The 55,657-nt window shown below is 72.3% G+C and carries 52 protein-coding genes (1 of these 52 cut by a window edge); 30 read left to right on the top strand and 22 right to left on the bottom strand.

What is annotated here, in order from left to right; genetic code table 11:
- Positions 1-377: the 3' portion of a TldD/PmbA family protein gene (locus tag Z164_RS0111950; RefSeq protein ID WP_024890919.1), read on the top strand. 1,258 nt of this gene lie to the left of the window's left edge; 377 of the gene's 1,635 nt are visible here — the last part of the coding sequence; the start codon falls outside the window, past its left edge; the stop codon is at positions 375-377.
- Positions 378-395: 18 nt separating this feature from the next.
- Positions 396-1,730, top strand: coding sequence for a TldD/PmbA family protein (locus tag Z164_RS0111945; protein WP_024890918.1), 1,335 nt, complete (start codon positions 396-398; stop codon positions 1,728-1,730).
- Between the two features lie 131 nt (positions 1,731-1,861).
- Here Z164_RS0111945 and Z164_RS0111940 read toward each other — a convergent pair whose 3' ends face one another.
- On the bottom strand, positions 1,862-2,548 hold the full coding sequence (locus tag Z164_RS0111940) for a hypothetical protein (protein ID WP_152540938.1): 687 nt from the start codon (positions 2,546-2,548) through the stop codon (positions 1,862-1,864).
- A gap of 146 nt (positions 2,549-2,694) precedes the next feature.
- Between Z164_RS0111940 and Z164_RS0111935 the strand changes: the two genes are divergently transcribed.
- The 8 genes from Z164_RS0111935 to Z164_RS0111900 are packed head-to-tail and all read left to right on the top strand — an operon-like array spanning position 2,695 to position 11,813.
- Positions 2,695-3,396, top strand: coding sequence for a DUF4159 domain-containing protein (locus tag Z164_RS0111935; protein WP_024890916.1), 702 nt, complete (start codon positions 2,695-2,697; stop codon positions 3,394-3,396).
- 55 nt (positions 3,397-3,451) lie between these two features.
- The gene (locus Z164_RS0111930; RefSeq protein ID WP_024890915.1) at positions 3,452-4,453 is read left to right on the top strand and encodes an AAA family ATPase; all 1,002 of its coding nucleotides are present in this window, start codon (positions 3,452-3,454) and stop codon (positions 4,451-4,453) included.
- Positions 4,454-4,461: 8 nt separating this feature from the next.
- The gene (locus tag Z164_RS0111925) at positions 4,462-5,358 is read left to right on the top strand and encodes a DUF58 domain-containing protein (RefSeq protein ID WP_024890914.1); all 897 of its coding nucleotides are present in this window, start codon (positions 4,462-4,464) and stop codon (positions 5,356-5,358) included.
- Positions 5,358-6,533 (top strand): BatA domain-containing protein, encoded by a 1,176-nt coding sequence (locus Z164_RS0111920; protein WP_052338428.1) that lies wholly within the window; start codon positions 5,358-5,360, stop codon positions 6,531-6,533. Before Z164_RS0111925 ends, Z164_RS0111920 begins: the two co-directional genes overlap by 1 nt.
- Entirely contained in the window at positions 6,530-8,776 is a 2,247-nt protein-coding gene (locus Z164_RS0111915; protein WP_024890912.1) for a hypothetical protein, read from the top strand. The genes Z164_RS0111920 and Z164_RS0111915 overlap by 4 nt, the downstream gene beginning before the upstream one ends.
- Positions 8,773-10,623, top strand: a complete 1,851-nt coding sequence (locus tag Z164_RS0111910) for a hypothetical protein (RefSeq protein WP_024890911.1) — start codon at positions 8,773-8,775, stop codon at positions 10,621-10,623. The genes Z164_RS0111915 and Z164_RS0111910 overlap by 4 nt, the downstream gene beginning before the upstream one ends.
- A gap of 31 nt (positions 10,624-10,654) precedes the next feature.
- Entirely contained in the window at positions 10,655-11,011 is a 357-nt protein-coding gene (locus Z164_RS0111905; RefSeq protein WP_043689971.1) for a GFA family protein, read from the top strand.
- 1 nt (position 11,012) lies between these two features.
- Positions 11,013-11,813, top strand: coding sequence for a DUF4349 domain-containing protein (locus tag Z164_RS0111900; protein ID WP_024890909.1), 801 nt, complete (start codon positions 11,013-11,015; stop codon positions 11,811-11,813).
- A gap of 36 nt (positions 11,814-11,849) precedes the next feature.
- Here Z164_RS0111900 and Z164_RS0111895 read toward each other — a convergent pair whose 3' ends face one another.
- Together Z164_RS0111895 and Z164_RS0111890 are read right to left on the bottom strand one after the other, a co-directional pair.
- Positions 11,850-12,146, bottom strand: a complete 297-nt coding sequence (locus Z164_RS0111895; RefSeq protein WP_024890908.1) for a hypothetical protein — start codon at positions 12,144-12,146, stop codon at positions 11,850-11,852.
- A 102-nt stretch (positions 12,147-12,248) separates the two neighbouring features.
- Positions 12,249-13,166 (bottom strand): peptidylprolyl isomerase, encoded by a 918-nt coding sequence (locus Z164_RS0111890; RefSeq protein ID WP_024890907.1) that lies wholly within the window; start codon positions 13,164-13,166, stop codon positions 12,249-12,251.
- A 153-nt stretch (positions 13,167-13,319) separates the two neighbouring features.
- Between Z164_RS0111890 and Z164_RS0111885 the strand changes: the two genes are divergently transcribed.
- Complete coding sequence (locus tag Z164_RS0111885) at positions 13,320-13,697, top strand: PadR family transcriptional regulator (RefSeq protein WP_024890906.1); 378 nt, start codon at positions 13,320-13,322, stop codon at positions 13,695-13,697.
- A complete protein-coding gene (locus Z164_RS0111880; protein WP_024890905.1) occupies positions 13,694-14,599 on the top strand; it encodes a sensor domain-containing protein in 906 nt (301 codons plus the stop codon). The genes Z164_RS0111885 and Z164_RS0111880 overlap by 4 nt, the downstream gene beginning before the upstream one ends.
- 6 nt (positions 14,600-14,605) lie before the next feature.
- Here the strand turns inward: Z164_RS0111880 and Z164_RS0111875 are convergent, their stop codons facing one another.
- Together Z164_RS0111875 and Z164_RS0111870 are read right to left on the bottom strand one after the other, a co-directional pair.
- Positions 14,606-15,940 (bottom strand): polyhydroxyalkanoate depolymerase, encoded by a 1,335-nt coding sequence (locus Z164_RS0111875; RefSeq protein WP_425477225.1) that lies wholly within the window; start codon positions 15,938-15,940, stop codon positions 14,606-14,608.
- An 80-nt stretch (positions 15,941-16,020) separates the two neighbouring features.
- On the bottom strand, positions 16,021-16,611 hold the full coding sequence (locus tag Z164_RS0111870; protein WP_024890903.1) for a class I SAM-dependent DNA methyltransferase: 591 nt from the start codon (positions 16,609-16,611) through the stop codon (positions 16,021-16,023).
- A gap of 63 nt (positions 16,612-16,674) precedes the next feature.
- Here Z164_RS0111870 and Z164_RS0111865 point away from each other — a divergent pair, with 63 nt between their 5' ends.
- From Z164_RS0111865 to Z164_RS22480, 5 genes are all read left to right on the top strand, one after another.
- Entirely contained in the window at positions 16,675-17,127 is a 453-nt protein-coding gene (locus Z164_RS0111865; protein WP_024890902.1) for a CopD family protein, read from the top strand.
- A 404-nt stretch (positions 17,128-17,531) separates the two neighbouring features.
- The gene (locus Z164_RS20505) at positions 17,532-21,455 is read left to right on the top strand and encodes an RHS repeat domain-containing protein (RefSeq protein ID WP_043689969.1); all 3,924 of its coding nucleotides are present in this window, start codon (positions 17,532-17,534) and stop codon (positions 21,453-21,455) included.
- 12 nt (positions 21,456-21,467) lie between these two features.
- Positions 21,468-22,472 (top strand): RHS repeat-associated core domain-containing protein, encoded by a 1,005-nt coding sequence (locus Z164_RS21975; RefSeq protein WP_081770171.1) that lies wholly within the window; start codon positions 21,468-21,470, stop codon positions 22,470-22,472.
- A complete protein-coding gene (locus Z164_RS22485) occupies positions 22,472-23,020 on the top strand; it encodes a hypothetical protein (protein WP_152540937.1) in 549 nt (182 codons plus the stop codon). Before Z164_RS21975 ends, Z164_RS22485 begins: the two co-directional genes overlap by 1 nt.
- A gap of 357 nt (positions 23,021-23,377) precedes the next feature.
- A complete protein-coding gene (locus tag Z164_RS22480) occupies positions 23,378-25,168 on the top strand; it encodes a hypothetical protein (RefSeq protein ID WP_152540936.1) in 1,791 nt (596 codons plus the stop codon).
- A gap of 12 nt (positions 25,169-25,180) precedes the next feature.
- Here the strand turns inward: Z164_RS22480 and Z164_RS0111855 are convergent, their stop codons facing one another.
- The 3 genes from Z164_RS0111855 to Z164_RS20500 all read right to left on the bottom strand — a co-directional run bounded on the left by Z164_RS0111855 (position 25,181) and on the right by Z164_RS20500 (position 28,962).
- A complete protein-coding gene (locus Z164_RS0111855) occupies positions 25,181-26,413 on the bottom strand; it encodes a patatin-like phospholipase family protein (RefSeq protein ID WP_024890901.1) in 1,233 nt (410 codons plus the stop codon).
- The gene (locus Z164_RS0111850) at positions 26,410-27,195 is read right to left on the bottom strand and encodes a 3-hydroxybutyrate dehydrogenase (protein ID WP_024890987.1); all 786 of its coding nucleotides are present in this window, start codon (positions 27,193-27,195) and stop codon (positions 26,410-26,412) included. The genes Z164_RS0111855 and Z164_RS0111850 overlap by 4 nt, the downstream gene beginning before the upstream one ends.
- 96 nt (positions 27,196-27,291) lie before the next feature.
- Positions 27,292-28,962 carry an alkaline phosphatase gene (locus Z164_RS20500; RefSeq protein ID WP_043689965.1) on the bottom strand — a complete coding sequence of 557 codons (1,671 nt, stop codon included), beginning with the start codon at positions 28,960-28,962 and terminating at the stop codon, positions 27,292-27,294.
- Positions 28,963-29,129: 167 nt separating this feature from the next.
- Here Z164_RS20500 and Z164_RS0111840 point away from each other — a divergent pair, with 167 nt between their 5' ends.
- Entirely contained in the window at positions 29,130-30,416 is a 1,287-nt protein-coding gene (locus Z164_RS0111840; protein ID WP_024890900.1) for a dicarboxylate/amino acid:cation symporter, read from the top strand.
- Positions 30,417-30,429: 13 nt separating this feature from the next.
- Here Z164_RS0111840 and Z164_RS0111835 read toward each other — a convergent pair whose 3' ends face one another.
- Positions 30,430-31,980, bottom strand: coding sequence for an OpgD/OpgG family glucan biosynthesis protein (locus Z164_RS0111835; protein WP_425477224.1), 1,551 nt, complete (start codon positions 31,978-31,980; stop codon positions 30,430-30,432).
- Between the two features lie 184 nt (positions 31,981-32,164).
- Between Z164_RS0111835 and Z164_RS0111830 the strand changes: the two genes are divergently transcribed.
- Entirely contained in the window at positions 32,165-33,580 is a 1,416-nt protein-coding gene (locus Z164_RS0111830) for a M16 family metallopeptidase (protein ID WP_024890898.1), read from the top strand.
- Between the two features lie 11 nt (positions 33,581-33,591).
- On the top strand, positions 33,592-35,058 hold the full coding sequence (locus Z164_RS0111825; protein ID WP_024890897.1) for a M16 family metallopeptidase: 1,467 nt from the start codon (positions 33,592-33,594) through the stop codon (positions 35,056-35,058).
- Positions 35,059-35,197: 139 nt separating this feature from the next.
- Here the strand turns inward: Z164_RS0111825 and Z164_RS0111820 are convergent, their stop codons facing one another.
- Positions 35,198-36,073, bottom strand: coding sequence for a bile acid:sodium symporter family protein (locus Z164_RS0111820; protein WP_024890896.1), 876 nt, complete (start codon positions 36,071-36,073; stop codon positions 35,198-35,200).
- Positions 36,074-36,292: 219 nt separating this feature from the next.
- Between Z164_RS0111820 and Z164_RS0111815 the strand changes: the two genes are divergently transcribed.
- On the top strand, positions 36,293-36,967 hold the full coding sequence (locus tag Z164_RS0111815; RefSeq protein WP_024890895.1) for a class I SAM-dependent methyltransferase: 675 nt from the start codon (positions 36,293-36,295) through the stop codon (positions 36,965-36,967).
- A 133-nt stretch (positions 36,968-37,100) separates the two neighbouring features.
- Here the strand turns inward: Z164_RS0111815 and Z164_RS21970 are convergent, their stop codons facing one another.
- Both Z164_RS21970 and Z164_RS0111805 read right to left on the bottom strand, forming a co-directional pair.
- Positions 37,101-37,784, bottom strand: a complete 684-nt coding sequence (locus tag Z164_RS21970) for a C40 family peptidase (RefSeq protein ID WP_024890894.1) — start codon at positions 37,782-37,784, stop codon at positions 37,101-37,103.
- A 124-nt stretch (positions 37,785-37,908) separates the two neighbouring features.
- On the bottom strand, positions 37,909-38,472 hold the full coding sequence (locus Z164_RS0111805; protein WP_081770170.1) for a C40 family peptidase: 564 nt from the start codon (positions 38,470-38,472) through the stop codon (positions 37,909-37,911).
- Between the two features lie 105 nt (positions 38,473-38,577).
- On the opposite strand from Z164_RS0111805, the gene Z164_RS0111800 reads away from it, so the two are divergent.
- The 4 genes from Z164_RS0111800 to gorA are packed head-to-tail and all read left to right on the top strand — an operon-like array spanning position 38,578 to position 42,945.
- Positions 38,578-39,057 carry an FKBP-type peptidyl-prolyl cis-trans isomerase gene (locus Z164_RS0111800; protein ID WP_024890892.1) on the top strand — a complete coding sequence of 160 codons (480 nt, stop codon included), beginning with the start codon at positions 38,578-38,580 and terminating at the stop codon, positions 39,055-39,057.
- A gap of 42 nt (positions 39,058-39,099) precedes the next feature.
- Positions 39,100-40,320 carry a DUF418 domain-containing protein gene (locus tag Z164_RS0111795; RefSeq protein ID WP_024890891.1) on the top strand — a complete coding sequence of 407 codons (1,221 nt, stop codon included), beginning with the start codon at positions 39,100-39,102 and terminating at the stop codon, positions 40,318-40,320.
- 4 nt (positions 40,321-40,324) lie between these two features.
- Complete coding sequence (locus tag Z164_RS23355) at positions 40,325-41,572, top strand: NAD(P)/FAD-dependent oxidoreductase (RefSeq protein ID WP_024890890.1); 1,248 nt, start codon at positions 40,325-40,327, stop codon at positions 41,570-41,572.
- A complete protein-coding gene (gene gorA, locus Z164_RS0111785; RefSeq protein WP_024890889.1) occupies positions 41,569-42,945 on the top strand; it encodes a glutathione-disulfide reductase in 1,377 nt (458 codons plus the stop codon). Before Z164_RS23355 ends, gorA begins: the two co-directional genes overlap by 4 nt.
- Positions 42,946-43,166: 221 nt before the next feature.
- Here the strand turns inward: gorA and Z164_RS0111780 are convergent, their stop codons facing one another.
- A complete protein-coding gene (locus Z164_RS0111780; protein ID WP_081770168.1) occupies positions 43,167-44,393 on the bottom strand; it encodes a serine hydrolase domain-containing protein in 1,227 nt (408 codons plus the stop codon).
- 80 nt (positions 44,394-44,473) lie between these two features.
- Between Z164_RS0111780 and Z164_RS20495 the strand changes: the two genes are divergently transcribed.
- Together Z164_RS20495 and hutG are read left to right on the top strand one after the other, a co-directional pair.
- A complete protein-coding gene (locus Z164_RS20495) occupies positions 44,474-45,385 on the top strand; it encodes a LysR family transcriptional regulator (protein WP_236621794.1) in 912 nt (303 codons plus the stop codon).
- A 44-nt stretch (positions 45,386-45,429) separates the two neighbouring features.
- Complete coding sequence (gene hutG / locus Z164_RS20490) at positions 45,430-46,224, top strand: N-formylglutamate deformylase (RefSeq protein WP_043689961.1); 795 nt, start codon at positions 45,430-45,432, stop codon at positions 46,222-46,224.
- 37 nt (positions 46,225-46,261) lie between these two features.
- Here the strand turns inward: hutG and Z164_RS0111765 are convergent, their stop codons facing one another.
- From Z164_RS0111765 to Z164_RS20480, 3 genes are read right to left on the bottom strand one after another with little or no spacing between them, the layout of a single operon-like run.
- Positions 46,262-47,512: an endonuclease/exonuclease/phosphatase family protein gene (locus Z164_RS0111765; protein ID WP_024890887.1), complete on the bottom strand. Its 1,251-nt coding sequence runs from the start codon at positions 47,510-47,512 to the stop codon at positions 46,262-46,264.
- Complete coding sequence (locus tag Z164_RS20485; RefSeq protein WP_043689960.1) at positions 47,509-48,228, bottom strand: arginyltransferase; 720 nt, start codon at positions 48,226-48,228, stop codon at positions 47,509-47,511. The genes Z164_RS0111765 and Z164_RS20485 overlap by 4 nt, the downstream gene beginning before the upstream one ends.
- Positions 48,229-48,238: 10 nt before the next feature.
- The gene (locus Z164_RS20480) at positions 48,239-48,814 is read right to left on the bottom strand and encodes a hypothetical protein (RefSeq protein ID WP_043689959.1); all 576 of its coding nucleotides are present in this window, start codon (positions 48,812-48,814) and stop codon (positions 48,239-48,241) included.
- Positions 48,815-48,943: 129 nt separating this feature from the next.
- On the opposite strand from Z164_RS20480, the gene Z164_RS0111755 reads away from it, so the two are divergent.
- Complete coding sequence (locus Z164_RS0111755; protein WP_024890886.1) at positions 48,944-49,672, top strand: EF-hand domain-containing protein; 729 nt, start codon at positions 48,944-48,946, stop codon at positions 49,670-49,672.
- A gap of 536 nt (positions 49,673-50,208) precedes the next feature.
- Here the strand turns inward: Z164_RS0111755 and Z164_RS0111750 are convergent.
- The 5 genes from Z164_RS0111750 to Z164_RS0111730 form a co-directional block, all read right to left on the bottom strand.
- On the bottom strand, positions 50,209-51,123 hold the full coding sequence (locus tag Z164_RS0111750) for a LysR family transcriptional regulator (RefSeq protein ID WP_024890885.1): 915 nt from the start codon (positions 51,121-51,123) through the stop codon (positions 50,209-50,211).
- Between the two features lie 101 nt (positions 51,124-51,224).
- Positions 51,225-52,355, bottom strand: a complete 1,131-nt coding sequence (locus Z164_RS0111745) for an RNA polymerase sigma factor (protein WP_024890884.1) — start codon at positions 52,353-52,355, stop codon at positions 51,225-51,227.
- Positions 52,356-52,465: 110 nt separating this feature from the next.
- Positions 52,466-52,858 carry a putative signal transducing protein gene (locus Z164_RS20475; RefSeq protein WP_043689977.1) on the bottom strand — a complete coding sequence of 131 codons (393 nt, stop codon included), beginning with the start codon at positions 52,856-52,858 and terminating at the stop codon, positions 52,466-52,468.
- Positions 52,859-52,871: 13 nt separating this feature from the next.
- A complete protein-coding gene (gene tesB / locus Z164_RS0111735) occupies positions 52,872-53,768 on the bottom strand; it encodes an acyl-CoA thioesterase II (RefSeq protein ID WP_024890883.1) in 897 nt (298 codons plus the stop codon).
- 70 nt (positions 53,769-53,838) lie between these two features.
- Positions 53,839-54,420 carry an N-acetylmuramoyl-L-alanine amidase gene (locus Z164_RS0111730; protein WP_024890882.1) on the bottom strand — a complete coding sequence of 194 codons (582 nt, stop codon included), beginning with the start codon at positions 54,418-54,420 and terminating at the stop codon, positions 53,839-53,841.
- Positions 54,421-54,444: 24 nt separating this feature from the next.
- Here Z164_RS0111730 and Z164_RS0111725 point away from each other — a divergent pair, with 24 nt between their 5' ends.
- Both Z164_RS0111725 and Z164_RS0111720 read left to right on the top strand, forming a co-directional pair.
- Positions 54,445-54,948, top strand: coding sequence for an MOSC domain-containing protein (locus tag Z164_RS0111725; RefSeq protein WP_043689957.1), 504 nt, complete (start codon positions 54,445-54,447; stop codon positions 54,946-54,948).
- Positions 54,945-55,481, top strand: a complete 537-nt coding sequence (locus tag Z164_RS0111720) for an alpha/beta hydrolase (RefSeq protein WP_024890880.1) — start codon at positions 54,945-54,947, stop codon at positions 55,479-55,481. Before Z164_RS0111725 ends, Z164_RS0111720 begins: the two co-directional genes overlap by 4 nt.
- Here Z164_RS0111720 and Z164_RS22810 read toward each other — a convergent pair.
- On the bottom strand, positions 55,478-55,657 hold a 180-nt coding region (locus Z164_RS22810), incomplete at its 5' end, for a hypothetical protein (protein ID WP_043689956.1). The genes Z164_RS0111720 and Z164_RS22810 overlap by 4 nt on opposite strands.

The raw sequence follows: 55,657 nt of genomic DNA, 5'->3' as shown, positions 1-55,657 counted from the left end.
TCTCGCTGGCGGCCGGCCGCACGCCGTTGTCGGTGGCGCAGATGATCCGCGACGTCGAGAACGGCATCTACATCGTCGGCGACGGCTCGTTCTCGATCGACCAGCAGCGCTACAACGCGCAGTTCGGCGGGCAGCTGTTCTACGAGATCAAGAACGGCGAGATCACCCGCATGATCGAGGACGTCGCCTACCAGATCCGCACGCCGGAATTCTGGAACGCGTGCAGCGCGATCTGCGACGAAAGCGACTACCGCCTGGGCGGTTCGTTCTTCGACGGCAAGGGCCAGCCCAGCCAGGTCTCGGCGGTCTCGCACGGCTCGGCCACCGCCCGCTTCGACGGCATCAACGTCATCAACACCGCCCGCTCGCTCGGCTGACCAGGAGATCCGCAGGACATGACCATTTTGACCGAAGAGCAGGCGCGCACCCTCCTGGAGAAGGTCGTCGCGCTGTCCACCGCCGACGAGTGCACCGCCACCCTGAACGGCTCGGTGGACGGCAACATCCGCTTCGCGCTCAACAACGTCTCCACCAGCGGCGTGGTCGACGACGTCTCGCTCGACGTGCAGGTCGCCTTCGGCCGCCGCGTGGGCACCGCCTCGATCAACGAATTCGACGACGCCTCGCTGGAGCGGGTAGTGCGCCGGGCCGAGGACCTCGCCCGGCTGGCGCCGGAGAATCCGGAGTTCATGCCGGCCATCGGCAAGCAGACCTACCGGCCGAGCGCCACCTTCAGCGAATCCACCGCCGCCATCGATCCCGAGTTCCGCGCCAAGGTGGCCGCCGACTCGATCCTGCCGTGCCGCCGCGAGAACCTGGTGGCCGCCGGCTTCCTGCTCGACGGCCAGAGCTTCACCGCGTTCGCCAACTCCAACGGCAACTTCGGCTACCAGCGCGGCACCAACTTCAACTACACCTGCACCGTGCGCACCGCCGACGGCCGCGGCTCCGGCTGGGTCGGGCGCAGCCTCAAGGACGCCAGCGATTTCGACGCCGGCCGCGACATCCAGGTCGCCATGCGCAAGGCCAGCGAGTCGGTCGAGGCCAAGGCGCTGGAGCCGGGCAAGTACACCGTGATCCTGGAGCCGGCGGCGGTGGCGGGGCTGGTGTCGTTCATGATGCGCTACTTCGACGCGCGCAGTGCCGACGAAGGCCGCAGCTTCCTGTCCAAGCGCGGCGGCGGCAACAAGCTCGGCGAGCAGGTCTACGACCCGCGGGTCAACATCCACGCCGACCCCTGGCACCCGGAGGCGCCGGTGCTGCCCTGGGACCAGGACGGCCTGCCGCGCGAGCGCATGGCGCTGATCGAGGACGGCAAGATCGCCGCGCTGAACTATTCGCGCTACTGGGCCGAGCAGCAGGGCCAGCGCGCGGTCGGCCGGCCCGGCAACCTGATCATGGCCGGCGGCGACAAGTCCACCGCCGAACTGGTCGCCGGCACCGAGCGCGGCATCCTGGTCACCCGCACCTGGTACATCCGCATGGTCGATCCGCAGACCGTGCTGCTGACCGGCCTGACCCGCGACGGCACCTTCTACATCGAGAACGGCCGCATCGCGCACCCGGTCAAGAACTTCCGCTTCAACGAATCGCCCGTGATCATGCTCAACAACATCGACGAGCTGGGGCGGCCGGTGCGCGTGGCCGGCGACGAATCGAGCTTCGTGATGATGCTGCCGCCGATGCGCCTGCGCGACTTCACCTTCACCTCGCTGTCGGACGCGGTGTGAGGACGGGCGGCCCGCGTCGCCGCGAGCGGGCCGCGGGCCTCGCGCGGGCGTCTCGGGCAGCAACGCCGCCTGGGCCGGAGGGTCCGGGTGGCGCCGGGGGCCGGCGTCGGAATCGCGGCGGATTCGGCCCTTCAGTTCATGTCGTCCCGCCACGAACCGTCCCGGTCCCTCCAGATCGATCCGTACTTTCGAACCGGCTTGTCGCCATCGTCCCGGATCGAGAGGACCGCCAGGCGCCCTTCGTCGGTCCAGCGTATCGCCACCGGTCCCACCGCCCTCGGAAATCCGTCGACCCGATGCACGATCCGCTTCGATGCGCTCTCCAGCACGACCACCCGGTTCGGGAGGAGCCCCGCATCGATGTCGAACGACACCGTCGCGAAGGTGCTGCCGTCGGGCGAGTAGACCGGCCGGTTGTCGATCCGCGACGTCGTGCCGGTGGTCTCGTCGACCAGCAGCGCCTGGAAGCCTTCGTCGGCGATCTCCAGGACCTCCAGGTGCCCATGAGCGCGGCCCAGGAACACGTAGCGCAAGCCGGCGACGCGAGGGAAGCAGAAGTCGCGGGAGCCGACGGAGAAGCAGGTGCGGTCGTCCGATCCGCTCAGGCGCACGCCGTGCGCTTCCGCCTCGCGGGCTTCGTGCGCCATGACGCATTCGTATGCGTTGCGGGTGGAGGGGCAGGCGAGCCCCCGGGCCAGCTCGTGGGAGACCATGCCGGCGATGGCCGCACCATCGGGATCCGCGTGCGCAGGGCAGGCGGCGACGAGGACGACGAGCGCCAGGAGGCCTCGAAGCGGGGTCTTGGCTCGAACGTCCATGCCTGCCTCCAGTCGGGTCCATCGTCGGGCCGGGGCGAAGCCGGAAGGCTGGCGCGACTCGTGAATCCGTTTCTACCCAATCGGCGGATGGACCGCAACGCGAACGGCCGGACAGTCCGGGATTTCGGCGGCGGGATCGCCCGGCCATGAGGCGCTCGCAGTTCCTGCGCTTGCTGGCCGGCGGCGCCGCGGCGCTGGCCTTGCCGCCGGCGCTGCGCGCGCAGCCGGCCGGCTACGACTTCCGCTTCACCCGCCTCAAGTACGACTCCGGCGACTGGGACGTGGACGCGCGCATGCCGTCCAACGTCATCACCGCGCTGATCGACTACACCGATCTGCGCGTGGACCCGCAGGAACACGTGGTGGCGCTGGCCGATCCGAAGATGCTGGAGGCGCCGTTCTGCTACCTGGCCGGGCACAAGCTGGTGGAGTTCAATCCCGCCGAGCGGCGCAACTTCGAGCGCTACGTGCGCAACGGCGGCTTCGTCTTCGCCGACGACTGCAACCACGACATCGACGGCCTGTTCGCGCGTTCGTTCGAGCGGCAGATGGCCGACATCTTCGGCCCGCGCGCGCTGAAGCGCCTGCCTAACGACCATGCCCTGTACGGCAGCTTCTTCCGTTTTCCCGACGGCCCGCCGGCCACCAGCTTCGAGCTCAACGGCTGGGGCGACGACCTGGTCCACGACTACCTCAAGGGCATCGAGATCGACGGCCGCCTCGGCGTGCTCTACAGCAACAAGGACTACGGTTGCGAATGGGACTACGACTGGCGCAACAAGCGCTTCCTGGCCGAGGACAACACCAAGTTCGCGGTCAACATCGTCGTCTACGCGCTGACCGCATGATCCCGATCCGCCGGCGCGCGAACGTGCCGCCGCGTTTTCCGAAGGACCCCCGCCGATGACCGCCACCGTCCCCACCGAAGCCGATCTCGACACCCAGCGCGCCCGCCTCGATGCGCTGCGCGAAGCGATCGGGCAGGCCATCGTCGGCCAGGCCGAGGTCGTCGAGCAGCTGCTGGTCGGCCTGCTGGCCGGCGGCCACGTCCTGCTCGAGGGCGTGCCGGGCCTGGGCAAGACCCTGCTGGTGCGCACGCTGGGCCAGGCGCTGTCGCTGGACTTCCGCCGCGTGCAGTTCACCCCCGACCTGATGCCCGGCGACCTGCTGGGCACCGAGCTGCTGGAGGAGGACCACGGCACCGGCCGCCGCGCGTTCCGCTTCCAGCCCGGGCCGGTGTTCACCCACCTGCTGCTGGCCGACGAACTCAACCGCACGCCCCCCAAGACCCAGTCCGCGCTGCTGGAGGCGATGCAGGAACGCACCGTCAGCTATGCCGGCGTCACCCACGCGCTGCCGGCGCCGTTCTTCGTGCTGGCCACGCAGAACCCGATCGAGCAGGCCGGCACCTATCCGCTGCCCGAGGCGCAGCTCGACCGCTTCCTGCTGCACATCGCGCTCGACTATCCGGACGAGGCCGAGGAGCGCGCGATCCTCGCCCGCACCACCGGCAGCGCGCAGCCGCGCGTGCCGCAGACCATGGGCGGCGAGGACGTGATCGCGTTGCAGGCGCTGGTGCGCGAAGTGCACGTGGGCGAGGACCTGCTGACCTGGATCGCGCGGCTGGTGCGCGCCAGCCGGCCCGGCGAGGGCGCGCCCGAGGCGGTGCGCGAGTACGTGCGCTGGGGCGCCGGCCCGCGCGCCGGGCAGTCGCTGGTGCTGGCGGCGAAGGCGCGCGCGCTGCTGCGCGGGCGGCTGGCGGCCACCCGCGAGGACGTGGCCGCGCTCGCCGCGCCGGTGATGCGCCATCGGTTGCTGCTGTCGTTCGCCGCCGAGGCCGAGCGGCGTTCGGCCGACGACGTCGTCGCCGCGCTGCTGGACGCGGTGCCGTACCCGGCCCGCTGAGCGCCGAGGTGGCGGGCCGATCGCTCGAACTGCAGGCCGGGCTGCGCGCCGCGCTGCGTGGGCTGCGGATCGCGCCGCGGCGGGGTGGCGCGCGCAGCGGCATCGGCCAGCACCGCGGGCGCGAGCGCGGCGCCGGCCTGGAGTTCGCCCAGTACCGTGCCTACGAGCCGGGCGACGAGCCGCGCGCCATCGACTGGAAGCTCTACGCGCGCAGCGATCGGTTGTTCGTGCGCGAGGCTGAGCGCGAGAGCCCGTTGACGGTCTGGCTGCTGCTCGACGCCAGCGCCTCGATGGGCCAGGCCGACGAGGACCGCCCGGACTGGACGCGGCTGGACGCGGCGCGCCAGTTGGCGCTGGCGATCGCGGAACTGGCGATCGCGCAGGGCGACCGCATCGGCCTGCTGGCCCTGGGGGGCGGCCGCGTGGACGGCGTGCCCGCCGCGGCCGGCGCGCGCCAGCGCGACCGCCTGCGGCTGGCGCTGGCCGGGCTGCGCGCGCGGGGCGGCTGGCCCGCGCCGGAGCGGCTGGCGCCGGTGTGGGAGCGGATCGCGCCCGGCGACCTGGCGGTGCTGGTCGGCGACCTGTTCGACCCGGGCGCCGCCGCGCTCGCCGCGCGGCTGTCGGCCGCCCGCCGCGAGGTGCTGGCGATCCAGGTGCTGACCGTCGGCGAGCGCGACTTCCCGTATCGCGACGGCCGCCGCTTCGAGGATCCCGAGACCGGGCAGTGGCTGCCCGGCGACGCCGCCGCGCTGCGCGCCGGCTTCCTGGAACGCTTCGGCGCCGCGCAGGCGCAGCTCGCCGCCGGGCTCGACGCCGCCGGCGTGCGCCACGCGCGCCACGTGCTCGACGAGCCGCTGGCCGCGCCGCTGCAGGTCTTGTTCGCCGCCTCCGGGAACGGCCGCTGATGCCGATGCTGCTGCTGCCGGCCGGGTTGCTCGCGCTCGCCGCGCTGGCGCTGCCGCTGCTGCTGCATCTGGCCCGCCGCCAGCCGACCGTGCCGACGCCGTTCGCCGCCCTGCGCTGGCTGCGGCCGGGCCTGCGGCCGCGCGCGCGCTGGCGCTTCGACGAATGGGCGCTGCTGCTGCTGCGCCTGCTGCTGCTGGCGGCGATGGCGCTATGGCTGGCGCAGCCGGCGCTGCGCGAGCGCGCGCAGGCCGCGCGCTGGAGCGTGGTCGTGCCCGGCGCGGACCCGGCGGCGCTGCCGCCGCCGGCGCCCGGCGAGGTCAGGCGCTGGCTGCGGCCGGGCTGGCCGGAACTGGACGACGCGCCGGCGGAGGCGCCCGATGCGGCGCCGGTGCCGGTCTCCAGCCTGCTGCGGCAGCTGGACATGGAGCTTGGTCCCGAGATCGCCTTGCAGGTCTGGGTGCCGGAACGCGTGGACGGCGCCGACGCGCAGCGGCCGCGGCTGTCGCGCGAGATCGACTGGCGGATCGTGCCGATGCGCGGCGCCAGCGACGAAGACGCCGCGCCCGCGGCGCTGCGGCTGCTGGTGCGTCACGACGCGGCGCACGCCGGATCGTTGCGCTACCTGCGCGCGGCCGCTGCGGCCTGGGCGGAGGATGCGGGCGCCGATGCCGCCGAGCCGGACATCGCCGAGGCGTCCGCCGCGCTGCCGCCGCCCGCGCCCGGCCGCGCGCTGGCCTGGCTGGTCGCCGGCGAGGTGCCCGCCGCGGTCCGCGACTGGGTCGGCGCCGGCGGCACCGCGCTGCTGGCGGCCGATGCGGCGTGGTCCGACACCACGCCCGCGCGGCCGGCCTGGCGCGATGCCGAGGGCACGGTGCTGGCGCACGAGGCGCGGCACGGCGAAGGCCGCGTGCTGCAACTGACCCGGCCGCTGCGCGCCGCCGACTGGCCGGCGCTGGCCGATGCCGCCTTTCCCGGCGAGCTGCGCCGGCAGTTGCTGGGTCCGCCGCCGCCGCCGATGCGCGCGCCGGCGACGGCGCTCGCGCCCGAGCGCATCGATCTGCACTGGCCGCAGGCGTTGCGCGACCTGCGCGGCGGCCTGGTGTGGCTGCTGCTGATGCTGCTGGCGGCCGAACGCTGGCTGGCGACCTCGCGGCGGCGGGGCGCGGCGCCATGAGCCTGCCGGTGCTGCGGCAGGCGCTGCGCGCGGCTCGCCGGCGGGTCGGGCTGGACCGCGCGCTGGCCGGGCTGCCGCTGGTGCTGGCGATCGTGGCGCTGGCGTGGCGGCTGGGCGGCGCCGGCTGGGCGGCGGCGTGCGCGCTCGTCGCACTCGCGCTGCTGGCCGTCGTCGTCGTGCGCGCGCTGCGGCGCTGCGACCCGGCGTGGCTGGCCGCGCGCCTGGACGCGGCGCGCGCCGACATGGACGACAGCAGCGCGCTGCTGTACGCCCGCGAGGACACGCTCGGGCCGTTGCAGCGGCTGCAGCGCGCGCGCCTGCACGAACGCCTGCGCCAGCGGCCGCCGCCGGACCTGCGCCCGGCCTGGTCGCGGCGCCGGCTGGCGATCGCCTGGGGCGCGGGCGCGCTGATCGCCGCCGTCGCGCTGGCCTGGCCGCATGCGCCGCGCACGCCGGGCGCGCCGGCGGCCTCGCGCGAGGCCGGCGCGGCGCCGGAAACGCCGCGGCTGCGCTCGACGCTCCTGCAGGTGCGGCCGCCGGCCTACACCGGGCTGGAGGCGCAGGCGCTGCGCGCGCTCGATGCCAAGGCGCCGGAAGGCGCGCGGCTCGTCTGGCGGCTGCGCATCGCGCCGGCGCCGACCGCCGCGGCGCTGGAATTCCTCGACGGCACCCGGCTGCCGCTGGCGCGCGAGGGCGACGACTGGGTCGCCCGCCATCGCCTGCAGGCTTCGCAGCTGTACCGGCTGCGCATCGACGGCGACGACGCGCCGGCGCTGCTGCACCGGCTCGACGCGATCGCCGACCGGCCGCCGCAGGTCCGCCTGCTCGCGCCGGAGACGACGCTGCAGCTGCGCGCCGAAGGCCAGCGACAATGGCGGCTGGTCTTCGAGGCCGAGGACGACTACGGCGTCGCCGCGCAGGCGCGGCTGCGGATCGTGCGCACCGAGGGCAGCGGCGAGAACCAGACCTTCCACGAGCACGCGCGCACGCTGGCCGGCCGCGGCGAGGCGCGGCTGCGCCGGTTCGAGACCGTGCTCGACATCGCCGCGTTCGGCCTGCAGCCGGGCGAGGATCTCGTCGCCAGCCTGGAGGTGCGCGACGTCCGCGAGCCCGAGCCGCAGACCGGCCGCAGCGCGAGCGCGATCCTGCGCTGGCCGCCGCCGGCGCCGCCCGATGCCGACGGGCTCGACGGCCTGGCGCGGCAGGTGCTGCCGGCCTATTTCCGCAGCCAGCGGCAGATCGTCATCGACGCCGAGGCGCTGCTGGCCGAGCGGCCGCGGTTGCAGCCGGAGCGCTTCCTGGCGCGCTCGGACGCGCTGGGCGTGGACCAGCGGCTGCTGCGGCTGCGCTACGGCCAGTTCCTCGGCGAGGAAGCCGAAGGCGCCGCGCGCGCGCCGAGCGCCGACGCCGAGGCCCCGCCGCCGCCGCGCCCGCGCGTCTCGCCGGGTGGCATCTTCGCCGACGGTTCCGACGCCGTGGAGGCGCCGGCCGAAGACGCGCACGAGCACGAGGCCGGCCACGATCACGACGACGCGCACGACGACCATGCGCACGAGGGCGCCGATCACGCCGGCCACGACCATCCCGATCCCGTGCCCGCCGACGGCGTGTTCGGCCGCGAGGACGGCGTGGTGGCGGCGTTCGGCCACCTGCACGACCTGCCGGAAGCGGCGACCCTGCTCGATCCGCAGACCCGCGAGACGCTACGCAAGGCGCTGCGCGAGATGTGGCAATCGGAGCTGCACCTGCGCCAGGGCGATCCGGCCGCCGCGCTGCCCTACGCCAACCGCGCGCTCGGCTTCATCAAGCAGGTGCAGGAGGCCGACCGCATCTACCTGCCGCGGCTGGGCGCGCAGTTGCCGCCGATCGACGAGAGCCGGCGCCTGAGCGGCGAGCGCGACGGCCTCGCCCCGCGCGCGCTGCCGCCGCTCCGCGCGGCCGCGGCGGATGCCGTGCTGCAGCAGGCGTGGACGGGGTTGGCCGACGCGCAGGCCGATCCGGCGCCCGTGCTGGCCGCGGTCGAGGCCTGGGCGGCGCGCGAGCGCACCCGCGTGCAGGACGCGCTGGCCGTGGTCGCCGCGATCGACGCGGTGCGCCAGGACCCCGCCTGCACGGACTGCCGCGAGGCGCTGCGCGGGCTGCTGTGGCAGGCGATGCGGCGGCCCGCGGGCGGCATGGCGCCGCGCCCGGCCGCAGACGCCGCCGGCGCGCGCTACCTGCGCGCCCTGCAGGAGGCGCGATGACCGCCGCGCTGCCCCCGACGCTCGCCGCCGCCGTGCTGGGCGCGCTCGCGCTGCTGGCCTGCGCGCGCCTGCTGTGGTGGCAGCGCCGCGCGCCGTCCGCCGTGCGCGCGCGGCCGTGGCGGCTGGCGCTGCTGCTCGCCGCGCAGCCGGCCTGGGCGGTGCTGCTGTTCTTCGCCCTGCATCCGCCGGCGCGCAGCGTCTCGCCGGAGGTGCTGGTGGTGCTGACCGCCGGCAGCAGCGCCGCGCAGGCGCGCGACGCCGAGGGCATCGCGGTCGCGCTGCCGGAGGCGCCGCCGCTGCCCGCCGCGCGCCGGGTGCCGGACCTGGCCACCGCGCTGCGGCTGTATCCGCAGGCAGGCACGATCCGCGTCGTCGGCGACGGCCTGCCGCCGCGCGACCGCGACACGCTCGGCGGCCGCCGCCTGCGGTTCGAGCCGCCGCCCGCCGCGCCCGGCCTGGCCGCGTCGGCGTGGCCCGCCGCGCCGGTCGCCGGCGACGCGCTGCGCGTGTCCGGGCGCGCCGAGGCGGTGCCGGGCGGGCGGGTGGAGCTGCTGGATCCCGCCGGCGTGCGCGTGGATGCCGCCGCGCTCGATGCCGACGGCGGCTTCCGCCTCGACGCGCCGGTGTTCGCGGTCGGCCCGGCGACGTTCCGCCTGCGCCTGCTCGGCGCCGACGGCGCGCGGTTCGAGGAGGCGGCGCTGCCGGTGTCCGCACAGGCGCCGCCCGCACCGCGCCTGCACCTGCTCGCCGGCGCGCCCAACGCGGAGACCCGCTTCCTGCGCCGCTGGGCCACCGATGCCGGGCTGCCGCTGCGCGCGCGCGTCGCGCTCGGCGGCGGCATGGCGCTCGGCGACGCCGCCGCCGTGCCGGACGCGCGATCGCTGGCGCAGACCGATGCGTTGGTGCTCGACTCACGCGCCTGGGGCGGCCTGGGCGCGGGCGGGCGCGCCGCGATGCTGTCGGCGGTGGAGGCGGGCATGGGCCTGATCGTGCGCGCCGACGCCCCGCCCGCCGCGTTGCCGGGCCTGTGGACGCCGGGCTTTCGTGCCGAGGGCGGGGCGGGCACAGTCGCGCTGGCCTGGCCCCAGGGCGGGCTCGCCGACCTCGCCGCGCTGCGCGCGCGCCTGGGGGCGGGCAGCGCCGACGCGCCGTTCGACGCGGACGCGGCGCAGGCGCCGCCGCCGGCGCTGGTGCGGCGCGCGCTGCGCGTGGCCGGTGCCGACGCGGTGCCGCTGGGCGCCGACGCCACCGGCGCGCCCTGGGCCTGGTGGCGGCCGCACGGGCTGGGCCGGGTGCTGGTCTGGACCCCGCAGGACAGTTATCGGCTGGTCCTGGCCGGCCGCGCCGACCTGCACGCCGAGCTCTGGCGCGAGGCCGTGGCCGCGGTGGCGCGCCCACGCGCGGTCGACGCGACGCGCATCGACGCGCCCGCGTTCGTCGATGAGCGCGTGGCGCTGTGCGGCCTGGGCGAAGGCGCTGAAGTGGAAACACCGGACGGGCATCGCGATCCGTTGTGGATCGATCCGCGCAGCGGCGACGCGCGCTGCGCCGGCTTCTGGCCGCGCCGGACCGGCTGGCACCGCGTCGTCGACGGCGCTGCGCCGGCGCTCTTTCACGTGTTCCCGGCCGATGCGCTGCCGGGCGTGCGCGCCGCCGCGCTGCGCGAGGCGACCGCGGCGCTCGCCTGCACGGGCGCGGATTGCGCCCAGCTCGCGCCCGCGAGCGCGGGCGTGGCCGCGCCGCGCGGCCCGGCCTGGCCCTGGTGGCTGGCCTGGCTGGCGCTGGCCGGCGCGCTGTGGGCCTTCGAGCGCAGCCGCTTCGGGCGCCGCACCGGCGCCGGGGGATAGACTGGCGGCCCGCCCTCTGCAGGAACCGGCCATGCGCTACTCGGGAAGCTGCCATTGCGGCGGTATCGCCTACACGCTGGAGGCCGGCGAGGCCATCGGCCAGGTCTACGACTGCAACTGTTCGATGTGCCGCCGCCGCGGCGGCCTGCTGGCCTTCTTCCCGCGCGAGGCGCTGATGCTGACCACCGACCCGGGGACGCTGTCCACCTATCGTTTCCACAAGCAGGCGCTCGCGCACCATTTCTGCCCGGTCTGCGGCATCGCGCCCTTCAGCGAGGGTACCGACCCGCGCAGCGGCCGCGCGATGGCGGCGGTCAACGTCCGCTGCCTGGACGGGATCGATCTCGGCGCGCTGCAGCGGGTGCCGGTCGATGGGGCCTCATACTGACATGGCGCCGGCATCGATCCGGGCGGGCCTGGCGCTGGCGGCGCTGCTGGCGCTGGCGGGGTGCGGCGAGCAGCCGGCCGGCGAGGCCGCCTACGGCGGTGCCGCGGCATCGGCCAAGGCCGCCACCGGCGAGGACGCTGCGTTCCTGGCCTACGAGCACGACGTGGGCGTGCGGCTGCCCGAAGACGAGGTGCTGGCGCGCGCCGAGGCCGTGCAGCAGGCCTGCCGCGAGGCGCGCTTCGGCGCCTGCAGCGTGCTCGGCGCGCAGCAGCAGGGCGGGGAGCATCGCAGCGCTTCGGTGACGGTGCGCATCGCGCCCGACGGCGTGGAGCCGATGATCGGCCTGGCCTCGGCCGGCGGCACGGTCGGCTCGCGCAGCACCCGCGCCGAGGACCTGGCGGTGGCGGTGCGCGACAACGCCGTCGCCCAGGAGCGCCTGCGCCGCGAACTGGAGCGCCTGCGCGAATTCCAGCAGCGCCGCGACCTGTCGGTGGCCGACATGATCGCGCTGACGGAGCGCATCGCCGCCGCCGAGGCCGAGCAGGAAGCCATCGAACGCGAGGGCGCGCAGCACCGGCGCCGCATCGACACCGAGCTGCTGACCGTGCGCTTCGAGCCGCCGCGCGGCGAGCGCGGGCGCGGCGAGATCGGCCGGGCGATCGAGGACTTCGGCGCCACCCTGGCCCTGGGCACCGCGTGGACGATCCGCGCGCTGGCCTTCCTGATCCCGCTGGGACTGGTCGCGTTCGCGGTGGTGTGGGCGGTGCGGCGCTTGCGCCGGCGGCGCCGGACAGGCGCCTGACGGGCCGGGCGCGCGCACGCCGGCCGGCGCGCGCGCTCAGGCTTCCTCGTCGTCCTCGAACTCGACCAGCGCGCCGAGCTGGAACGCGAGCTCGTCCACCGCCTCGCGCACCTTGCGCGCGGTGGACGCGTTGGGCGCGTCCACCTCGATCTCGTGCATCTTCGGCCCGTCTTCCTCCGCCAGGCCGGCCGAACTGGAATCGTCGTCGTCCATGTGCGGCATCAGGTCCGCGATCTCCTCGACGTGCTCGATGCCGTCCAGGCTCTGCAGCAGGTTCATGATGCCTCGGACGGCGTCGTCCTCGCCGGTGATGCGGATGCGGAGCAGGGTCATGGCGCCAGGGTTCGAACGGAAGTGGCGAGCAGGCTAGGCGGCGTAGGGTAAAGCCGGTGTGACCGGCGGACGCGCGAACGCGCCGACACCGGAAGCGCGCGCCTATGCGGGCGGCGTGCGCACCGGTACCGGCACGTTGCACAGGTCGATGTGGCCCGCCGGGCGCAGGTACCAGCCGTCGCGGCGGTTGCGGCGCGATTCGACCACCGCGTCGAACAGCGGCGTGTCGGTGCGCAGCACCTGCAGCGGCGTGCGCTCGGCCTCCGGCAACTGCGAGGCGAGGCGGATCGAGCGGATCGGCACGGCCTGCGCCGGGTCCTCGTAGAAGCCGAGCGGGCCGCTGCCGCGCGGCAGCGCGCTCAGCAGTTCCATGCCCTGCAGCACCCGTCCGACCTGGGTGATGTTGCGGTCGAGCTGGCGCGGCGACTGGCCGATCACCACGTACAGCTCGGTGCCGTTGCTGGAGTCCGGCGCGGCGTCGCGGCCGGCGCCGAGCACGCCGTAGCAGTGCGCCATCCAGGCGATGCCGGCGGCCGGGTCACGGGCGGCGGCGAAGCCGTCGACGAAGCCGACCTCGGGCGCCCAGCCGTCGGCGTCGGGCAGGCGGTGGAAGCGCAGGCCGTCGGCCGCGCGCTCGAACTCGGCCGGCAGCGCCGCGCGGGCCTCGCCCAGCGGCTTCGCCGGCTCGCCGTCGGCCACGTTGGCGCCGAACTGCACCACGAAGTTGTCCTGCGCGCGGTAGAACGTCAGCCCGTCCCAGAAGCGCCCGCGCGCCAGCGCGCGGAGGTTGGCGACGTGCTCGGGCGCGAACTGCGGCGCCAGCTCGACGATCGCGCGCCCGCCGGCGAGCTCGATGTAGAGCAGGTCGTCCGGGTCGGGGGTGCGCCAGTCCTCCGGGCTCGACGCTTCCAGCAGCGCCTGCATGGAGGGCGGCGGTGGCATCTCCTGCGCGAACGCGGGTGCGCACAGCAGGGCGAGGGCGCAGGCCAGCGCGGGCAGCGGGCGGCGGAACTGGGGCATCGGCGGTCCTTTCGGGGGCGAAGCCCCGATTGTGTGCCTAAACGCGGAGCCGGCAAGCCGAGGCGGGTCCGCCCCTGACCTCCGGCACATCCACTAGTGCGAACTTGCCAATAGCATGGACCCCGACATAGCAGAACCGGTCCGCCGCCCGCCGTGCCCGAGTACGAGTCCGCCATCGACCTGCAGCTGCGCAAGTTCCAGAAGGAGCTGAGCGCCGGCACGGTCTCGCTGGCGCTGCTGGCGGTGCTGGCCGCCGCGCGCGAGCCGCTGTATGGCTACCAGATCGCCAAGCAGCTGGAAGCGGTGGGCGAGGGCGCGCTGGCGGGCAAGCAGAGCGCGCTGTACCCGGTGCTGCGCAACCTGGAGTCGGCCGGCCTGCTGCGCAGCCACGTCGAGCCCTCGGTGGCCGGCCCGCCGCGGCGCTACTACCGCATCACCGTCGCCGGCCGCGAGGTGCTCGCGCACTGGATGCGCGCCTGGGCCGCCACCCGCGATTGCGTCGATACCGTCCTGAGGGGAGTGAAGCCATGAACACGCAGCGCCTGCCGACCACGATCCCCGAATACCTGGCGCACCTGCGCCGCGCGCTGGAGGGCGCCGACCCGGCGATGATCCAGGATGCGCTGTACGACGCGGAGGAATACCTGCGCGCGGAGCTGGCCGAGCACCCGGATCGCAGCGAGGCCGAGGTGATCGCCACGGTCGCATCGAGCTACGGCGCGCCGGACGAGGTGGCCGACATCTACCGCGACACCGAGGACAAGGTGCAGACCGCGCTGCGCCCGCCGGTGCCGGCGCCGCGGCGTTCGCCGCTCGGCCGTTTCTTCGGCGTCGCGGCCGATCCGCGCGCCTACGCCTCGCTGTTCTACATGGCCCTGTCGCTGGCCACCGGCATCTTCTACTTCACCTGGATCGTCACCGGGCTGTCGCTGTCGCTGGGGCTGGCGGTGCTGATCGTCGGCATCCCCTTCGTGATCCTGTTCTTCGGCTCGGTGCGCATCCTGTCGCTGGTCGAGGGCCGCATCGTCGAGGTGATGCTCGGCGAGCGGATGCCGCGACGCCCGCCGTACAGCGCGCGCGGGCGCACCATCCTGCAGCGCATCGGCGACATGTTCACCGACCCGCGCACCTGGAGCGCGATGCTGTACATGGTGCTGATGCTGCCGCTGGGCGTGGCCTACTTCACCGTCGTCGTCTGCCTGGGCAGCGCCTCGCTGGGCATGCTGCTGGCGCCGCTGTCGCTGCTGCCGGGGATCGAGTTCGGTGTGTGGCTGTTCGGCCTCGACCTGCCGCACGACGCGCCCTGGCTGCTGCCGATCGTGTCCCTGATCGGCGCGCTGCTGCTGTTCGCGACCCTGCACCTGGCCCGCGGCGTGGGCCGCCTGCACGGCCTGCTGGCGAAGCACCTGCTGGTGAAGGCGGTGCGCGCCTGAGGCCGATCAGGACTTGCGGGGACGCAGCGGGGCGACGTTGGCGGCATCGCGCCGCCGGCCGTCGCCGGCATGGCGGGCGATGAAGTCGCGCACCTGCGGATAGACCTTGGTCCGCCAGCGGCGGCCGCTGAAGATGCCGTAGTGGCCCGCGCCCTGCACGGTGATGTGCTGGCGGTCCTCCTCCGGAACGCCGCTGCACAGCTTGTGCGCGGCGCGGGTCTGGCCGAGGCCGGAGATGTCGTCGAGCTCGCCCTCGATGGTGAGGATGGCGGTGTCGCGGATCGCCGCCGGCCGCACCCGCTCGCCGGCCACGTCCCACCGGCCGCGCGGCAGCAGGTGCTCCTGGAACACGATGCGCACGGTGTCGAGGTAGTACTCGGCGGGCATGTCCAGCACCGCGTTGTACTCGTCGTAGAAGCGCCGGTGCGACTGCGCGTCGTCCAGGTCGCCCTTGACCAGATTGCGGTAGAAATCCCAGTGCGACATGAAGTGCCGCTCGGGGTTCATCGCCATGAAGCCGGCGTGCTGCAGGAAGCCGGGGTACACGCGGCGCCCGCGCCCGGGATAGTTCACCGGCACCTGGTGGATCAGGTTGTGCTCGAACCACCACAGCGGCCGCTGCGTGGCCAGATCGTTGACCGAGGTCGGCGATTCGCGGGGGTCGACCGGCCCGCCCATCAGCACCAGCGAGCGCGGGGTCGTCTCGCCGCGCGCGGCCATCAGCGAGACCGCCGCCAGCACCGGCACCACCGGCTGGCAGACGCTGATCACGTGCAGGTCCTCGGCGCCGATCTCGCGGATGAAGTCCTCCACGTAGGCCACGTAGTCGTCGAGCGTGAACTCGCCCTCCTCGCGCGGCACCATGCGCGCGTCCACCCAGTCGGTGATGTAGACCTTGTGGTCGCGCAGCAGCGTGCGCACGGTATCGCGCAGCAGGGTGGCGTGGTGGCCCGACAGCGGCGCCACCACCAGCACCGTCGGCTGGCCCTTGAGATCGGTGATGGCGCCGGCGTCGTCGCTGTAGCGCTTGAAGCGCAACAGGCGGCAGAACGGCCTGCGCGCGATCTCCTGCTCGATCACCGGGTAGACGCCGCCGTCGAGCTCGATCGAGTGGATGTCGAAGGCCGGCTTCTCGTAGTCCTTGGCGATGCGGTAGAACAGCTCGTTGGAGGCCGAGACCTGCTCGGCGCCGGGCAGCGCCGACAGCAGGCTGCCCGGCGCGGAGAACGCCTTGGCGTTGGCCTCGGCCCAGTAGGCGTAGGGCGCGATGAAGGCGCGCCCCAGTTCGTGAAGCTGGTAGAGGAACATGATCCGGTCCCGTGTAGGAGAGGCCCGGCCGATCCGTTCGCCGATTCCGGGCGCTTGCTGCGACGCAGCATACCCGATCGGGCCGTTCTCCGGCGCCCGGGCCTCGCGGGCGTTCAGCCCGCCTCGAGCGAGGTGGCGACCTCCGCAAGCGCCGGCGACAGCCAGCAGTGCGAGCCGAGCGGGCGGAAGCCCGCGGCAGCGAAACGCCGGCGATAGAAAGCGGCGGGCCGGCGCAGGAAACCCTCGTCGTCGCCCTCCGCCTCGTCCTCGCGGGCGAAGGTCTCCAGGAACGCCACGCCGCCGCACAGCGCCGCCACGCCCGGCAGCCCGCGATCGATCTCGCGCGCGGGCAGGTAATGCAGCACGTCGCTGCACACCACCAGGTCGGCCGGCGGGCACGGCCGCAATGCCTCGAAATCGGCGAAGCGCGCCAGGCGCAGGTTGCGGCGCGCGCCGAAGCGCGCTACCGCGTACTCGCTGGCATCGAAGCCCAGGTAGCGCGCCTTCGGCCGCAGCTTCAGCAGCGGCGCGCGCCACGCGCCCTCGCCGCAGCCGACGTCCAGCACGCTGCGCAGCGGGCGCTCGAGATGGTATTCGGCGGTGGCCACCGCGAGCGCCACCTTGCGCATCAGCCGCTGCGCACCGCCGATGCCGCCGTGGCGGTACCAGCGATCGAAGTAAGCACGGTCGTAACGTTTCTGCATCCCGGTACGATACCGCCTCGCGGCCCGCACCGGGACCGCCGCCGCATCCCGAGGAGCCAGCGCATGCAAGCCTATTTCTGGATCAAGACCTTCCACCTCGTCTTCGTCATCGCCTTCATGGCGGCGGTGTTCTACCTGCCGAGGATCCTGGTCAACGTGGCCGAGGCCGGCGACGCGCCCGACGTGCGCGCGCGGCTGGCGCTGATGGGGCGGCGGCTGTACCGCTTCGGCCACGCGATGTTCGGGCTGGCGTTCGTGTTCGGCCTGGTGCTGTGGCTGGGCTACCGCTTCATCCCCGACTTCCCCACGATGGTCGGCCCCGGCAGCGGCTGGATGCACGCCAAGCTGGCGCTGGTCGTGCTGCTGCTCGCGCACTTCATCGTCGCCGGCCGCTGGGTCAAGGGCATCGACGCCGGCCGCCCGGTGCCGTCCTCGCGCGCGCTGCGCTGGTTCAACGAACTGCCGGTGCTGGCCCTGGTGGGCGTGGTGTGGCTGGTGCTGGCGAAGCCGTTTTGAAGCGGGCCGATAAGCTGCAGTTGCGAGAGGCGGCCGGTTTCCGGCCGCCTCGACCAACCCAGATTAGGCGGCGTCGAGTGCGCATTGCCGTGACCGACGGCGATTTTCGTGGGGCGAATGCGTAAAATATCGGATTCTGAGGTGCACCGAGTCCCGGCTACTCAACGCCAAAATAATCTGCTACGTTGCTGGCCAGGGATATTGCCAAGGAACTCAGGGGGAGTGCATGAGGCGATACGTTTCCGGCCCATAGGGCCGTGATCTGATCGATCCACCGAATCCGTCCTGCGGGCCGCGCCGGGTCGTCGAGCTGCGTGAGCGCTGGCCGACGCCTGGTGACGGGCGTTCGCGTCCGCGCAAAGGGGCATCGGTGGTAAGAGGCAGGGCGAGTCCGCCGGCGGGGCATGCGCAATGCCAACCCGGCGCGAGAGCTCGCGCACATCGTCGCATTGGGGAAGGACATGATCGGAAGCAGGACACGACGACTGTGGCTGGGCGCCTGTCTGCTGCCGCTGGCTGCACAGGCACAGGCACAGACCTACACCAAGACCGAAACGATCGAGTACCACGACAACCTGTCGCTGTGGGTGCTCGGCCAGCCGTCGAAGCTGACAGTGAACGGCATCATCGCCTCGGAGACGCTCTACGACAGCCGCGCGCAGCCCAGGACCATCCGCGAGTTCGGGCGCACCGCGCAGACCCTGACCTACCACCCCGACGGCACCGTCGCCACCGTGGCCGACGGCCGCGGCAACGTCACCACGCTGTCCAACTGGAAGCGCGGCATTCCGCAGACGATCCGGTATCCCGCGACACCGGAGAGCCCGTCCGGCGCAACGCAGTCCGCTGTGGTCAACGACGCGGGCTGGATCACCCGGGTCACCGACGAGAACGGCTATGCCACGAACTACCAGCACGATGCGATGGGGCGCATTACCCGTATCCAGTATCCGACCGGCGACAGCGTGGCCTGGCACGACACCACCTTCAGCTTCGTGCGTGCGGGCGCCGCCGCCTATGGCCTGCCTGCCGGACACTGGCAGCACAGCGAGAGTACCGGCCAGCGGCGCAAGATCACCTACCTCGACGCCCTGTGGCGCCCGGTGCTGGTGCGCGAGTACGACAACGGCAACGTGGCCGGCACCCAGCGCTTCATCCGCCAAGCCTTCGACCACGAAGGCCGGGTGACCTTCGCCTCCTACCCCAGCGCCAGCGGCACGCCCAACACCGGCACCTGGACCGAGTACGACGCCCTGGGCCGGCCGACCTCGGTCAGCCAGGACAGCGAGCTGGGGCTGCTGACCACGACCACGGCCTATGCGGGCAATGCCGACGGTTACTACACGCTCGTCACCAGCCCGAAGGGCGAACAGACCCGGACTTGGTATCAGGCGTTCGACCAGCCGAGCTACGACTGGCCAGTCGAGATCTGGCATCCGAACGGCGCGTATACCGATATCGCTCGCGATGCGTTCGGCAAGCCGGTTTCCATTACCCGCCGCAACAACACCGGGACCCATTCGTTGACGCGTCGTTACGTCTACGACGCTCATCAACAACTGTGCAAGTCGGTGGAGCCGGAGACAGGCGCCACGATCATGGCCTACGATGAGGCGGGGAACCTGGTCTGGAGCAAGTCGGGTGCCACACAGACGGGCGCGGCGTGCAATACCGGCGACGTTCCGGTTGCCGAGCGCACAGTGCGCAGCTACGACGCGCGCAACCGGGTCCTGTCGCTGGCCTTTCCCGACAATCTCGGCAACACGGTCTACGGCTATTACCCGGACGGCCGGCTGGCTTCGGTCGCCGCCGACAATGGCGGCGCGGACGTCGTCAGCACCGCTTACACCTACAACCGCCGGCGGCTGCCTACGGGAGAGGCGTTGAGCGTCGGCGCCCATCAGTGGGCGATCGGCTACGGCTACAACGCCAACGGCGCCCTCGCCACGCTGACCTTGCCGGGCGGCGAATCGGTGGACCAGGAACCCAACGCCCTGGGCCAGCCGACCCGGGTGGGCGTTCATGCCTCCGGCGTGAGTTACTTCCCCAATGGGGCGGTCAAGCAGTTCACCTACGGCAACGGCATCGTCCGTACGTTCACCCAGAACGCGCGCGGATTGCCGGAGCGTAGTCGCGACGCCTACGGCGGCACGGCTGTACACGACGACAGCGTGGATTACGACAGCCACGGCAACGTCGCGGCGATCAGCGACGGCCTGTCGGGTGGCCGCGGGGACCGCACCATGGCTTATGACGGCCTGGACCGGCTGACACGGACGGTCTCGCCGATGTTCGGCACCGCGACCTACGGCTATGACGTACTGGACAATCTGACCGGTGTGCAGCTGACGGCGGGCCCGAAGCAGCGCAATCACGCCTACGTCTACGACACCCGCAACCGGCTCGATCTGGTGACCAGCGCAGGGACGACGGTCGCCTCGTTGACCTATGACGCCCAGGGCAATCTCAAGACCCATGCCGGGCGCAGCTACCAGTTCGACTACGGCAACCGCTTGCGCAGCGTTGTCGGCCAGGAAAGCTATCTCTACGACGGCCATGGCCGCCGCGTGAAAGCGACCCGCCAGGGCGGTGGGGCGATTTACTCGGTCTATGGCCAGGATGGCGTATTGAGGTATCAACGCGACGAACGGGCGGGCCGGACCACGGAGTACATCCACTTGGAGGGCAGCCTGATCGCCCAACTGGAGGATCCGATCGCCCTCTCTACGCCGGCCTTGACCGTCCCGGGCTACAGCGCGACCGGCGCCTATACGGTGAGCTGGACCAGCGCAGCGCTAGCGAACCGCTACGAGCTGCGGGAACGGGTCGATGGCGGCGCCTGGGCGACGATCCATAACGCCGCCAGGACCCAGGTATCGCTTAGCGGCAAGGCGGCCGGCACCTGGGGGTATCAGGTGCGCGCCTGCAGTACGAGCGCTTGCGGCAACTGGAGCCCGGTCGCGGAGACGACGGTGCAACTGCCGCCTGGCGCGGCGCCAGCGTTGTCGGTGCCTGCCACCGGATTGAATGGCGCATACACCATCACCTGGACCGGCGTGGCTGCGGCCGCCACCTATCAACTGCAGGAGCGGCAGGGTACGGGCGGGTGGAGCACCATCCACGATGCGGCAGCCACCAGCAAGGCGCTGAGCGGCAAGGCGGCTGGGACCTGGAGCTATCAAGTGCGGGCATGCAATGCCGCCGGATGCGGCGGCTGGTCGGCGGTCTCGTCGGTCAACGTGATCCACCCGCCAGGTGGGGCGCCCGCTTTGACCGTGCCTGCCACGAGCAACAATGGCAGCTATACCGTGTCGTGGACAGGCGTCAGCGGTTCGGCCCGCTATGAGCTGGAGGAGCGGCACAACAACGGTAGCTGGACCGTGATTCACAACGGCGCCGCAACGAGCAAAGCGGTCAGCGGCAGAGGCGCCGGAACATGGAGTTATCGCGTCAGGGCTTGCAATACAGCAGGATGCGGCGCATGGTCCGGGACCGCGAGCGTGAGTGTGGTTCACCCTCCGGCCAGCGCCCCCACGGTGACCACGCCGGCCAGCAACAACAGCGGCGGCTATACGGTGACTTGGACGTCCGTGGCCAGCGCCACGAAGTACGAATTGCAAGAGCAGTTCAATAGCGGAAGCTGGAGCACGATCCATGACGGGCCGGGAACCAGCAAGGCAGTCAGCGGCAAGGCCACGGGGGCTTGGAGCTACCGGGCGCGGGCCTGCAATACAGGAGGCTGCGGCGGTTGGTCGGCCCTTCGGACCACCCAGGTCCTGCGGCCTCCATCCAGCGCCCCCCAACTGACGACGCCAGCCAGCAACACCACCGGCACCTATGTCGTGACATGGAGTGCGGTGGCAAGTGCGACGCACTACGAACTGGAGGAGCGAAAAGGGACCGCCGCCTGGGGCGTCATCCAAAGCTCCTCTGCGACCAGCCATACCCGCGACGCCCAGACACCGGGGGCCTACGACTATCGGGCCCGCGCATGCAATGCGGGTGGCTGCTCGGCGTACTCCGCGATCATGCGCACCCAGGTGAGTCTCCCGCTGCCGGTGCCGACATTGAGCGCGCCTGCTACGGCATCCATGGACAGCACATTCAATGTCAGCTGGACCAGCGTTGCCGGGGCGACGCGATACGAGCTCCAGCAGAAGTGGAACGACTTTCCGTGGGGCACCGTTCATGACGCGCCGAGCACCAGCGTCGAACTTCGGGTGTCTGTTCACGGCCGGTATCGCTACCGCGTGAAGGCGTGCGGCGCGGCTAGCTGCAGCGCGTACTCGCCGGAGCGGATCGTGGACATCCCACGGTCGATCAACTGACGGGGGCAAGTGATGGCGCACGCTCGCAAATCGATCTGGGCGATCTCGCTTCTTCTCGTGAGCACTGCATCACACGCTCAGACCAGAGTGAAGTACATCCACACCGATACGCTAGGCAGCGTGGTGGCTGTCACGGACGCGAGTCGTACCGTCCTGGAGCGGAGGGAGTATGAGCCCTATGGGCAGCAGCTTGCTCCCGGATTGCAGGACGGGCCGGGATATACCGGGCATGTGCAGGACGCCGCTACTGGCATGGTATATATGCAGCAGCGCTATTACGATCCCGGTATCGGATTGTTCCTTTCCGCGGATCCGGTCACTGCGCTGGGCGGCCCGGTGGGACAATTCAATCGATATCGGTATGCTAGCAGCAGCCCTTATAAATTTTTGGACCCGGACGGTAGGCTGGCGTGTACCGGGACCAGGATAATGGCGCTATGCACAGGAAGAAACTCGTTGAATCTTCTAAGGACTAGTGTCCGTAGCCCTTTGGATTCAGATGCCGGAGGAAGTGCGTCTACAGCACAATCTGCACTTGATCACTACAAGAACGCTGGGAGCGCGTCGGAAAGGTATGCCGCGGCAAGCTCCGTTGTACGGTCTGTCTCGGATAAAGTTAAGGAGATAAGGCATAAAACCTATGACTCGGCCGCCCAAACCGCAGATCATGTATTTCAGCCAATATCGGAGCGGTTTGGGGTTGAAATTCTGAGCAATTTTGATGGTGGGCTGGGTGCTGGCTATTACATAGTTGATGTGCGAGTTGGTCGAGTATTTTCAAATTCCGGGTTGGGGTACACCGTCCTCGCTGGGGGTGGGGCGACCCCAACACATCATACCCATCCTGTGGTTAGCAGTAGTCCTGACGGCTACCGTCCATTCAGTGCGTCCGACATCGATTGGTTCAGGTCGACTCGCGCTCCTGTGCACTACGTGTCTGATCCAACTGGCCTCTACAGATTTAATGGGGTCGGTATTGTTAATCCAGTAACTAGAGTGCCGAGGCTTGGTAAGTGATGAAGGTTTCAATATATTTTTTCACTGTCATATGTCTATCTTCTGTAATTACCGGCTGCGCTGGTGAAAGAGAGGGGGGCGCGATTTCGGGCATGGAGGATTCTACCGCTCGCAGGGAGTTGGCTGGTCACGTATGTGGACTGTCCCTGGCGCGGGATCAGTATTGCCCAACCGATTTCGTGCGCTTGGCGTCATCACCTTTCGCGGCGGACGGAAAGGAGCTTTGGATTCTAGGGTATCTGGCAGTCGATGATGGGCAGGTAGCTCTTTTCGCTAGCGAGCAGGATTACCTCTATATGCAACACGGAAGGTCGGTTAGGTTGCGGGGGACAAGGGATCAGTTGGTCCATATTTTTTCTAAGTACGGAAATCGGACGGTGAGGCTGGGGGGGGTGTTTCGAGCTAATGATTATAATATTGAAGAAAATGACCGTTTGGGTGATCTGCTTTGGCCGATAACGGTAAAGGCGGCATTGCCGCGAGAGTATGTGGGTAGCGTGGATGATATTCGTGTTGATGTCGATGATCTTCAAGGGGAGGGCAATTGACAGTCATGTTCGAGGATCCTTCATCCGGGCGTGCCGGCTGAGCCCTAATGGTGGATTGGATGTATTGCCTTTGGTCCTTCCTGATTAGCACGAACCTTCAGCAACTCGATTTCGTCCCCTCTCCCGCATGCGGGAGAGGGGTGGGGTGAGGGCAAAGCAGCCCCTCATCCGCCCTCCGGGCACCTTCTCCCGCACGCGGGAGAAGGGAGGCTGAAAGATCGTACTAATCAGGTGGTCCTTTGTCTCTGTGGGTGAGTGCGGAATTGGTGCTGTTGAATCAGATGCGTGAGTCCGATTGTTGGCAGTAAGGCGTAGATCAAATGGGGAAGGGCGATGGTTTTGTTAAGGCGTTTGTCTGTGCTGCTCTTGTTGGTTCTGGCGGACGCAGTTCTTGCTCAAGAGGGGCTGGCGCCTTGGGAGAACTATGCTGCCTCTGCTTCATCGAGAAGTCATATCAGTCCGCTTAGCGGAGATTCTATTTTTGGGGATAGTGTCGACTTTTATAGTGGCGTGCTGTCCTTCTCGGTAACCGATGTCCACATTCCCGGCTCCGGTCCTCCGGTTGGTGTCGGAAGGAGGTTTGCAGCTGCCAGTAATGATCGCAGGGCGATTAACGATCATGCGTTCGCCGATTGGGATATAAATATTCCAAATGTCAGCGGTACGTTCGGTCCGGACTGGCATCCGGATCGATGCACGAAGGAGACGCCTCCAATCCCTCGGAATTTGATCAATCCTGAAGACTATTGGAGTGGCAATTATTCTGATATGGATGGAGGCGGCCCTATGCTGCGGGTCGATTCGCCCAGGCCATCCCCTCAGGATGGGAGGGGGTATCTATGGGTAACTCCGGGGAACACTTACTTCAGTTGTCTCGAGTCAATACGCAATGGCGCAGGGCAAGGATTCTTGGCGGTGGCGAGCGATGGCACAAGATATTGGTTCGATCATCTGTCCCAATATTACGAAGACGGATTAAGTATTCCGACGGTGGGGGCCCCAGATGCAAGATTGATAAGAAAAAAGAATAGTCTATATGCCACTCGAGTCGAGGATCGTTTCGGAAATTGGGTCCAGTACTCGTACTCGAATGCTTACAATCGGCCTGTCAAAGTCGATTCGATAGTCGCCAGCGATGGTCGCAGGCTGGATTTCGCTTACAATCAGGATGGCTATATATCCTCCGTGTCGGATGGATCTCGGGTTTGGACCTATTCATATACTCGCTTTGAGATGCCGTATCCGAGAGGGTCGTCGATTTCGCTTTCGAGAGTTGCGTTGCCGGATGGCGCGTCGTGGAGCTATGAGTTTTCAGGTTTGGCGAGTTTGGATATTCCTTCTGTTTCGGATGACATGAGGATGTGCACTTCTATGCCTATCGCTCGCGAGCAGAACGTGGTGGGTGTCGTTACCCATCCGTCGGGAGCGAAAGGCACCTTTGTGGTGGGTTTGGGGCAGATGGGGCGAACCAATGTTCCAATCATCTGTGGAAATTATTCGGAGGCTTTGAAACCGCCGGGAATGGTGATCAATCAGCAGGACGATTATCTGGTCATTCCCGCTGTCTGGTGGTCCTGGGTGCCGAAGTCGAAGGTGATCGAGGGGGCTGGGCTGGGTCGCGGCGAATGGTCCTACACCTTCACTGGTGGCGGGAGCTGGCTGTACCGGCCGGGCCAGACCAAGCCCATCTGCCAGTCCCTGGACTGCTTGGAACCTATCTGTGTTTCGGATTGCGTAGGCAGGCGCGTTGCCGAGGTGGTGTCGCCCGATGGGACATGGGAGAGATACGAATTCGGGAATAGTTATCTCTACAACGAGGGGCAGCTGCTTCGCTATGATGTTGGTTACGGCCCAGGTAATGTATTGAAAAGCGTATACCGTCGATACAACCATGCCGATGGGCAGGCTTATAGTCCTAGGCTGGGAAGAAGCCCGCATGGGCGATCCGACGCGGTATTCAGCACCTATGTCCGCCCGCTGATCGAAGAGCGGGTGGAGCAGCAGGGTCGGAGTTTCGTCTGGTCTGTCGATCGGGGATGCGGTTCCGCGGATACGTACTGCTTCGACTCGCTGGCCAGGCCCACCCGGGTGACTCGATCCGGTGCGTTGCCCGCTCCGACCGCCACGGCGGCGACCGCAGGCGAGTAAGCGTTCCGTGGATCAGGGCGGCGCGGGGTCCGCGTCGTCCGGTTCCCGTGCTGACGTCTCCGGAGCCGACACCAGCCGATGCACATCGTGCGTCGCGACGCCCACGTCGCGGTCGGGCAGGTCGAAGAACTCGGGGTGGTCGAGGGTGAGGGCCATGTCGCGGCGGCCGGCGTCCCAGTGGTGCTGCAGGGGGATGCGGCCGAAGGCGTAGTCCTTGTGCTGGCGCTCGTGGGCGCCGGACTGGTAGATCAGGTGGACGACGTTGAAGACGCGGTCGTCGAGGTAGGGGGCCAGGGCTTTGGAGAGGTGCGGCGGCAGCTTGCGGTCGGGCAGGCGGGCGATCAGTTCCTTGAGCGCGCTGCGCAGTTGCTGGGCGAGTTCGACGGTGCGGGTGCCGTGGCGGGTGCGGCTGGAGAAGCGGATGTCCTTCATCCGTTCCAGCACGTCCATCATCGAGCGCGGCCGCGGGCCGCGGGCGCTCCACAGGTCCACCTGCAGGGCGAGGGTGTCGGCGCTGGCGCGGCAGTCGAGTACGTATTCGAGCGGGGTGTTGGAGACCACGCCGCCGTCCCAGTAGGCCTCGCCGTCGATCTCCACCGCGGGAAACGCCGGCGGCAGGGCGCCGGAGGCGAGGATGTGCTCGACGCGCAGCGTTTCGTGGGCGCTGTCGAAGTAGCGGAAGTTGCCGCTGCCCACGGCGGTCGCGCCGACGGTGAGGCGCACGCTGCGGTCGCGGTTGATGCGGTCGAAGTCGACGAAGGCTTCGAGGGTGCGGCGCAGCGGGGCGACGTCGTAGAAGCTGGTGGCGGCGTCGCTGCCGTCGTCGAACAGGAACGGCGGCAGCGTGCGCGCCTCAAAGAAGCCGCGCTGGCCCTGCAGCAGGGCGCCCAGGGCCGACAGCGCGTTGGCCCAGGCCAGCAGTTCGGGGGTCGGCGGCAGGGCGGCGACGGTGGTGCGCACGGCCAGCGCCGGCCAGGACAGCGCGGAGCCGGCGGGCTCGGAGATCAGATCCCAGAACGCGCGCAGCCGCTCCACGCGCCGCTCGACGGGGTTGCCGGCGATGATCGCGGCGTTGATGGCGCCGATCGAGATGCCGGCGATCCAGCCGGGGCGGATGCCGGCCTCGTGCAGTGCCTCGTACACGCCGCACTGGTAGCCGCCCAGCGCGCCGCCGCCCTGCAGGACCAGGGCGACCGTGGGGTAGCGCGCGATCCGCGCGCGGACCTCGGCGCGCGTCGCGTTCACTGCATGAACCACCCGTGGCTGACGACCAGGCTCTGCCCGGTGAGCGCGTTGGTCTCGAAGGCGGCCAGCATGAGCGCGACGTTGGCCACGTCGTCGACGGTGGTGAACTCGCCGTCCACGGTGTCCTTGAGCATGACGTCCTTGACCACGGCCTCCTCGCTGATGCCCAGCTCGCGGGCCTGCTCGGGGATCTGCTTCTCCACCAGCGGCGTACGCACGAAGCCCGGGCAGATCACGTTGGCGCGCACGCCGTATTCGGCCGCTTCCTTGGCCACCGTGCGGGCCAGGCCCAGCAGGCCGTGCTTGGCGGTGACGTAGGGCGCCTTGAGCTTGGAGGCGAGGTGGGAATGCACCGAGCCCATGTAGATGATCGCGCCGCCCTCGCGTCGCTTCTCCATGTCGCGCAGGGCCTCGCGGGTGGTGAGGAAGGCGCCGTCGAGGTGGATGGCCAGCATCCTGCGCCAGTCGTCCAGGCTGAAGTCGGTGAGCTTGTTGACGATCTGGATGCCGGCGTTGGAGACCAGCACGTCGATGCGGCCCCAGGCGTCCACCACCTTGGCCATGCCCGCGACCACCTGGGCCTCGTCGGTGACGTCCATCGCCACCGCCAGGGCCTCGCCGCCGGATGCGCGGATCGAGGCGGCGGCGCGTTCGGCGGCCTCCAGGGCGAGGTCGGCGATGGCGACCCGGCCGCCGGCGGCCGCGTAGACCTCGGCGATGCGCAGGCCGATGCCGCTGGCCGCGCCGGTGACCACGCAGACCTTGCCGTCGAGTCGACTCATGGCGGTAACTCCTCGCGAATGGGAACGGCGCCAGCATAGCCGGCGCCGCGTGGCCCGCGCGTCGTACCTATGGCCGAGCCGGCGGCCGCCGCGCGCTCAGCGGGCGACGGCCTGCGGGCGCGGCAGTTGCACCGGTACGCCGTCGGCGTTGCAGAGGCCCTGCGCGCACAGGTGCGCGCGCAATGCCGGGGTGGCCTGGACCAGCAGGTGGTAGATGACGTTCTGCTCGATGGTGCCGCGCACGGCCTCGCTGCCGGGGCCGCGCGCCCAGATGCCGACGTCGTCGCCGCCGTGGGACTCGCTGGCCAGCGGCACCAGGGCTTCCTGCATGAAGTCCGGGTGCTCGGTGTCCACGTGGGTGAGGTCGGGGCGGCCGGTCGCGGCCTGGAAGCGGCGGGCCTTGTGGAAATGGGTCTTCGGGCCCGCCGGCTGCTGGTCGCTGGCGCCGGCGTAGCCGGGTCCGTTGGCGTAGACCAGGGTGGTGAAGGGCAGGCCGAGGGCGTCGCGGGCGTACGCGCTGGGGTCGCCGTCCTCGCCCGAGCCGCCGCGCACCTTGCCCAGGATCGGGTTGCCGCGGGTCGGGTAGCCGACGAAGTTGAGGGTGTGCGAATGGTCGGCGGTGACCAGGATCAGGGTGTCGTCCTCGGAGGTGGCGTCCACCGCGGCCTGCACCGCGCGCGAGAGCGCCACGGTCTCGTCCAGGGCGCGGAAGGCGTTGCCCTCGTGGTTGGCGTGGTCGATGCGCCCGCCTTCCACCAGCAGCACGTAGCTGGTGCCCTCGCGCTGCAGCCGCTCGATCGCGAAGCGGGTCATGGTCTCCAGGTCGGGCTGCCCGTCGGGGCCGGTGTCGCGGTCGTGGTCGTAGGCCATGTGGCTGAGGGCGAACAGGCCGAAGACGGCGGGCGCGTTGCGCGCCGCCTCGAGCTGGCGGGCGGTCCAGACGAAGGCGCCGTCCGGCTGCGCGGCCTGCCATTCTTCGACGAGATTGCGGCCGTCGCGGCGCTGGCCGCGCACGCCGGGCATGACCTCCTGGTCGGGCAGGAAGTGCTGCGCCCCGCCGCCCAGCGCCACCAGCGGGCCGCGGCCGGCGCGGACCGCGTCGATGAGCTGGCTGGCGATGTCGGTGCAGCCGGCGGCGCGCGCGGAGGCGGGCATCTGGTCGTCGCTTTCCCAGTTGCGCTCCGGGACGTGGGCGTAGGTAGCGGCGGGGGTGGCGTGGGTGAGCCGCGCGGTGGTGACGACGCCGGTGGCCAGGCCGGCCTCGCTGGCCAGCTGCAGCCAGGATTGCAGCGGCCGCTGCAGGCTGCCGGCGCAGTCGTCGCGCTCGCCGGCGGATACGCCGATCGCGCCCATGTGGGTCTTCACCCCGGTCGCGATCGCGGTCATGGTGCCGGCGGAATCGGGCGTCTGCGAGTTGGTGTTGTAGGTCTTGCTGAGCGCGGTGGCGGGGAAGCGCTCCCAGCTGAGCTGGTGTTCCTCGCCGCTGCCGCCGTTGCGCTGGCCTTCCAGGATGCGCGCGGCGGCCACGGTGGTCAGGCTCATGCCATCGCCGAGGAACAGGATGACGTTCTTCGCCCGGCCCTGCATGGCGCCGTTGCCGGCCGCACGCGCGGCGCCGCTGCGGTACCACCACTCGGGCGTCTCGCCGGCGCGGCCGGCGGCCGGCGGCACCTCCACGACGGGGACGGGCGACGGTGCGGGAACGGAAGCGCAGGCGGCGCAGAGCAGGGTGAGGGCGCAGGCCGGGCCTGCCAGCGAAAGACGCATCGAACGGATATCCGGCGGGGAACGGGAACGCGCCATTATGCCCCGCGGCGTGTTTCGGCTTCGCGGCAGCGTTGCGATGGCATGGTCACGGCGTCCCGGCGATGGCCTCGCCCGGAGACGGGCGAGGGCGTATCGTCGGCGGCCATGTTCCCGCCTGCGTCGATGCGATGAGCCTGTTTTCCTGGTGGTTCCGGGTGCCGTTCTGGCAGCGCGTGGCCGGCGCGTTCGTGCTCGGCGCGCTGGCCGGCTGGCTGCTCGGGCCCGCGGCCGAGACCTGGCTGCAGCCGCTGGGCACCCTGTACGTGAACCTGATCCGCATGATCGCGGTGCCGCTGGTGTTCTTCGCGGTGGTCAACGCGGTCTCGGCGCTGCACGGGCAGCAGTCGGTGGCGGCGCTGGGCGGGCGCACGTTCGGCTGGTTCGCGGTCACCGCCGCGCTGGCGGTGGCGGTGGGGCTGGCCGCGGCGTTCGTGTTCGCGCCGGGCGTGGGCGTGCAGCTCGCGCCGCCGGCCGACTACCAGCCGCGCGAGGTGCCCACGCCGGTGCAGGTGCTGCTGGACATCGTGCCCACCAATCCCTTCGCCGCGCTGGCCGAGGGGCGCATCCTGCAGGTGATCTTCTTCGCCGGCCTGCTCGGCTTCGCCCTGGTCAAGCTGGGCGCGCGGACCGAGGCCCTGCGCCAGCTGGTCGGCCAGGCCAGCGAGGCGATGATCCAGGTCACCCGCTTCGTGCTGGAGCTGACCCCGATCGGCACCTTCGGCCTGATCGCCGGGCTGGTCGGCGCCTACGGCTTCGAGCGCCTGCTGCCGCTGGGCAATTTCGTGGTGGCGCTGTACGCGGCCTGCGCCTTCCACATCGTCGTGGTCTACGGCGGCCTGTTGCTCGCGCACGGGCTCAACCCGCTGAAGTTCTTCCGCGGCGCGGCGCCGGCGATGCAGGTGGCCTTCGTCAGCTCGTCCAGCTTCGCCTCGATGCCCGCCGCGATCCGCGCGGTCACCCACGGCCTCGGCGTCGACCGCAACTACGCCGCCTTCGCGGTGCCGCTGGGCGCGAGCATCAAGATGGACGGCTGCGGGGCGATCTATCCCACGCTCGCGGCGATCTTCGCCGCGCAGTACGCCGGCATCGAGCTGAGCTTCGCGCAGTACGCGGCGATCCTGCTGGCCTCGGTGCTGGGCAGCTTCGGCACCGCCGGGGTGCCCGGCACGGCGGTGGTGATGGCCACGGTGGTGCTGAGCGCCGCCGGGCTGCCGCTGGAGGTGCTGGGCATCCTGCTGGCGATCGACCGCGTGCTCGACATGATGCGCACGATGACCAACGTCACCGGGCAGATGCTGGTGCCGGTGCTGGTCGCGCGCGAGACCGGCCTGCTGGATCGCGCCGCCTACGAGCGCGCGGCCGACGATCCTGGCCTGGCGGACGACGCGCCGACCGGGGCGCCGCCGCGCGGCTGAGCGCGCGGCGCGATCAGTACAGCGTGCGTTCGTCCGGCGGCGGCGGGTTCCACTGGTACAGCCAGGTTTCGCTGAGCGCGCGGCCGGTGGCCGGGTCGCGCAGGAACAGGCGGGTGTCGATCTGCCCGGTGCCCGGGCCCGGCGGCACCGCGTCGAACATCACCCGGTAGCCCTCGACCGCGTGCAGCGGGCGCGCCGACACCGTCTCCAGGCGGCCGGCGGAGGTTTCCAGGACCGGCTCCACCTCGGCATTGCGCGCGGCCAGGGCGGCCAGGTCGCCGCCGGCGAAATCGACCGCGAAGCGCTGCGACCACTCGGTGCGCTTGAACCCGATGCGACCGCCCAGGCCGGTGCGCGTGGCCACGCAGGTGGCCAGCGGCGGGGTCGCCGGCATCGCCTCGCCCCAGTACAGGCGGTAGCCGAACAGCAGTTCCTGGCCGGGTTCGATCGGTTGCGCCGGATGCCAGAACGCGACGATGTTGTCGAAGGTCTCGTCCACCGTGGGGATCTCGATCAGCTGCACTTCCCCGCGCCCCCAGCCCTGCTTGGGCTCCACCCACAGCGAGGGCCGGCGTTCGTAGAAGACGCCGTCGTCCTGGTAGTGGTCGAAGTTGCGGTCGCGCTGCAGCAGGCCGAAGCCGCGCGGGTCGTCGTCGGCGAAGGCGTTGAAGCGCAACTGGCGCGGGTTGCCGAGCGGGCGCCAGATCCATTCGCCCTGGCCGGTGTGCAGGGCCAGGCCGTCGCTGTCGTGGATCTCCGGGCGCCAGTCCCAGCCCATCCGGCAGTCGTTCTCGCCGACCTGGTACATGCTGGTGCCCGGGGCGATGCCGAGCCGCTCGATCGGCGCGCGCGGGTACAGCGCGCAGTCCACGTCCATGACCAGCGGCTCGCCCGGGGTGATCGCGAAGCGGTAGGCGCCGGCGACCGAGGGCGAGTCGAGCAGGGCGTAGACGATCACCGTGTCCGATGCGGGATCGGGCCGCTCCAACCAGAAGTCGGTGAAGTCCGGGAACTCCTCCGGCCGCGGCAGCCCGGTATCCACCGCCAGCCCGCGCGCCGACAGGCCGTACTGGCCGCTGGCGCCGACCGCGCGGAAGTAGCTGGCGCCCAGGAACGCGGCGAAATCGCGTTGCGGGTCGCTGCGGCGGTGGAGGCGGAAGCCGGCGAAGCCGAGGTCGCCGGGCAGGGCGCCGCCGTCCAGGCCGCTGGCGCCGTAGTCGAACATCGCCGGGTCGTAGGCGATCTCGCGCGCCTGGCCGTCGGCCAGGGCGTGCATGCGCACCGGCGACTTGAAGTACAGGCCCAGGTGGAAGAACTGCGCGATGTAGCGGGTCGCCTCGTCGCCCCACAGCGCGTGGTCGCGGCGGTAGCGGATCGCCTGATAGGCGTCCCAGTCCAGCGCCGCCACCGGCGCGGGCAGGGCGGCCGGCCGGGCGACGTGCGGCGCGGCGGCCAGCGCCCGCGCGCGGCCCTTGAGGGCGGCGAAGTCGAACGGCTGCGCGGTGCCGAGCCGCAGCACGGCGGCGTGCGCGGAAGCCGGCAGGGCGGCGGCGATCAGGGACATCAGGCTGTGGCTCAGGAAGTCGCGTCGGCGCATCGGCGGGCGTGGTGAGTGAGGACGGCGTGGATGCTAGCCAAGTTCGCTGAAGCCTTCCCTCACGGGACCTGCGCGCCGGCGCGCTGCGCCCGGCCGGCGGCTGGCTTATAGTCGGGCGACGGCCCGCGGACCGGGCCGGGAGGACTTCCCCATGCACCGCAAGGCCGTCATCGGCAGCGCGCTCGCGCTGCTCGCCTGGCTCTCCGCGCCGGTCGCCGCGCAGCAGGCCGACCGCTGGACCATCCCCATCCAGACCCATACCCTCGACAACGGCCTGACCGTGGTCGTGTCCGAGGACCGCAGCTCGCCGACGGTCGGCGTCAGCGTGGTCTACCACGTCGGCATGCGGCTGGAGCCGGAGAACCGCACCGGCTTCGCCCACCTGTTCGAGCACCTGATGTTCCAGGGCACGCCGGTGGCGCCGAAGGGCGTGTTCGACCGGGTCATCCAGGGCGGCGGCGGCATCCTCAACGGGTCCACCCGCGCCGACTTCACCAACTACATCGAGACCGCGCCGGTCTCGGCCCTGCGGCCGATCCTGTGGCTGGAGGCCGACCGCATGAAGACGCTCGACTTCTCGCCGCAGAACCTGCGCAACCAGCAGGACGTGGTGAAGGAGGAGATCCGCGTCAACGTGCACAACCAGCCCTACGGGCTGTTCTTCTGGACCGACCTCAACCGCCTGGCGTTCCAGAAGTGGGCCAACGCGCACGACGGCTACGGCAGCTTCGAGGATCTCGAGAACGCCTCGCTGGCCGACGTGGAAGCCTTCCACCGCGACTACTACGGACCCAACAACGCCGTGATCGGGGTGGTGGGCGACGTCTCCGCGCGCGAGGTCTTCGCCCTGGTCGAGGAGTACTTCGGCGACATCCCCGCGCGCCCGACGCCGCCGCGCCCGGATGTCTCGGAACCGCTCAATACCCGCGAGCGCCGCGAGGCGCAGGCCGATCCGCTGGCGCAGGTGCCGGCGCTGGCGGTGGGCTGGAAGGTGCCGGAGCAGGGCAGCCCCGACCACGCGCCGATGGCGGTGCTGACCCAACTGCTGGCCGGCGGCGACGCGTCGCGGCTGTACCAGGGCCTGGTCAAGGGCCGCGCGCAGCTGCTCAACCTCGATGGCGGCATCAACTGGCCGCTGGGCGGCGCCTGGGACTACGCCGGGCCGACGCAGCTGGTGCTGTTCGCGCTGTACAAGCCCGACGTGGCGCCGGACGCGGTGCTGGCGGCGATCGACGAGGAGATCGCGCGGATCGTCCAGGAAGGCGTGCCGGAGGAGGCGCTGGCGCGCAGCAAGACCAAACTGCTGGCCGATTACGTGGACGGCCTGGAACCCTTCATCTCGCGCGCGGACGAACTGGCCAAGGCGCAGGTGCTGTGGGGCGATGCCGAGACGCTCAACCGCATCCCCGAGTGGATCGCCGGCGTCACCGCCGCCGACGTGCAGCGGGTCGCGCGCACCTATCTCACCACCGCCAACCGCACCGTGATCGATCGCGTGCCTGCCGCGCTGGCGCCGGCGCGTGGCCTCGCGGCGCCCGCTGCCCCGGCCGCGCAACCCACGCCCTGAGGAGGACGACCATGCGATTCCATCGGATTCCCCTGCGCGTGCGTCTGCTGGCGCTGGCCATGCTCGCCGGCCTCGCCGTCCCGGCCGCGGCCCAGCAGCCGGCCGCCGGCGCGGCCTCCCCGGGCGCCGCGCCGGCGCCGCCGACCGCGCTGCCGGCCGGCCTGCCGCCCTACGACCCCGACCGCCCGCTGCCCGAGCTGGGCCTGGTCGAGCGCCGTCTCGACAACGGCCTGACCCTGTGGGTGCTGCCGCGCACCGACGGCCTGCCGAAGGTGAACTACGTGCTGGCGGTGCGCGGCGGGCTGGCCAGCGATCCGGCCGAGCTGCCCGGCATGTCCGATCTGCTGGCCGGCCTGCTCAGCGAGGGCACCGCCTCGCGCAGTTCGGTCGCCATCGCCGAGGCGCTGGAGACGCTGGGCGCATTGCTGGGCGCCAGCGCCAGCGCCGACGGGGTGGTGGTCAGCGCGTCCGGCCTCGCCTCGTCGGCGCGCCCGCTGATCGCGCTGTTCGCCGACGTGGTGCGCAACCCGGCCTTCCCCGACGACGAGGTGCAGCTGGCCAAGGTCAACGCGCTGCAGGGGCTCAAGGTGGCCGAGTCTCAGCCCGGCTACCAGGCCAATCGCGCGATGGCCCGCGCGCTCTACGGCGACCACCCGTACGGCAACCTGCTGCCCACCGAGGCCTCGATCCAGGGCACCGACGTGGCCGCGCTGCGCGCCGCCCACGCGGCGCGCTTCCGCCCCGACCAAGCGCTGCTGGTGATCGCCGGCCGGGTGAGCGCCGACGAGGCGGAGCGCCTGGCGCGCGCGGCCTTCGGCGACTGGGCGGGCGAGGGCGCACCGGTCGCCCCGGTGCCGGCGCCCGATGCCGCGCACGCGCCGCGCCACGTGCTGGTGCCGCGCCAGAACAGCGTGCAGTCGGCGGTGCGCATCGGTCGCCCGGCCTTCGCCGCGGCCGACGAGCGCGCGGTGCCGGCCGCGCTGGCCGGCACCATCCTCGGCGGCGGCTTCGACAGCCGGCTGATGCGCAACCTGCGCGAGGACAAGGGCTATACCTACGGCGCCGGCGGCGGATTCGCGCTCAGCCGCGCCGGCGGCGCGTTCCAGGCGCAGGCCGACGTGCGCAACGAGGTCACCGGCGCTTCGATAGGCGAATTCCTGAAGGAGTTCGAGGCGCTGCGGACCGTGCCGGTGCCCGCCGACGAACTCGAGCGCGCCAAGCGCTACACCGCCGGCACCTACCTGTTCCGGAACCAGCAGCAGGGCGCGGTGGCCGCCGCGCTGGCCGGCAACTGGCTGCTCGGCCGCCCGGCCGACTACCTCAGCACCTACGTCGGCAAGACGCAGCAGGTGACCGCCGAGCAGGTGCAGGCCATCGCGCGCGAGTTCTTCGACCCGAAGGCGCAGAGCATCGTGGTGGTGGGCGAGCCGGGGGTGGCGGAGCAGTTGCGCGCTTACGGCGAGTTCGGCACCGACTGAAGCCGGGCAGCCGCCGCAGAGGGCGGCAAGGCCGCCCGCGACCGGCCCTGCGATCGGCTGCGGGCACGCGACGCGCCCGCCTCGCGCCCTCCCGCGGTTCCGGCCGACCGCAGCGCGGGGAGGCGCTGCCCCGGCTGCGTCAGGTCGGCATCGGCGCGGTCTCCGTGCGCCGGCTCGCCGTGTACGCGAACGCTGCGGCGGTGAAGAACATCAACAGGCTGTAGATCGCGGCCGGCACCGACATCGTCGGGTTGCCGAGTACGTTGAGGGCGATGAAGATCGCCAGGGTGCCGTTGTGGATGCCGATCTCCATCGCGATCGCCACCGCCTGCCGTCGCGGCAGGCGCAGCGCGAGCGGGGCGGCGTAGCCGGCGCCCAGGCTGACCAGGTTGAACAGCAGGCAGGCCGCGCCGACCGCGCCGGCATAGCGCACCAGCACCGGCCATTCCTGCGCCACCGCGCCGCCGATCAGCAGCACCAGCACCAGCACCGACAGCAGCCGGATCGGCTTCTCCATCCGTGCCGCGAACCCCGGCGCCAGCGCCCGCACCGCCATGCCGATCGCCACCGGCAGCAGGATGAGCGTGGCGACCTCGACGATCTTGCGCACCGGTGGCGGCACGTACTGGCCCTCGCCGAGGAAGAAGCGCAGCGACAGGTCCAGGATCAGCGGCAGGGTGACCAGGCACAGCAGGCTGTTGACCGCGGTCAGGGTGATGTTGAGCGCCACGTCGCCGCGGGCGAGATGGCTGTAGATGTTGGCCGTGGCCCCGCCCGGCGAGGCCGCCAGCAGCATCAGCCCGACCGCCAGCTCCGGCGGCAGCCGGAACGCCAGCGCCAGCCCGAGGGCGGCCCAGGGCAGCACCGCGGTCTGCAGCAACAGCCCGATCAGCACCGCGCGCGGGTAGCGCGCCACGCGGCGGAAGTCCCCCGGCGTCAGCCCCAGGCCGAGGCCGAGCATGATCGCGCCCAGCGCCAGCGGCAGCAGCAGGTCGGTAAGCAGAGTGGCTTGCATGCGGCGCGTCCCCTTCGGCGCCACGGCGGCGCATGGATCCCCGCGCGAGCATCGCGTCGGCGCCCATGCGAGGCAAGCCGCAATGCAGCGCGGGCAGGCGGCGCAGGCGCGGATCGCGGGTGCGCGGTTGACGTCCGTCGCGATATATAACACCGTAAGTTACATTAGGCCCGCGCATGCCGCCGCGCGCCCGGCCGCCCGCACAGGAGCGATCGATCGATGACAGCCTTTTCCGACCCGGTCGCGGTGTCCGGCTATGCCGACCGGACGGCGCGGATCGTCCCCGCCCTGCGCGACCTGCACCGCATGAGCGGCGTCCTGCTGGCCGAGCGCGCGCCTGCGGAGGCCCGCATCCTGGTGCTGGGCGCCGGCGGCGGGCTGGAACTGGCCGCCTTCGCGGGAATGCAGCCGGCCTGGCGCTTCGAGGCGGTGGACCCGTCGGCCGACATGCTGCAACTGGCCCGCACCGCGCTGGGCCCGCAGGCGCATCGCGCGCACTGGCACGAGGGCCTGATCGACAGCGCGCGCCCAGGGCCGTTCGACGGCGCGACGTGCCTGCTGACGCTGCATTTCCTGCCGCGGGACGAGCGCCTGCGCACGCTGAGGCAACTGCACGCGCGGCTGAAGCCGGGTGCGGCCCTGGTCGTGGCCCACCACAGCTTCGCCAGCCAGGGCCCGGACCCGGACCGCTGGCTCCGGCGCAATGCCGCCTTCGCCTCCGCATCCGGCATCGCGCCGGCGCAGGCGGCCGGCAGCATCGCGGCGATCCGGGAACGCCTGCCGGTCCTGTCGCCCGAACAGGACGCCGCGCTGCTCGGCGAGGCCGGCTTCGTCGACGTCGAACTGTTCTGGTGCGCCTTCACGTTCAAGGGCTGGGTGGCGCGCAGGCCGTGAGGCCCCCGAAGCGGGAGCGTCGTTCTCCAGAGCGTCCAGCCGATCCTTGGCCGCCCGATGGGCACCCGCGCCTCGGGGCGGGGACAAAAAAATGGGCCACCCGGAGGCGGCCCTGGAGCGACGAGGTGGGGCGTCAGACGCCGGCGACGCGCCGGGCCTGCATGAACTTGCCGGCCCAGTAGCCGGTGTCGAGTTCGGACACGGTGACGTCGCGACCGCTGCGCGGGGCGTGCAGGAAGCGGCCCTCGCCCAGGTAGATGCCGACGTGGTCGATGCGGCTGCCGCGGCGGCTGAAGAACACCAGGTCGCCGGCGTCGAGCTGGTCGCGGGCGACGCGTTGCCCGGCCGAGGCCATGTCGCGGGAGACCCGCGGCAGCTCGATGCCCAGCGCGGTGCGGAAGACGTAGCTGACCAGGCCGCTGCAGTCGAAGCCGCGCTCCGGAGAGGTGCCGCCCCAGCGATACGGGGTGCCCAGCAGGGTCATCGCGCGCTGCAGCAGGGTCTGCACGCCGGCGCGGGCCGGCTCGGGCCGGGCGGCGGCTTCCTGGCGGATCAGATCGGCCGCGGCGATCAGCTGGTTGACGTCGGAGGCGAACAGGACTTCCGGGCCGCCGGCGGGCAGGGGGTCGGCCAGCTGCTGGCTGATGGTCGAGGCGACGGGCAGCTGATCGGCCGAGTCGCCGGCCAGGCCCGGTGCGGCGACGGCCGGGAATGCGGCGGCGCCCAGCAGTGCGACGAGGAGGAAACGGGAGGTCCGCCGGATTCGACGGGGCGCGGTGGCGGCGGTGCGGCCGGAGTTCGGTTCGTCAGTCGTCACGCGGGGTCAGGAATGTTGGCGTGGCGTGATGGTGCCCGACCCCTCCCCCAAGGGGGTTAAGAAACAGTTAATGAATAGGCGGATCACCTGCCTGAATAGGCAAAACGGTCAAAACGTCCAGGCGTCACAGGACCCGGCGCGCGCCCGAATAGTGATCGCGCCAGTAGTGACCGTCGAGGTGGTCCAGGCGCACCGTGCCGCCGCTGCTGGGCGCATGCACGAAACGGCCCTCGCCGACGTAGATGCCGACGTGGGTCACGTTGCCGCGGCTGCCGAAGAAGACCAGGTCGCCGGAAGCCAGCCGCTCGGGCGCGATCCGCGGGCCCTGGACCTCGGCCAGTTCGCGCGAACTGCGCGGCAGGCGCAGGTCGAGCATGTCGCGGTAGACGTAGTTGACCAGGCCGCTGCAGTCGAAACCGCCCTCCGGCGTGTTGCCGCCGAAGCGATAGGGCGTGCCGACCAGGCTGATCGCGCGGATCACCACCGCGTTGGCGGCGGCGGGGTCGGCGGGCGCGACCGCGGGCCAGGCCCGTTGCGCGGCGGCGGTCGGCGCGGCGGCGGGGCGCACGTCGTCGCGCCCGCAGCCGGCGAGCAGCGCCAGCGCGAGCGCGGCGGCGCCGCATGCGAGCGCATGCGGGCGCGCGGCGGTTGGCGTGGCGCGGCCGAAGCCGGGATAATCGGCGCTCATCGGGCCGCATGTTGGCCGATCGCCGCGGCGATTTGAAGCGCCGGCCCCGAGCCCCCCACTTCCGCTCTCCACGCGGCCGCCCGTGCCGCGCCACCAGGATCGCCCATGAAGATCGAGAAAGACCGCGTCGTCCGCTTCCACTACACCGTGTCCGAACCCGGCCAGGACCCGGTGGAGAGCTCCAGGGACCGCGAGCCGCTGGCGATCCTGATCGGCCACGGCAACATCATCCCGGGCCTGGAGAAGGCGCTGGAAGGCCGCGAGGCCGGCGAGCGCTTCGGCGCCGAGGTGCCCGCCGCCGAGGCCTACGGCGAGCGCCGCGAGGGCCTGACCCAGCGCGTGCCGAAGAAGCACTTCGGCGCGCAGCGGCTGGCGCCGGGCATGCAGACCGTGCTGCAGACCAACTTCGGCCCGCGCGCGGTGACCATCGAGAAGGTCGGCATGACCGTGGTCGACGTCGATCTCAACCACCCGATGGCCGGCAAGGACCTGCACTTCGACATCGAGGTGGTCGAGGTGCGCGAGGCGACGCCGGAAGAGATCGAGCACGGCCACGTGCACGGGGACGGCGGCCACCACCACTGAGGCCCCGGAAGCCGCGCGCGACCGTTCGGGACCGGGCACCTCATGCAGCCGTCGTGGGCGCCGGTGGACGTTCGCGAGCGCCTCGGCCTGCTGGATGCGACGCGCGCGGCGGCGCTGCTCGGGATCTTCGTCGTCAACCTGGAGTGGTTCAACCGCCCCTGGGAAGCCTTCGGCACCGGGGCGCGGCCGGATCTCGCCGGCGCCGACGCGGCGGTGGCCTGGGCGGTGCAGGTGTTCGTCGCCGGCAAGGCCTGGGTGCTGTTCTCGCTGCTGTTCGGCATCGGTTTCGCGCTGATGCAGGCGCGCGCGGAGCGGGCGGGGCGCGATTTCGCGGCCGCGTACCGGCGCCGCGCGTGGTCGCTGCTGGCCATCGGCCTCGCGCACGGGGTGCTGCTGTGGCCCGGCGACGTGCTGCGCAGCTACGCGCTGGCGGCGTTGCTGATGCTGGGTCTGCGCGACTGGCCGCCGCGGCTGCAGCGCGACCTGGGGCTTGCGCTGTACCTCGGCATCGCCGGGCTGAGCGTGGCGATGACCGGGTTGGCGCTGATCGGCGACGGCGGGCGCGGACCGTGGCAGGAGCCGGCCGCCGCGGCCGTCTCCGAGCGCGTGTACGCCACCGGCGGCTACCTGCAGGTCACCGCGCAGCGCGCCCGCGACCTGCTGCGCATGATGGTCGGGGACATCGGCCTGGTGCCGATGGCGCTGGGCACGTTCCTCGTCGGCAGCTGGCTGCTGCGCAGCGGTCGCATCGCCGAGCCCGGGCGCCATCTCCGGTACCACCGGCGCATGGCCTGGGTGGCGATGCCGGTGGGCCTGGGCGGCTGCGCGGCGATCGCGCTGGCGTTCGGGACCGGCGGCGCGCAGGCCGGCGGGGAAGGGCGCTGGCTGTTCGCCGCCAGCCTGCAGCAGTTCGCCGCGCTGCCGGCAGCGCTGGGCATCCTGTCGGCGCTGAGCCTGCTCTGGCTGCGTCCGGCGGGCGCGCGCGCGCTTTCGGCGATCGCGCCGGCCGGACGCATGGCGCTGACCCACTACCTGCTGCAGTCGCTGCTCGCCTCCACCCTGTTCTACGGCTACGGCTTCGCGCTGTGGGGCCGGCTCGGGCCGGCGGCGCTGCTGGCGCTGGCGCTGGCCACCTTCGCGCTGCAGGTGCTGGTCAGCCGCTGGTGGCTGGCGTGCTACCGCTTCGGCCCGGCGGAGTGGCTATGGCGCTGGGCGACGTACGGGCGACGGCCGCCGCTGCGCGTGCGCGGCCGCGTAGACTGATGCGATGGATACTTCGGACGACGTACTGATCGTGGGCGGCGGCGTGGTCGGGCTCGCCAGCGCGCTGGCGCTGCTCGAGACCGGGCGCCGCGTGCGCGTGCTGGAGGCCGGCACCGCCGGCTGCGGCAGTTCGCACGGCAACTGCGGCACCATCACCCCCAGCCACGCCGCGCCGCTGGCCGCGCCCGGCGCGATCGGCAAGGCGCTGGGCTGGATGCTGACGCCCGACGCGCCGTTCTACGTGAAGCCGCGCTTCGACCCGGCGCTGTGGCGCTGGATGCTGGGCTTCGCCGCGCGCAGCAACCGGCGCGACTGGACCCGCGCGATGGCGGCGCGCGCGGCCATCCTGCAGGCCTCGCGTGAGGCGCTGCCGGAGTGGATCGCGCGCTACGGGCTGGACTGCGAGTTCGAGGCCAGCGGCGTCGACTACGTGTACCGCGACGCCCGCGAACTGGATCGCTTCGGCGCCGAAGCCGAGGCCCTGCGCGCGCTCGGCATCGCGGTGGAGATCGTCGGCGGAACGGAGTACCTGCGCGAGGAGCCGGCCCTGCGCGAGGGCGTGGCCGGCGTGGTCCGCTTCCCGGGCGACGCGCGGCTGCGGCCGGACCGCTACGTCGCCGGCCTGGCGCGGGCGGTACGCGAGCGCGGCGGCGCGATCGAGGAGGGATGCGCGGTGGAGGCGATCGAGGCGTCCGCCGATGGCGTGCGCGCGCGCACCGTGCGCGGGCGCTTCGCTGCGCGCGATCTGGTGCTCGCCGCGGGCGCGTGGTCGCCGAAGATCGGCCGCGCGCTCGGCCTGCGGATCCCGGTGCAGCCCGGCAAGGGCTACTCGATCACCTACAGCCGCCCGGCGCTGGCGCCGAAGCGGCCGATCGTGCTCAAGGAGCGCAGCGTCTGCGTCACCGTGTGGGACAGCGGCTACCGGCTCGGCAGCACGATGGAGTTTTCCGGCTACGACACCACTCTCAACCGCCGGCGCCTGGACGCGCTGGAGCGCGGCGCCGCCGAATACCTGCACGAGCCGGTCGGCCCGCGCAAGGAAGAGGAATGGTACGGCTGGCGGCCGCTGGCGATCGACGACATGCCGCTGATCGGCCGCGCGCCCGGCCATGCCCACGTCTGGCTGGCGACCGGGCACGGCATGCTCGGGGTCAGCATGAGCGCGGCGACCGCGCGCCTGGTCGCCGAGCTGGTGAGCGGCGCCGCGCCGCACCTCGATCCGGCGCCGTTCGACCCGGCGCGCTTCGGGTGAGCGCGACCGATCCGCTGCGCTTCGACCTGGTGGTCCTGGGCGGCGGCTCCGGCGGCCTGGCCGGCGCGTTCCGCGCCGCCGAGCATGGCGCCCGGGTGGCGTTGCTGGAACCGGGCGAGCTGGGCGGCACCTGCGTCAACGCCGGCTGCGTGCCGAAGAAGGCGATGTGGCTGGCCGCCGATCTCGCCCACCGGGTCGGCCATGCCGCGGCGCTGGGGTTCGCGGTGCCGCCGCGCCCGGCCTTCGGCTGGCGGGTGTTCCTGACCGACCGCCAGCGCTACATCGCCGGCATCCATCAGAGCTACCGCGAGCGCCTGGATCGCGCCGGGATCGTGTGGATGCCCCAGCGCGGGCGGCTGCTGGACGCGCGCACCGTGGAGACCGCCGACGGCGTGCGCCTGCGCGCGCGCCGCATCCTGATCGCCACCGGTTCGCGGCCCGTGCGCCCGGACCTGCCCGGCGCCGAACTGGCCGGCACCTCCGACGACTTCTTCGCCTGGTGCGACGCGCCGGCGCGGGTGGCGCTGGTGGGCGGCGGCTACATCGCGGTGGAACTGGCCGGCGTGCTGCAGGCGCTGGGCAGCGCGGTGGACGTGTACGCGCGCTCGCCGCGGCTGCTGCCCAACGCCGATGCCGAGATCGCGGAGCAGTTGCAGGAACACTACCGTCAGCTCGGCACCGGCCTGCATCTGGGCTACGACCTGGCCGCGCTGGAACGCGACGGCGCGCGCGTACGCCTGCGCGCCGACGACGGCGCCCGCAGCGAGCCCTACGACGCCGTGCTGCTGGCCGTGGGCCGGCGCGCGAATACCGACGATCTGGGCCTGGAGGCGGCCGGGGTGGCGCTCGACGAGCGCGGCAACATCGCCGTGGACGCGCGCCAGGACACCCGCGCCGAGGGCGTCCACGCCGTCGGCGACGTCACCGGCAAGGCCACCCTGACCCCGGTCGCGATCGCGGCCGCGCGCCGGCTGATGGACCGGCTGTTCGGCGGCCGCCCGGACGCGCGGCTCGACTACACCGGCATCCCCACCGTGGTGTTCGCGCATCCGCCGCTGGGCGGCGTGGGCCTGACCGAGGCGCAGGCGCGCGAGGCGCACGGCGAGCGGGTGCGCGTGTACCGCACCCGCTTCCGGCCGATGCTGCAGGCGCTGGCGGACACCTCGCTGTGCAGCCTGTTCAAGCTGGTCTGCGTGGCCGAGGGCGAGGCGCCGGCGCAGCAGCGCGTGGTCGGCATCCACCTGATCGGCGAGGCCGCCGACGAGATCCTGCAGGGTTTCGCGGTGGCGCTGAAGATGGGCGCGACCCTGGCCGACCTGCGCGACACCGTCGCCCTGCACCCGACCAGCGCCGAGGAGCTGGTGCTGCTTTAGGCCGCAAGGCGTATCCGCATTCGACCCGTAGCGCCGAAGCTGTCCCGGCTTCCGCACGTTGGGTCATGTCATCTCCGCCACCGGGACCGCGTCGTCCCTCTCCCGCAAGCGGGTGCCGTCCCTTCTCCCGCAAGCGGGCCCACGTTGTTCCTTCTCCCGCAAGCGGGAGAAGGTGGCGCGCAGCGCCGGATGAGGGCACGTTCGCCGAGTATCGATACAGTCTAGGGCGCCATGCCGTACACGGCGTCGCGCACCTCGGCCGGGAATGCGCCCGACATGCCCTCGAAGGCGGTGTTGGTCAGCGCCACCACGCTCAGCCCCGCCACCGGATCGACGAACCAGCTGTGGCCGTAGGCGCCACCCCATTGCAGGGTGCCGCGATGCTGTGGCGTGCCGGCCGCGGCCGGGTCCTCCAGCACGGCCCAGCCGTAGCCGAAGCCCCAGCCCGGTCCCTGCGTCTGCGCCTGCGCGCCGACCTGGTCGCGGCGCATCTGGGCCACGGTCTCCGGCCGCAGCAGCGCGCCGCCGCCGCTGCGCACGGCCTCCAGCAGGCGAACGAAATCGCCGGCGGTCCCGACCATGCCGCCGCCGCCGGAGGGGAACGCGCTGCGGTCGGCGGCGCGGTCCGGGGCGAAGCGGACCGCGTGGCCGATCTCCGCCGGCAGCGGCACCGCGATCTCCGCCGGCATCCGCACCGGCGCCGGGGCGCCGTCGGCGTAGGGCACCGCCAGCGCGCCGGGATCGACGGCGACGAAGCCGGTGTCGAGCATGCCCAGCGGGCCGGTGACCAGTTGCGCCACCGCTTCGGGCAACGAGCGCCCGCTCGCGCGCTCGATGACCGCGCCCAGCACGTCGATGCCCAGCGAGTAGCGCCAGGCCGTGCCCGGCGCGAAGTGCAGCGGCGCGCGGGCGAGCCGCTGCAGGTTCTCGTCGAGGTCGATGCCGGCGTGGTCCAGACCGTCCGACACGCCCAGGCGGTGATAGGGCCCGTCCTCCGGTTCCTGGAAGCCGTAGCCGAGCCCGCTGGTGTGGGTGAGCAGGTGGTGCAGGGCGACGACGGGCTCGCTCCCGTCGGCCAGCCGCGGCCGGAACCCGGGCAGCCAGCGGGTCACCGGATCGTCCAGGCGCAGGCGGCCCTGCTCGACCAGGCGCATCAACGCCACCGAGACCACCGGCTTGGTCATCGAGGCCAGCCGGAACGGCGTGTCCACGGTCATCGGCCGGCCCGCCTCGCGGTCGGCCAGGCCGGCGGCGCGCGCGTGGACGATGCGGCCGTCGCGGGCGACCACGACCACCGCGCCGACGATGCGGCCCTCGGCCACGGCGCGCTCGAGCACCCGGTCGACCCGGGCGGCGAGGGCGGCGTCCTGCGGGTGCGGCGCTTCGACGGGCGGCGGGACGGGGGCGGTGGCGATCGCGGCGGCGAGCAGCGGAGTCAGGAGGTCCATGACGGCGATGGAGGCGGGGAAGGGGCGCCTACAATGACCGCGTAAGCGGTAAGCAGAAAGGGTGCTAGCCTTCATCCATCATGAAGAAAGACTTCAGGATGAAGGCCGCGCCGCTGGCCGCGCTGCCGCTGTTCGAGCTGGTCGCGCGCACCGGCAGCTTCACCCGCGCCGCCGACCGGCTCGGCATCAGCGCCTCGGCGGTCTCGCAGGGCATCCGCGGGCTGGAGCAGCGGCTGGGCGTGCGCCTGTTCCACCGCAGCAGCCGGCGACTGGCGCTCAGCGAGGCGGGGCAGGAACTGCTGGAGGCCGTGGGCCCGTCGCTGGAGCGCATCGATGCCTCGCTGCAGCAGTTGCAGGCGCGCCGGCAGGGGCCGTCGGGCCTGCTGCGGATCAACCTGCCGCGGGTGGTCGCCGAGACCTATGTGCTGCCGCGCCTGCCCGACTTCGTCGCGCGCTATCCCGAGGTGCAGGTGGAGCTGTTCACCGACGACACCTTCGCCGACCTGGTGCGCGGCGGCTTCGATGCCGGCATCCGGCTGGGCTGCAAGCTCGCCGGCGACATGGTCTCGCTGCCGATCGACCGCGGGCAGCGGCGGGTGGTGGTCGCCAGCCCGGCCTATCTGCGCGCCCACGGCGCCCCGGCGACGCCGGCGGACCTGGCCGGCCACGACTGCATCCGCTTCCGCCTGCCCGGCAGCGGGCGGCTGGAGCCCTGGCGTTTCGACCTCGACGGCCGGACGGTCGAGGTCGAGGTGCAGGGCCGGCTGATCCTGTCCGACGACGCCTTCGCCCGCGAGGCGGCCTGCGCGGGCTTCGGGCTGTCGCAGCGCTTCGCCGACAGCGTGCGCGCCGAGCTGGCCGACGGCCGGCTGGTGCGCGTGCTGACCGCGTTCGAGCACCAGGGCGACGCCTTCCACATCTACTACCCCTCGCGCCGGCAATTGCCGCCCAAGCTGCGGGTGTTCGTGGCGTTCCTGCGCGAGGGCCTGTAGCGCCGCCGGCCCGGCGGTCCGTCGCGCTGGCCTACAATCGCCCGATGCCTACCGAGATCTTCCGGCTCCACCGCGGCGACGCGCCGCTGCTGGTCAGCATTCCCCACAACGGCACCGAGCTGCCGGAGGCCATCGCCGCGCGGCTGGCGCCCGCGTCGCGCCGCGTGCCCGACACCGATTGGCACCTCGACCGGCTCTACGCGTTCGCGCGCGAGCTGGGGGCATCCGTCCTCGTGCCGCGCTATTCGCGCTACGTGATCGACCTCAACCGCGCCGAGGACGACGCCTCGCTCTATCCCGGCCAGAACACCACCGGCCTGTGCCCCGTGGTCCGCTTCGACGGCGAACCCGTGTACCTGGACGGCCAGGCGCCGGCTCCGGACGAGGTGGCCGAGCGGGTGGAGACGTACTGGCGGCCCTACCACCGCGCGCTGGCGGAGGAGCTCGAACGCCTGCGCGCCCTGCACGGCCGGGCGGCGCTGTGGGAGGCGCACTCGATCCGCGGCACCCTGCCGTTCCTGTTCGAGGGCCGCTTGCCCGACCTCAATCTCGGCACCGCCGACGGCGCCAGCTGCGCGAGCGCCCTGCAGGCGCGGCTGGAAGCCGAACTGGCGGCGCAGACCGGCTACGACTTCGTCGTCAACGGCCGGTTCAAGGGCGGCTACATCACCCGCCACTACGGCGACCCGGCGCGCGGCATCGATGCGGTGCAGCTGGAGATCAGCCAGCGCTGCTACATGGACGAGGACAGCTTCGCCTGGTCCGAGGACCGGGCCGCGCGCCTGCAGCCGCTGCTGCGCCGGCTGCTGGCCACGGTGCTGGAGGCCCGCGCCCGATAGCGCGTGCTCGCGCCGCGCGGCGACGCCTCGAGCGGGTTCAGGGACCGCTGCGCCCGGCGCTCGGCGATGCGGGCGCCAGATCGACCCAGACCAGGCGATGGTCGCTGCCATCGACGATGTCGGCGCCGGCCTCGCCCGGCGCCGGCCAGAACACGCCGCTGCCGACGACGCGGAGGCCGACGGACGGCAGCGCGTAGTCGAGGCGCAGGTTGCCGGCGCGCGGGCCGAAGTCGCCGGTGTCGTGGGCGTGCGCGCCGCGGTGGGCGGCGTTGGCGCCGCCGGCCGCCTGCGCCGCCGCCACCGCGCCGTCGCTGCGCGGCGTGGGGTGGCGCAGGACCCGCGGGTGTTCGAGCAATTCCAGGATCGCCTCGTGGACGCCGTCGCCATCCACCGGGTCGTTGTTGAGATCGCCCAGGATCACGAAGCGCGCGTCGGCGGCCAGCCCGCCGCAGCGGCCGGCGTCGTCGCACAGCCAGGGCCGCTCGCCGGGGGAGAGGTACTCCGTCCACAGCCGGATCTCGTCGGCGTTGCGGCGGCCGTTGCGGTCCTCCGGCCCGTCGAAGACCGGCGGCGTGGGATGCGAAGCCAGCACGTGCAGCACGCCCAGCGGCGTGCGCACCGGCACGTCCCAGTGCGATTTCGACGACAGCCGCAGCTGCGCCCACACCGCGTCGGGATGGAACGGCGTTCCGGTGTCCGGGTCGCGCGGCCGGCGCGCGCCGGGCATCGCGCTCCAGCGCAGCCGCTGGAAGGTCCGCGCGGCGTCGGCGTCGATCGGGTAGCGCGACAGCAGCAGCATGCCGTACTGCCCGGGATGCAGGCCGTAGCCCCAGGCGTCGTTGCCGTAGGCGCGGCCCTCGCGGCCGATCCGGCCGTCGCCGTCCAGGTCGAGCCCGCTGGCCACGCCGGTGTTGACCGGTGCGAAGTAGCGGTAGGGGTAGCGCAGCGGCTCGCCGCCGCCGGGCTGCGCAGTCTCCAGGTAGTCGCGCTGGAACAGGTCCGCGGCTTCGCCTCGCGCGTCGTAGTCGAACTCGTTGAGCAGTACCACGTCCGGGCGCACCCGCTGCAGCACCGCGGCGATCTTGCGCGCGGCCGGATCGCCGGCGCGCAGGCGCTCGGCCAGGCCGCCCGCGGTCTCGGCGTACAGGGACGTGTTGTAGGTGGCGATGCGCAGATCGGTCCCGGTCGTGGCGCGGCGGTAGGCGGCGGGATCGCCGTGGACGTGGACGCGCACGCAGCCGGCCAGCAGGCACAGCGCGGCGGCGAGCAGGAGCAGGGTTCGGGTCATGGGTCGTCGTCGGTCGTCTCGCGCCAGCCGCGCCCGTCGAAGCGCTCGAGCGGGCGGAAGCGGCGCTTGTAGTCCATCTTGCGATGGCCGTCGATCCAGTATCCGAGATACAGATGACGGCGGCCATCGCGCAGGCCCCATTCGATCTGGCGCAGGATCGCCAGCGTGCCGAGGCCGCGCGCGGCCTCGTCGGGATCGTAGAAGGTGTAGACCGCTGACAGCGCCTCGGGCGCCAGGTCGGTGACCGCGACCGCGAGCAGGCGCCCGCGCGCGCGCAGTTCCAGGAAGCGGCCCTGCGCCCAGCGCCCGAGCAGGAACTGGTCGAACTCCGCCGCGCCGTGCGTATCCATGCCGCCGCCGGCGTGGCGCGCGCGCAGGTAGCGCCGGTACAGCGCCAGCCGCTCGGCGTTGCGCTCGGCCGGCTGCACGCGCATCTCCACATCGGCGTTGCGGCGCAGGCAGCGGCGCTGCGCGCGATCGGGCGCGAAGCGAGCCAGCGGGATGCGCACCGGCACGCAGGCCCGGCAGCGCAGGCAGTGCGGGCGGTAGACGATGTCGCCGGAGCGGCGGAAGCCCCACTGCAGCGCCTGCCCGTAGAACTGCGGCAGGCGCGCATCGTGCGGATCGAGCACCAGGTCGCGCGCCTCGCGGTCGGCCCAGTAGCCGCACGGGTGGGTGCCGGTGTGGAACAGGCGCAACTGCTCGGATTCGCCCATCGTGCCCGCCTCAGGCGCCCGTCGCCGGCAACGCCCAGGCCGCGAGCCCCGCCCCCAGGCCGGCCAGCGCGCCGGCCGCGAGGTCGCGCGGTGCGTGCCGGCGCAGCGCCAGCCGCGATGCGGCCACCGCCGCGGCGAAGCCCAGCATCGCCACGCCGGCGCCCGGGCGCCAGGCCATCAGCAACAGGCCGGCGTAGACGGCGAAGGCGACGTGCAGGGAGAGCTTGCACCCGCGCGCGGTGGCGAGGGCGGCGGCCACGATCGCGGCCGCCAGCGCCAGCCTCGCCGCGAGCCCGGGCACCGGCGAGGCCAGCGCCAGCAGCGCGCCGATCGCCAGCAGCGGCAGCAGGAAGCGGTTGAGCCCGCGGCGCTCGGCCGGCGCGCTGGCATCCACGTGGGACCAGGCCCCGCGCCGCACCCGCCACCGCGACCAGCCCAGCACCGCCGCGGCCGCCGCGGCGATGCCGCCCAGCGCCGGCGCGGTGCCGGCCGCCTGCCGCGCGGCCAGCGGCGCGACCAGCGCCAGCGGCAGGGTCAGCAGCGGGTGGCCCAGGATGGACACGGCGCGGGCGAGGCGGGGCGGCATGGCGCCAGCATATCGGCGCCCGCGACTGTCGTCGCGCTGAACGCGGCCGGCGCGTTGTCAACGCGGGCGACGCCGGGACCGTTTCCTCTGGCACCTGCGGCCGTCGCGCCGCCCTTCGGAGACAGCCAGATGACACACCGGATCCTCGCCGCCGCCCTGCTGGCGGCGCTCGCTTCGGCCGCGGCGCATGCCGCGTCGCAGGACGACGGCCCGCGCCCGGCGCGATGGTCGCAGCTCGACGCCAACGGCGACGGCGTGGTGGACCGTGCCGAGGCCGCCAGGTCGCCGCGGCTGGCGCAGCGCTTCGATCGGTTCGACCGCAACGGCGACGGCCGCCTGCAGGCCGACGAGCTGCGCCCCGGCCGCGAGGGTCGGCGCGGCCACCGTGGCCACGGCGGTCCCCATGGCGGCGGCGTGGATGCCTTCGCCCGCTTCGACACCGACGGCGATGGTCGCATCAGCCGCGCCGAACTGGAGCAGGCCCGGGCCGAGCGCGAGGCCCGCGCGGCGCAACGGCCCGAGCGTGCCGAGCGCGGCCCGCGCGGCGACGGCCCGCAGCGACCGCAACGGCTCGACCTGCTGGCCCAGTTCGACGCCATCGACGCCGATCGCGACGGCCGCATCGGGCGCGCCGAACTGCGCGCCTGGTTCGAGGCGCAGCGCCCGCAACGCGAGGCCGAGGCCGCGCGCCGCTTCGACGCGCGCTTCGCCGAGGCGGACCTCGACGGCGACGGCAAGCTGAGCCGGATCGAGGTGCAGGAGAAGATGCCGTGGCTGACGGAGCGCTTCGCCTGGCGCGACGAGAACGGCGACGGCTTCCTCAGCCGCGAGGAACTGCGGCCGCCGCAGCGCCGCTGAGCGCACCGCTTCGGGGGTCGGCCCGCGCCGCGTGCGCGGGCCTTTTTTCGGCGCTGCTCACGACTGCCGGGTCGTACCGCTTGCGATTGCGTCGGGATGCGCTGCAGGGCCAGCGACGCCTGGTCGTCAGGACGCCCAGCCCAGGGGGCGGGCCTCGCTTGTCCCTGGCCGGTCTCCACATTCGACCTGCAGCCGAAGCTGTCCTTTCTCCCGCAAGCGGGGCCACCTCGTCCCTTCTCCCGCAAGCGGGCGCATATCGTCCCTTCTCCCGCAAGCGGGGCCACTCGTCCCTTCTCCCGCAAGCGGGCGCATCTTGTTCCTTCTCCCGCAAGCCGCAGCGCCGGATGAGGGCACGTTCGCACGCCCGCGGCGTACCCCCATCCGCCTTCGGCACCTTCCCCCGCTTGCGGGGGAAGGTAAAAACAGGATGCCCCCCGCTTGCGGGGGAAGGAAAAACCAGGAGGCTCCCCGCTTGCGGGGAAGGGAGAAGCAGAGGGCCCCCGCTCGCGACTCGCCGGGAAACCGGACCGCCTGTCCTACGGCGCCGGTCCGGTGCGTCCCGGTTCGCTGTCGACGCCGGCGAGATGGCCCAGCAGCTCACGCATCGCAGCGCCCAGCGCTTCCCAGTCGCGGTAGCACAGGCACAGGCGGCGTCGCGTCCAGCGATCGGCCAGAGCGACGGTGCGGAAGCCGTGGCGTCGATGGCGCGCGGCGATGCGGCGCGGCACGATCGCGACGCCGACGCCGTGGGCGACCATCGCGCACACGCCCTCGAAGGTGCTCGTGCGGATGCGGAAGTCGAGCCGGGCGCCGGCCTCGCGCGCATGGGCATCGATATGGGCCTGCAGCGCGCTGCCCGGCGCCAGGCCGACGAACGGCTGGTCGAGGATCTCGGCGAAGGCGCGGGCAGGGGCGGCGGCCAGCGCGTGGCCGGGCGGCACGATCAGCACCAGGTGGTCGCTGGCCACCGGATGCAGCCGCAGGCCGCTTGCGTCCACGGCGTCGGACACGATCCCGGCCTCGGCGAGCCCGGTCGCGATCGCGCGCACGATCTCCGCGCTGGTGCGCTCCTTCAGTTCGACGCGCAGCCGCGGCCGTGCCGCCAGCCACGGCGCCAGCCGCGGCGGCAGGAACTCGGCGAGCGCGGCGGTGTTGGCGTACAGGCGCAGGGTGCCGCGCGCGCCAGCGGCGAAATCCCGCAATTCGCTGCGCATGCGTTCGCGCTGGCGCAGCAGCGCGCGGGCGTGGTGGGCCAGCGCCTCGCCGGCTTCGGTGGTGGTCACGCCGCGCGGGTGGCGCTCCAGCAGGACCACCCCGGCGTCGGCCTCGATCCGGCGCAGCCGTTCGCTCGCCGACGCCAGCGCCAGGTGCGCGCGCGCCGCGCCCTGGGTGATGCTGCCCGCGTCCACGATGCACAGGAACAGGTGCAGGTCGGCGAGATCGAGCCGCATGGCGCCTCCGGTGTCGCCGGCCTTCGGCCGATCCGAAGGCCCGGCGGGCGCGCGCATTGTGCCAAATGCCGCCGTGGGCGCGGGCGCCACGGCGGGCGTGCTCAGGCGGTCTTGAAGTGCAGCAGCACCAGCATCGCCACGACCGTGATGTTGCTGATGAGCACGCCGCTCGGGCCGAACGAGAGCCGGTAGCCGAGCGTGCGCCAGTAGGCGGTGCGCGGGTTGCGCTGGGCGTCGCGCTGCACCAGCGGCGTCATCGTCCGTGCGAGCGGGCCCAGCAACTGGTAGTTGAGCACGATGAAGGTCGCCGTCACCGCGGCGTAGAACGGCAGCCGCGCGTCGAACAGCGCATAGCAGCCCAGGCACAGCGCGAGGCAGCCCAGCCCGGTCAGCAGGTAGACGTCGTAGCAGCGCAGGATCGCGCGGCGCTCGGTGTCGTTGTCGGCATAGCGCGAGAGCACCCAGCGCATCGCCCAGGCGGTCAGCGCGCCGCTGACGAGGCCGGTGAAGACCGCGCCGATGCCGCCGAACAGCAGCTTGCCGGCCACGCCGCCGGCCAGGGTGCCGCCGGTGGTGGCGACGCCGGCCGCGGCGGCGGGCTTGCTGATGCCGCCCAGCGCGGCGGTGACGGCCACCGCGAAGGCGGTGCCGGGCGCGCTGCCGCTGGCGAAGTCGCGGAAGCGCTCCAGCAGCTCGCTGCGCAGGCAGCGCCGCGCGCGCGACAGGCGCTTGCGCACGGCCGCGTCCGACAGGCCCAGCAGTTCGGCCACCTGGCGCGAGTTCTGGCCTTCGCGGTAGTACAGCAGCAGCACCTCGCGGCTCTCTTCAGGCAGTTCGGAGATCAGCTCGGCGGCGATCGCATCGCGCTCCTGGTCGAGCAAGAGGCCGGCCGGGCACTGGCCGGGATCGGCGGCGCGGGCGATCGCCAGCTCGGCCGCCTCGCCGTCTAGCGGTCGGTTGCGCGAGGCGCGCAGGTGGTCGCGGGCCAGGTTGCGGGTGATCTGCCGCAGCCAGGGCATGAAGCTGGCGGCGTTCTGCAGCCGCGGTAGGTGCTTCCAGGCAGAGAGGAACGCCTCCTGGGCGATGTCCTCGCTGGCCGGCACGTCGCGGGTGATCGCCAGCGCCACCGCGGTGACCGCGTTCTGGCTGGCGGCGACGATGCGCCCGTAGGCGTGCGCGTCGCCGCGGGCTGCGGCCGGCAGCTCGCGGCGGATCAGGTCGTCGATGTGCAGTTCGCAGACGGCGGTTTGCATGGGCTCGGTGGGGGCGCGCTGACCGTGACCAGGACGGCGCCGAGGGCGCAGTGTGACCGAAACGCCGGCGCGGCGCCGGCCGCGGGCGGTCAGACCCGGTAGAGCACGAGCGCCACCACGATGGCGATGCCGATCAGCAGCGCGCGGCGGTAGCGCGCGATCGTCCGCGCCGCGTCCGGGGGCGCGGGGGCGGGCGCCTGCGAGGGCGCGCCGGCGGACGGCGCCGCCATCGGGCGCGTGGTCGGGCCGGCGAGGCCGGCCTCGCGCATCAGCTCGCGCGCGCGCGGCTGGTCCTCCGCGCGGATCACCCACACCGCCGCCTGCGGGCCGCTGTCGGCGCCGGCGCGGTAGCTGAAGTGGCGGCGGCGCTTGCCGTGGTAGGAGCGGCCGTTGGTGATGCGGACCTCGATGCCTTCGCCCTCGAGCAGTTCGGCCACCTTTTCCACGTTCTCGAGCCGCGGGCTGCTGAAGATCTGTCTCACGTGCGCGTCGTTCCTAGTCGTTCGAGGGGACCTGCGCCGCGGCCTCGGCATCGCGCACGACCCGGATCAGGCCCTCCTGCGCGGTGCTGGCCACGAGACGGCCCTCGCGGTCGAAGATCAGCCCGCGCGCCAGGCCGCGCGCATCCTGCGCGCTGGGACTGTCGATGGCGTACAGCAGCCAGTCGTCGACGCGGAACGGGCGATGAAACCACAGCGCGTGGTCGAGCGAGGCCATCTGCACGTTGGGCTGGTAGTAGCTGATCCCGTGCGGGAAGGTCGCGGTGCCGAGCAGGTGGAAGTCGGACGCGTAGGCGAGCAGGGCGCGGTGCAGTTCCGGCGCATCGCCCACGCGCCCGCTCAGGCGGAACCACACCTGCTGGAAGGGCGGGCGCTTCGGCGGGTCGAGTTCGTCGCGCGGATAGACGTGGCGGAACTCGAACGGCCCGGTCCGGCTCAGCCAGCGCTGCACCTTGGTCGGCAGTGTCGCCAGCACCCGTTCGGGCACCGCCGGCGCCGGCGCGATGTCCTCGGGCGCCGGCACCTCCGGCATCGACAGCTGGTGGGTCGCGCCGGCCTCGGCCTGCTGGAACGAGGCGGCGCAGAAGAAGATCACCCGCCCGTGCTGGATCGCGGTCACCCGGCGCACCGAGAAGCTGCCGCCCTCGCGGGTGCGGTCCACCTCGTAGACGATCGGGTGCTCGATGTCGCCGGCGCGCAGGAAGTAGGCGTGCAGCGAGTGCGCGGCGCGCGGCTGGCCGAGCGTGGCCTGGGCGGCCGACAGCGCCTGGCCCAGCACCTGGCCGCCGAACACGTAGCGGGTCCCGATGTCGCGGCTCTGGCCGCGGAACAGGTTGTCCTCCAGCCGTTCCAGCGAGAGCAGTTCGAGCAGTTCGGCGACGTGCGCGTTCATCGGGGCGGGGGCGGCGGGGAGCGCGCGATTATAGGCGCCCGCGCCTGCATCGCCGGCAACCCCGCGCCGCTCAGCCGCCGGCCGGCAGGCGCTGCAGGCCGCAGCGCGCCAGCACCGTCGCCCAGGGAAACAGCGGGCCGGGATCGACCTTGCGCGCGATCGTGCGCCGCGGGTCGTCGGCCGCGGGCAGGCGCTCGGTGTCCAGCTCCTCGTGGCCGGCGATCCAGCGCAGCGCCGGCAGGGTCGAACGCAGCCGGTCCAGCAGGGCGAGCAGGGCCTCGATCTGCGCGTCGGGGTAGGGCTCGGTCATCGCCTGGTGGTCGCTGTCGTACCAGCGCGGGTAGCGGCCCCGGTTGACCAGTTCGATGCCGACCGAGCGCGGGTTCCAGCCGCGCACGTGATTGGCCACGCGCAGCGCCGGCACGTATTCGGTCGCCGAGCCGTCGCGGTCCACGTACCAGTGCCCGCTGGCGCCGGTGCCGCGCTCCGGGTACAGGATGCGCTCGCCGTACGCGCGCGCCATCGCCATGTCCGGCAGCTCGGTGCAGTGCACGACGACCAGGTCGATTGCGTCGGGCGCGCGCGCGGGCAGCCGTTCCACGTAGGGCAGCGGTTGTTCGCGGATGCGCAGCGGCGCGGGGGAGTCCGGCATGGCGCGGATGCTAGCATCCGGGGAATGACCCGCCTGCCGCCGCCCGGTTCCGAACTGCATCGCTTGATGACGCGCTTCCCGGCCGCCGGTCGGGTCGAGTGGATCGGGCTGCGGCCGGCGCGCGACGTGCCCATGCGCGAGGTCGGCGAGGCGCGGGCGCAGGCCGGCGGCGGCCTGGCCGGCGATCGCTACGCCGGCGGCAGCGGCGGCCGTGGGATCACCCTGATCCAGGCCGAGCACCTGCCGGCGATCGCCGCGCTCGCCCGCGCGGCGTCGCTGGCGCCGGCCACGCTGCGGCGCAACCTGGTCGTGTCCGGCATCCCGCTGATCGCGCTGATGGGCCAGCGCTTCCGCATCGGCGGCATGCTGCTGGAAGGCACCGCGCCCTGCGACCCGTGTTCGCGCATGGAGACCGCGCTCGGCCCCGGCGGCTACAACGCCATGCGCGGCATGGGCGGGCTGTGCGCGCGGGTGATCGAGGGCGGCGCGTTGCGGATCGGCGATGCGGTGGAATGGATCGAGGCATGACCACGCGCGGGCACTGCATCCTTTCCCACGGGTTCGAGAGCGGGCCGGAGGCGACCAAGGTGACGGCGTTGGCCGAGGTCGCCCAGCGCCTGGGCTGGACCCATGAGCGGCCCGACTACACCGACCTCGACGCGCGCCGCGAGGCGAGCCCGCTGGGCGACGTGCCGGCGCGCCTGGAGCGGCTGCTGGGGCTCGCGCGGACCGCCGCCGCGCGCGGCCCGCTGGTGCTGGCCGGCTCCAGCCTGGGGGCGTGGATCTCGGGGCGCGTTTCGCTGCAGGTGCCGGTGGCCGGCCTGTTCCTGATGGCGCCGCCGGTGCGCATGGGCGAGGCGCCGCCGCTGGAAGCGGCCACCGTGCCGACCTCGATCGTGCACGGCTGGGACGACGAGCTGATTCCCGCGGGGCACGTGGTGGACTGGGCGTTGCCGCGCCGCGCGCGGCTGCTGCTGGTCGACGACGGCCACCGCCTGGCCGCGCACGTGGAGACCAGCGCCGAGGCCTTCGCGCAGTTGCTGGGCGCGCTCCGCGCCTAGCGCGCGAGGCCCGGTTCGGCGGCTTCGCGGGCCTGCTGCGCGGCGCGCGCGTCCTGCTGCACGGCGCTCGCCAGGCCGGTGCGCTCGGCCGCGTCCGCCTGCGCGCGGCCACGTTCCAGCCACGCCTGCGCGGCCGGGGTGTCCAGCAGCTCGGCGGAGACCTGCGAGAACGCGGC

The sequence above is a fragment of the Luteimonas huabeiensis HB2 genome (genome assembly GCF_000559025.1).
In the GTDB taxonomy this organism is placed as follows: Bacteria; Pseudomonadota; Gammaproteobacteria; order Xanthomonadales; family Xanthomonadaceae; genus Luteimonas; species Luteimonas huabeiensis.
Note: the sequence above shows the minus strand (reverse complement) of the source record. Positions and strands in the feature narration are given on the sequence as shown.

Coding starts and splice junctions, on each gene's coding strand:
- Z164_RS0111720 (WP_024890880.1), top strand. CDS start 54,945: ATGACCACGCGCGGGCACTGCATCCTTTCCCACGGGTTCGAGAGCGGG.
- hutG (WP_043689961.1), top strand. CDS start 45,430: ATGCCTACCGAGATCTTCCGGCTCCACCGCGGCGACGCGCCGCTGCTG.
- Z164_RS20485 (WP_043689960.1), bottom strand. CDS start 48,228: ATGGGCGAATCCGAGCAGTTGCGCCTGTTCCACACCGGCACCCACCCG.
- Z164_RS0111780 (WP_081770168.1), bottom strand. CDS start 44,393: ATGGACCTCCTGACTCCGCTGCTCGCCGCCGCGATCGCCACCGCCCCC.
- Z164_RS0111890 (WP_024890907.1), bottom strand. CDS start 13,166: ATGCCCCAGTTCCGCCGCCCGCTGCCCGCGCTGGCCTGCGCCCTCGCC.
- Z164_RS21975 (WP_081770171.1), top strand. CDS start 21,468: ATGGCGCACGCTCGCAAATCGATCTGGGCGATCTCGCTTCTTCTCGTG.
- Z164_RS0111800 (WP_024890892.1), top strand. CDS start 38,578: ATGAAGATCGAGAAAGACCGCGTCGTCCGCTTCCACTACACCGTGTCC.
- Z164_RS20500 (WP_043689965.1), bottom strand. CDS start 28,962: ATGCGTCTTTCGCTGGCAGGCCCGGCCTGCGCCCTCACCCTGCTCTGC.
- Z164_RS20495 (WP_236621794.1), top strand. CDS start 44,474: ATGAAGAAAGACTTCAGGATGAAGGCCGCGCCGCTGGCCGCGCTGCCG.
- Z164_RS0111940 (WP_152540938.1), bottom strand. CDS start 2,548: ATGGACGTTCGAGCCAAGACCCCGCTTCGAGGCCTCCTGGCGCTCGTC.
- Z164_RS0111835 (WP_425477224.1), bottom strand. CDS start 31,980: ATGTCCCTGATCGCCGCCGCCCTGCCGGCTTCCGCGCACGCCGCCGTG.
- Z164_RS0111830 (WP_024890898.1), top strand. CDS start 32,165: ATGCACCGCAAGGCCGTCATCGGCAGCGCGCTCGCGCTGCTCGCCTGG.
- Z164_RS0111765 (WP_024890887.1), bottom strand. CDS start 47,512: ATGACCCGAACCCTGCTCCTGCTCGCCGCCGCGCTGTGCCTGCTGGCC.
- Z164_RS0111840 (WP_024890900.1), top strand. CDS start 29,130: ATGAGCCTGTTTTCCTGGTGGTTCCGGGTGCCGTTCTGGCAGCGCGTG.
- Z164_RS0111905 (WP_043689971.1), top strand. CDS start 10,655: ATGCGCTACTCGGGAAGCTGCCATTGCGGCGGTATCGCCTACACGCTG.
- Z164_RS0111755 (WP_024890886.1), top strand. CDS start 48,944: ATGACACACCGGATCCTCGCCGCCGCCCTGCTGGCGGCGCTCGCTTCG.
- Z164_RS0111820 (WP_024890896.1), bottom strand. CDS start 36,073: ATGCAAGCCACTCTGCTTACCGACCTGCTGCTGCCGCTGGCGCTGGGC.
- Z164_RS0111825 (WP_024890897.1), top strand. CDS start 33,592: ATGCGATTCCATCGGATTCCCCTGCGCGTGCGTCTGCTGGCGCTGGCC.
- Z164_RS0111850 (WP_024890987.1), bottom strand. CDS start 27,195: ATGAGTCGACTCGACGGCAAGGTCTGCGTGGTCACCGGCGCGGCCAGC.
- Z164_RS0111805 (WP_081770170.1), bottom strand. CDS start 38,472: ATGAGCGCCGATTATCCCGGCTTCGGCCGCGCCACGCCAACCGCCGCG.
- Z164_RS0111815 (WP_024890895.1), top strand. CDS start 36,293: ATGACAGCCTTTTCCGACCCGGTCGCGGTGTCCGGCTATGCCGACCGG.
- Z164_RS0111920 (WP_052338428.1), top strand. CDS start 5,358: ATGCCGATGCTGCTGCTGCCGGCCGGGTTGCTCGCGCTCGCCGCGCTG.
- tesB (WP_024890883.1), bottom strand. CDS start 53,768: ATGAACGCGCACGTCGCCGAACTGCTCGAACTGCTCTCGCTGGAACGG.
- Z164_RS23355 (WP_024890890.1), top strand. CDS start 40,325: ATGGATACTTCGGACGACGTACTGATCGTGGGCGGCGGCGTGGTCGGG.
- Z164_RS0111725 (WP_043689957.1), top strand. CDS start 54,445: ATGACCCGCCTGCCGCCGCCCGGTTCCGAACTGCATCGCTTGATGACG.
- Z164_RS0111750 (WP_024890885.1), bottom strand. CDS start 51,123: ATGCGGCTCGATCTCGCCGACCTGCACCTGTTCCTGTGCATCGTGGAC.
- Z164_RS0111935 (WP_024890916.1), top strand. CDS start 2,695: ATGAGGCGCTCGCAGTTCCTGCGCTTGCTGGCCGGCGGCGCCGCGGCG.
- Z164_RS0111945 (WP_024890918.1), top strand. CDS start 396: ATGACCATTTTGACCGAAGAGCAGGCGCGCACCCTCCTGGAGAAGGTC.
- Z164_RS0111795 (WP_024890891.1), top strand. CDS start 39,100: ATGCAGCCGTCGTGGGCGCCGGTGGACGTTCGCGAGCGCCTCGGCCTG.
- Z164_RS22485 (WP_152540937.1), top strand. CDS start 22,472: ATGAAGGTTTCAATATATTTTTTCACTGTCATATGTCTATCTTCTGTA.
- Z164_RS0111880 (WP_024890905.1), top strand. CDS start 13,694: ATGAACACGCAGCGCCTGCCGACCACGATCCCCGAATACCTGGCGCAC.
- Z164_RS0111870 (WP_024890903.1), bottom strand. CDS start 16,611: ATGCAGAAACGTTACGACCGTGCTTACTTCGATCGCTGGTACCGCCAC.
- Z164_RS0111910 (WP_024890911.1), top strand. CDS start 8,773: ATGACCGCCGCGCTGCCCCCGACGCTCGCCGCCGCCGTGCTGGGCGCG.
- Z164_RS20480 (WP_043689959.1), bottom strand. CDS start 48,814: ATGCCGCCCCGCCTCGCCCGCGCCGTGTCCATCCTGGGCCACCCGCTG.
- Z164_RS0111930 (WP_024890915.1), top strand. CDS start 3,452: ATGACCGCCACCGTCCCCACCGAAGCCGATCTCGACACCCAGCGCGCC.
- Z164_RS0111900 (WP_024890909.1), top strand. CDS start 11,013: ATGGCGCCGGCATCGATCCGGGCGGGCCTGGCGCTGGCGGCGCTGCTG.
- Z164_RS0111865 (WP_024890902.1), top strand. CDS start 16,675: ATGCAAGCCTATTTCTGGATCAAGACCTTCCACCTCGTCTTCGTCATC.
- Z164_RS0111730 (WP_024890882.1), bottom strand. CDS start 54,420: ATGCCGGACTCCCCCGCGCCGCTGCGCATCCGCGAACAACCGCTGCCC.
- Z164_RS0111895 (WP_024890908.1), bottom strand. CDS start 12,146: ATGACCCTGCTCCGCATCCGCATCACCGGCGAGGACGACGCCGTCCGA.
- Z164_RS0111915 (WP_024890912.1), top strand. CDS start 6,530: ATGAGCCTGCCGGTGCTGCGGCAGGCGCTGCGCGCGGCTCGCCGGCGG.
- Z164_RS20505 (WP_043689969.1), top strand. CDS start 17,532: ATGCGCAATGCCAACCCGGCGCGAGAGCTCGCGCACATCGTCGCATTG.